Raw genomic sequence first — 57,671 nt, 5'->3', positions numbered from 1 at the left:
AACAGAAACGGCAGGTGAAGGTAATATTGGCCCATTCCAAGTGCTTAACTGGCCGGGCGTGATGGAAGCACCCGAACAAGATTTAGACGTGATAAATAAAGATCTACTTGCAGGCTTTGAGCTTGCTATGGATGATTTTATTGCAGCACGTGCTAGCGAAGGCGACAACATGAAGCAGTTGATCGACCAACGTTTAGCTGCGATTTCAACAGAAGCGATCAAAGTGCGCACTTTAATGCCACAAATTATGGTGTGGCAACGTGAGCGTATTATGTCGCGTCTTGATGAAGCTAAAGTGGATCTAGACAGCAATCGCCTAGAACAAGAACTGATCATGCTGGCGCAAAAAAGTGATGTTGCCGAAGAGCTTGATCGCCTTGATTCACATGTAAAAGAAACCAATAAAATTCTCGCTAAAGGTGGCGCATGTGGTCGTCGTCTTGATTTTATGATGCAAGAATTTAACCGTGAATCAAACACATTGGCATCAAAATCAATTAATACAGACGTAACAGCATCAGCGGTTGAACTGAAAGTATTGATCGAGCAAATGCGCGAGCAAATCCAAAACATTGAGTAAATAATCCCTACTCACGCTTTCCAAGTTAATGCTATTTAACTTGGAAAGTTGTTTGAAAATGTCGTCTGATTATGAAATCTCAATAAAGCCAGCTAGGCTTAGGTTGTATTGACTCCGTAAAAAAGATGAATTTTCAAGCAATCAGCTAATTTCAATTATGCGCAGATCGTGATAATCTTCGCGCCCTTCTATCACTGAGTGAAAATAGGCAATGAGCAAAGGTACTCTATACATCGTGTCGGCCCCAAGTGGTGCTGGTAAATCAAGTTTGATTAATGCCCTTCTTGAAACTAACCCGACCTATGACATGAAAGTATCCGTGTCCCATACGACTCGTGGCATGCGCCCGGGCGAGGAAAACGGTGTTCATTACAATTTCGTTAGCGTAGAAGAATTTACCGACTTGGTAGAACAAGGTGCATTCCTTGAGCATGCCGAAGTGTTTAGCAATTACTATGGTACTTCTCGTCCATGGATTGAACAGCAATTGAATAAAGGTATTGATGTCTTTTTAGATATCGATTGGCAAGGTGCCCGTCAAATTCGAAAACTTATGCCAGCCGCTAAAAGCTTGTTTATTCTACCTCCGTCAAAAGAGGAATTGGAGCGTCGACTTAATACTCGTGGTCAAGACAGCGAAGCTGTTATTGCCCGTCGTATGGAAGAAGCACGTTCAGAGATCTCACACTATAACGAATACGATTATGTAATCGTTAATGACGATTTCGATGTCGCATTAATTGACTTTAAAGCAATTATTCGTGCAGAACGATTGAAGCAAGACAAGCAAACTGCTAAATATAGAAGCATGTTGACTGCGCTACTAGCAGATCAGTAAGTTATTTTGTACAATTTTCTATTCCTAATTTAATAACCACTGGAGTCCTCCATGGCACGCGTAACCGTTCAAGACGCTGTTGATAAAATTGGCAACCGTTTCGATCTGATCCAAATTGCTGCTCGCCGCGCACGTCAAATGCAAACCGGCGGTAAGGATCCATTGGTTCCTGAAGAAAACGACAAATACACAGTAATTGCACTTCGTGAAATCGAAGAAGGCCTAATTACTAAAGATATCCTTGATGCTCGCGAGCGTCAGGAACTGCAAGAGCAAGAAGCAGCTGAATTAGCCGCTGTTAGTGCGATTGCTGGCGACCATCACCGTTAATCAGGAAACCAGGCATTGTATCTTTTTGATAGCCTGAAAGAAGTCGCAACCAAGTACCTGTCGAAGTCTCAAATTGAGGTGCTTCGACAGGCTTATCTTGTTGCTCGCGACGCCCATGAAGGCCAAACTCGTTCAACAGGCGAGCCTTATATTATCCACCCAGTTGCGGTTGCTCGTATTCTGGCAGAAATGCGTCTCGACATTGAAACACTAATGGCAGCGTTGCTGCACGATGTGATTGAAGATACCGAGGTCACTAAAGAGGATCTAGCCTGCCGCTTTGGCGATACTGTTGCCGAATTGGTTGATGGCGTCTCTAAACTCGATAAACTCAAATTCCGCGATCGCAAAGAAGCGCAAGCTGAAAATTTCCGTAAAATGATCATGGCAATGGCGCACGATATTCGCGTTATTCTGATCAAACTTGCCGATCGTACTCACAATATGCGTACGCTAGGGGCACTACGTCCTGATAAACGCCGCCGCATTGCTCGTGAAACCCTTGAAATATTCTCTCCGCTTGCCCACCGTCTTGGCATCCATAACATCAAATCTGAACTTGAAGAGCTTGGCTTTGAAGCGTTATATCCCAACCGCTACCGCGTCCTAAAACAAGTCGTCGCAGCAGCCCGTGGCAACCGCAAAGAAATGATTAATAAAATTCACGCAGAAATTGAGGGTCGCCTTAATGATGCGGGAATAGCAGCAGAAGTATCTGGTCGCGAAAAGAACTTATACTCCATCTATAACAAGATGAAGAATAAAGAACAGCGCTTCCATTCAATCATGGATATCTACGCATTCCGTGTCTTAGTCGATGATCTTGATACTTGTTACCGCGTTTTGGGTCAGGTGCACAACCTGTATAAACCACGCCCAAGTCGCATGAAAGACTATATTGCGATTCCAAAAGCCAATGGCTATCAATCGCTACATACTTCACTGGTTGGCCCTCATGGGGTACCGGTTGAAGTTCAAATTCGTACTGAAGACATGGATCAGATGGCGGATAAAGGTGTGGCTGCACATTGGACTTACAAAGACGGTGAAACTCCAGGGACTACCGCCCAAGTTAAAGCTCAACGTTGGATGCAAAGCCTACTAGAACTTCAACAAAGTGCAGGTAGCTCGTTTGAGTTTATTGAAAACGTTAAATCTGATCTTTTCCCTGATGAAATTTACGTTTTTACCCCTAAAGGTCGCATTGTCGAATTACCTGTGGGCGCAACGGCGGTTGATTTTGCTTATGCCGTGCACACCGATATTGGTAATACTTGTGTTGGATCTCGTGTCGATCGCCAGCCTTACCCATTAAGTAAGCCACTGAAAAATGGTCAAACCATCGATATTATTAGCGCACCTGGTGCACGACCTAATGCGGCATGGCTTAACTATGTGGTTACTTCACGCGCACGCACGAAAGTACGTCAGGTGCTAAAAACGATGCGCCGTGATGAATCGATTACCCTTGGGCGTCGCTTGCTTAATCATGCCTTAGGTGGTGTCAGTATGCAGGCCATTGCCGCTGAAAACATTACTAAAGTATTAACTGATCTTAAACTTGAAACCGTTGATGATTTATTAACGGAAATCGGTTTAGGTGAGCTGATGAGTGTGGTTATCGCACGCCGATTATTGGGTAATGCCGATGAACTCACAGCCAAAAACAGTGATCGCCGCTTACCGATTCAAGGTGCCGACGGTATTTTGCTGACGTTTGCCAACTGTTGTCATCCAATCCATGGCGACCCGATTGTTGCTCATGTCAGTCCTGGTAAAGGCTTGGTTATTCACCGTGAAGAATGTGCCAATATTCGTGGTTACCGTAAAGAACCCGATAAGTACATGGCGGTTGAATGGAGTGAAGATTTTGAGCAAGAGTTTGTCACCAACCTCAAAGTCGATATGCAAAATCACCAAGGTGTACTGGCAGACTTAACCAACACAATTGCAGCAACAGGCTCTAATATTCAAGGTTTAGCGACTGAAGAAAAAGACGGCCGTCTGTATACGATCACCGTCCGTTTGACCACCAAGAGCCGTGTCCACTTGGCCAATATCATGCGTCGTATTCGTATTATGCCAGATGTGGTGCGGGTTGCTCGCCAAAAAAATTAACTGCAGCCATTTAATCTACTGTTAATACTATGAATAAAACGCCCGCTAATGGGCGTTTTGTGTATTTGGCAATCAATCCATATTATTATGGGATCATTGTTATTATTGCCAATGGCTTAAACCGTATGACTCCTGATCGCTTTCAACGTATCCATCAAGTATTAGCTACTCGTCAACCCGACCTCACCGTATGTATGGAAGAGGTCCACAAACCCAACAATGTCTCCGCTATTATTCGTACCGCTGATGCGGTTGGCGTCCATAAAGTGCATGCAGTATGGCCCAAAGAAGCCATGAAAGTACTGAGTCATACTTCAGCAGGTGCCCGTAACTGGGTCGAGCTTGAAACTCACGATACCATGGTTGAAGCGATTAGCGCCCTTAAAGCACAAGGCATGCAAGTTCTTGCGACCAATTTATCCGCCTCTGCGGTTGATTTTCGTGAAGTCGATTACACCAAACCAACCGCGATTATTCTCGGTGGTGAAAAAAATGGTATCACCGCTGAAGCATTAGCATTGGCTGATCAAGATATTATTATTCCCATGGTCGGCATGGTGCAATCTCTCAATGTTTCTGTCGCCAGTGCACTCATTCTCTACGAAGCACAACGCCAACGTCAAAATGCGGGCATGTATGATCGCACGACCACTTTACTTGATGCTAGTGTGGTAAATCGTATTCTATTTGAACGTGGGCATCCGGTATTAGCCAATGTCGCTAAACAGAAAAATTTACCGTACCCGCAATTAGATGATCAAGGCCAGATTGTTGCCGACGAGCAGTGGTGGGCAGCGATGCAAGCCAAAAAGGTCAAAAGCCCAGTCGCAACTAGCGTAACTAACAAGGACTAACCATGAGCGGACAACTCCTCAACACTATCGCCCTCACTGAACTGGCTGGTGTTGGCGCCAAAATGGCAGAAAAACTCCATAAAATTGGACTTAATAACGTTCAAGATGTGCTGTTTCACTTGCCACTTCGTTATGAGGATCGTACCCGCATTTGGCCAATTAATCGGGTTGCGCCCGGTCAATTTTTAACGATTCAAGGCGAAGTTAGCCATTGCAGCATTCAATTTGGCAAACGCAAAATGCTAACGGTAAAAATTGGTGATACCACAGGATCTGTCACCTTAAAGTTTTTTAATTTTAATGCCGCGATGAAAAATAGCTTTAGCCAAGGTAAGCAAGTAAAAGCCTATGGTGAAATTAAAGGCAGCCAGTTTGGGCTTGAAATCATTCATCCCGATTACCGCCTTTTTTCTGAGCCAACAGAGCTTAGCGTTGAAGAAACGTTAACGCCGGTTTACCCCACTACCGACGGTTTACGCCAAGCCACATTGCGTAATTTAACCGATCAAGCACTCGCTTTACTTGCAAAGTCGGCGGTTACCGAGTTACTCCCTACGGGTCTTTATGATCAGCAAATGACTCTCGCTCAAGCGTTACAATTGATGCATCGTCCCACGGCTGATATTTCGTTAGAACAATTTGATGCTGGTAAACATCCAGCCCAAAAGCGGTTAATTTTAGAAGAGTTATTAGCCCAAAATTTATCAATGCTGGCACTGCGAAGTAAAGGGCAACAACATCAAAGTTGGTCCTTAGCACCACAATATACTCTCAAGCAACAACTACTCGCCAGCCTACCGTTTACACCAACAGGCGCGCAGCAACGGGTTGTGGCTGATATTGAGGCCGATCTTGCACAACCGCAGCCAATGATGCGCCTAGTACAAGGGGATGTTGGTTCGGGAAAAACTCTGGTGGCCGCGCTTGCTGCTTTACGCGCCATTGAGCACGGTTATCAAGTGGCATTAATGGCACCGACCGAATTATTAGCCGAGCAACATGCGCTCAACTTTGCTCAGTGGCTCAACCCAATGGGGATTGAAGTCGGTTGGATGGCAGGCAAGCTCAAAGGTAAAGCGCGAGAAAAAGAACTGGTTCGCATTGCCAATGGTGACGCAAAAATGGTGGTCGGTACTCATGCTTTGTTTCAAGACCAAGTAGTATTTCAGAACCTTGCGCTAATTATTATCGATGAACAACACCGTTTTGGTGTCCATCAGCGGTTAGATCTGCGAGAAAAAGGTGCTGCAAGCGGTTATTACCCGCATCAATTAGTGATGACGGCTACCCCGATTCCACGCACCCTTGCGATGACAGCTTATGCCGATATGGATACCTCGGTGATCGATGAGTTACCACCAGGGCGAACGCCAATTCAAACCGTTGCGCTGCCTGATAGCCGTCGTCCGCAAATTATTGAGCGTATTCGCGCTGCATGTCAGCAAGAAGGTCGCCAAACCTATTGGGTTTGCACCTTGATTGATGAATCAGAAGTATTAGAAGCTCAAGCAGCATCAGATACCGCCGATGAACTGACCCGTCTATTACCCGACCTCAAGGTTGGTTTGGTTCACGGTCGAATGAAGCCCAAAGAAAAACAAGCAATTATGGCAAGTTTTAAAGCAGGTGAGATTGATTTATTAGTCGCAACTACCGTTATCGAAGTTGGGGTTGATGTTCCCAATGCCAGTTTAATGGTGATTGAAAACCCAGAGCGGCTTGGGTTAGCGCAGTTACACCAGTTACGAGGACGAGTCGGTCGCGGCCAAATCGCCAGTCATTGTGTATTGCTTTACCATGCGCCACTCACCAAAACCGCTCAAAAACGCTTAGCGGTGTTACGAGAAAGCAGCGATGGGTTTGTGATTGCGCAGCGCGATCTTGAAATTAGAGGTCCTGGTGAATTACTTGGCACTAAACAAACGGGTATTGCCGATTTTAAAGTGGCTGATTTAATTCGCGATCAATACTTAATTCCTCAAGTACAAAAACTCGCGCGTTATATTCACGACCAATATCCTGATAATGCTGCAGCGATTATCGACCGCTGGATAGGCCAACGTGAAAATTATTCTAACGCCTAGCATCTATACTATCGCGGTTATTGCAGCCTAACGCTAATAACCGCGTTGCTTACCCCTAATCAGTAGCCATTAATTAATCAAATCAACCCACTAAAAGCAAACGATTGCTATTTTTAGAAAGATAATTACAATAGCGGCAAAATTTCACTACTTCACTCTCTGCCAGTGTTGATTTGGTTCTGACTAACAGCAATCACAGATCACCACCAATTACACAAACATTCGCCCACTCAGCGCGAATAATGGATACCAGAGAACCGGTTAGGATCGAACAATGACCCAGCATCACACCAGTGCAACGCCAAAAAACTCTGATCTTATTTATCGTTTAGATGATAGACCGCCGCTACCCCAAACCTTATTTGCAGCTACCCAACATTTACTGGCGATGTTTGTCGCAGTGATCACGCCATCATTAATTATTTGTCAATCTCTAGGATTACCCGCCAGTGACACTAACACGATTGTTAGTATGTCATTATTAGCATCAGGGATTGCTTCATTTATTCAAATTAAAACCTTTGGCCCTATTGGTTCGGGATTATTGTCAATTCAAGGTACCAGTTTTAATTTCTTAGGTCCGATTATAGGTGCTGGCTTAGCACTTAAAGCCGGTGGTGCTGACACTCAAACCATGATGGCAGCCATTTTTGGTACCATCATTTTTGCCGCTTTCACTGAAGTATTTATTTCACGTATTTTGCAACATGCGCAACGTATTATTACCCCGTTAGTGTCTGGCATTGTAGTGACATTAATCGGTTTAACCTTAATTCAGATAGGCCTAACGTCTATTGGTGGTGGTTATAGTGCGATTGCCGACGGTAGTTTTGGTAGCCTTGATAATCTGATGCTAGCAGGCACAGTATTAGGGTTTATTGTGTTGCTGAACCGCGTTAAAAATCCTTACTTACGAGTATCATCGATTGTTATTGCCATGGCTGCAGGTACATTACTGGCGTGGCTGTTAGGAATGATAAAAACCGATATCGCCACTACCAACCCCCTAATTGCGATACCAATGCCAATGCAATATGGGCTCAGTTTTGATTGGGGATTATTGGTACCGTTGATGATTGTATTTGCAGTTACGTCATTGGAAGCTATCGGTGATATTACTGCAACCTCAGAGACCTCAGAGCAACCAGTCAAAGGGCCGCTGTATATGAAGCGTATCAAGGGTGGCGTGCTCGCAGATGGACTTAACTCAGCAATGGCTGCGGTATTTAATAGCTTTCCCAATTCAACCTTTAGCCAAAACAATGGCATCATTCAGCTGACAGGTGTTGCAAGTCGCTACATTGGTTATTTTGTCGCAGGCATGTTGGTGCTATTAGGATTATTCCCTGATGTCGCTAACTTAGTACAACTGATTCCAGAGCCGGTATTAGGCGGTGCAACTATTGTGATGTTTGGCACCATTGCCGCATCGGGAATTCGAATCATCTCACGCTGCCACCTTGATCGTCGTGCCATTCTAATCATGGCCCTGTCGTTCTCAATGGGATTAGGGATTGCGCAAAAACCTGAAATTTTGCAATTCCTGCCTGAGATTGTAAAAAGTATTTTATCTTCTGGCATGGCTGCTGGCGGTATTACCGCAATTTTATTAAATATCATTTTGCCTGATGATAATGCTGATGCCGTTGAACTGATTGATGAAGCAAAGATCACTCAACACTAATTATCACCATCATTAAAAAAAGCCCGTCTCATTATCAACTGAGAGCGGGCTTTTTATTGAGCATGATTTCACAGCAAAGCGAAGTTAAACCATCACGGTTTGAGCTTATGTAATGGCAAACTGATCTCCACTCTTAGTCCACCTTCACTGCGATTACGCACTGAAATAGCCCCTTCATTTTGATCGATAATTCGCTTCACAATTGCTAAACCAAGCCCTGTACCTTCGGTTTCACTACCACGGGCAGAATCACCACGGGTTAATGGCTGAAACATTTTAGTGACTTGATTGGGTTCAATCCCAGGACCATCATCTTCAACGCAAAACCAAGCTGATTTACGATCAACCGAAGCACCGCTGGATATTCTCACCCAACCATTACCGTAGCGTTGCGCATTTATCACCAAGTTAGCTACCGCGCGTTTAAGGGCTACCGCGTTAGCTGAAATCGTCCCCGGTACTGGCGTTAATTGCTGTTCAATAACATTGCCATAACTGCCTTCAGTATGTGCGACATCTTCTAACAATAAGTTCAGATCAATATCTTCTTCATCTTGTTTTTTAGTCGATTTTAAATAATCCATAAACTGACTAATGATAGCGTTACATTCTTCAGTATCCGTGATCATCGATTCTGCTAAATAACTGTCTTCTGGCGACATCATTTCAGTTGCAAGTCGAATACGAGTTAATGGAGTCCGCAAGTCATGACTTACCCCCGCCATTAATAAGGCGCGATCATCTTCAAGCTGTTTGATGCCTTGTGACATTTGATTAAAAGCTTTGGTCACAGAGCGAATTTCAGAGGCACCTTGTTCAGGTAACTGCGGCGGTGTTTCACCACGCCCAACTTGCAATGCGGCTTGTTCGAGTTCAACTAACGGCCGATTTTGAATGCGAATAAATAACCAACCGCCAGCAATCACTAAGAAAGCAATAATTAAGCTATAACGAAATAACGGCGCGAAATCATCTTCTTGTAATTCAGATAACGGAATACGCATCAAAAAGTTTGGCATCGCATCGGTTTTCATCCACAGCACATAGCTATGAGTGCCAAGCAATAACCGTACGTCGGTTGGTGAATGTAATTCACGCGACATTTCTTCACTCAAATAACTAATATGAGTGGCGTCATTAAATTCTTCAGCACCTGGAGAATTAGGCGCATGTAACGTCACTCCAAGTTCTTCAAGTAACTTACGTCGAATAGGTCGATCAAGATAAATCGTTTGGCCGTCAGCCATCTTAATATCTTCTTTCAACATCAACTTAACTTCGTAAGCTAAAATACGATTAAATTGCTGAATACTTGGCAGTAGCGCGTAATTCACTATGGTGAGATATGAAAAAATCTGGCTTGCGATTAACAAGCCAGCTAATAATATCAGTGTTCGCGCAAAGGTACTTTTGGGCGATAACCGCATGGCTTACGCCTCACGACCATCAGGTACGAAGACATACCCTAAACCCCATACCGTTTGAATATAACGAGGGCGACTCGGATCTTCTTCTACCATACGGCGTAAACGTGAAATCTGCACATCAATCGAACGTTCCATCGCTGAATATTCACGACCTCGCGCCATATTCATTAACTTATCACGTGACATTGGCTCACGCGCATTGGTAACCAGGGCTTTTAATACCGCAAACTCACCTGATGTCAGTGGCATTGGTGCATCGCCACGGAACATTTCACGGGTGCCAAGATTAAGACGGAACTCACCAAACTCAATCACTTTACTTGAGACACTAGGTGCGCCAGGTGCTTCAATCGTTTGACGACGTAATACCGCACGAATACGCGCTAATAATTCACGTGGATTAAATGGCTTTGGCAGATAATCATCGGCACCGACTTCAAGGCCAACAATACGATCAACTTCATCGCCTTTTGCTGTCAGCATTAAAATAGGTAGCATGTTGTTAGCATTACGTAGGCGACGACAGATAGATAAGCCATCTTCACCAGGTAACATTAAATCTAATACCATTAGGTGAAATGTTTCACGCGCCAGTAAACGATCCATTTGCTCGCCATTAGCAACACTGCGTACCTGAAATCCTTGCTCAGAAAGATAACGCTCAAGCAACGCTCGTAAACGCATGTCGTCATCGACCACTAATATCTTATAATTTTCCTGCATTTTTCACCTTCATCGATCACGATAGCAAGTTGTTACTAAGTGTACGCGAGTCGTAATAACTAACGCTTTATTTAACAAACAATAGCGATAATTATCGATACATAACAATCATCACCAGAAATAAATTATAACATGCTAATTAGTCTCATGATTAGGTTATTAACATCACGCAAATATTCAATCGCTACTGTTTTAGTATGTCTTTATAGCATGGAGATTCAACTCTGAATACTCTTTTACTTGAGAGATTAATTTGCTATATCAACACCATGACATTTCACCTTTGACACTATCTGCTACAACGTATCGACATCATCAACCCGCCACTATTGAGAGGTCGCAATTTATTATCATCCGACTTTCTATTTTGACCCAGCAATGATAGAACAATGCCAAACAATCGCTTGAGAATAATGATGAGAACTAACTTAATCACCCGTGAAGGTTTTGATAAATTAGAACAAGAACTCAATTACTTATGGCGTGAAGAACGTCCAGAAGTCACCAAAAAAGTAACTTGGGCTGCAAGCTTAGGTGATCGCAGTGAAAATGCGGATTACCAATATAATAAAAAGCGGCTGCGTGAAATTGACCGCCGAGTACGATTTTTACGTAAACGCTTAGAAGCGGTTAAAGTCATTGATTATTCGCCTCAGCAAGACGGCAAGGTGTTCTTTGGTGCTTGGGTTGAGATTGAAAATGAAGCTGGAGAACAAAAGACATTTCGCATTGTAGGTCCAGATGAAATCTATGGCCGCAATGATTACATTTCCATAGATTCACCGATGGCACGGGCATTGCTCAGCAAACAAGTGGACGACGATACCGTGGTAACAACACCGCTAGGTAAAAAGATGTGGTTTATTAATCATATTCGTTATCAAACCCAATAGCGCTAATACAGCCTGACACACTCTTCACCGCGGTTGACTTGCCAGTTCAAGATTCAGCCGTAGAATGGAAGCTTAACGATCAACAAGAGATATCAACGGATGAGCAACGCTATCAACCAACAGATTGCCACAGAACTGAATGTGCGCACTGAACAAGTGAATGCTGCAGTTACCCTACTTGATGACGGTAATACGGTGCCTTTTATTGCCCGTTACCGTAAAGAAGTCACTGGCGAATTGGATGACACCCAACTACGTCATTTAGAATCACGTTTAAGCTACCTGCGTGAACTCGATAGCCGCCGTCAGGTGATTATAAAATCAATCACGGAACAAGGTAAACTGACACCAGCATTGGCAGCTGAGATTAATAGTGCTGACAGTAAAACCCGCCTTGAAGATCTCTACCTGCCTTATAAACAAAAACGCCGCACTAAGGGGCAGATTGCGATTGAGGCTGGCATTGAACCACTCGCAGAGTTGCTATGGGATCAACCACAGCATTCACCAGAAGAAACAGCACTACAATACCTAAATCCTGAGCAAGGTTTTGTGGATAGCAAAGCCGTGCTTGATGGTGCGCGCGCTATTCTGATGGAGCGCTTTGCTGAAGATGCGGCATTGCTTGAAAAAATTCGCCGCCAGTTAAATACTCACGCCGAACTTACTTCACGTATCATTGAAGGTAAAGAGCATGACGGCGCCAAATTTAAAGATTATTTCGACTATAACGAGCAGATAAAAAACATTCCATCGCACCGCGCTCTGGCATTATTCCGTGGTCGTAATGAAGGCTTTTTACAACTGTCACTCAACGCTGATCCTAATACCGAACAAACTGTTCGTAGTTCATATTGTGAAGTGATTATTGCTGAACATTACCACGTTAGTTTAGGTACTCAAGCTGCAGATGCATGGCGCAAACAAGTGATCAGCTGGGCATGGCGCATTAAAATTTTAATGCACATGGAAACTGAACTGATGGGTATTTTACGTGAAAAAGCCGAAGATGGTGCCATTCAAGTATTTGCCGATAACCTCCATGACTTACTGATGGCAGCTCCAGCAGGACCTCGTGTCACACTGGCGCTCGATCCCGGTTTACGTACTGGTAGTAAAATTGCGGTGGTTGATGAAACCGGTAAAGTATTAGATACCGCCACTATCTATCCGCACCAGCCACATAACAAAATTGTCGAATCCACCAAAACAGTCGTGGCGTTAATTAATAAACATAACGTCAACTTAATTGCGATTGGTAACGGCACTGCTTCACGTGAAACAGATGCATTTGTCACTAAACTGATTAAAGACAATCAGCTTAAAGTACAAAGTGTGATGGTCAGTGAAGCGGGCGCATCTGTTTACTCAGCATCAGAACTGGCAGCGAAAGAATTTCCAAATCTGGATGTCTCTATTCGTGGTGCAGTTTCAATTGGTCGTCGTCTGCAAGACCCGCTAGCGGAGCTGGTTAAAATCGATCCGAAATCAATCGGTGTTGGTCAATACCAGCATGATGTTAGTCAAAGCATGCTGGCTAAACGTTTGGACGTGGTAGTCGAAGACTGTGTAAACGCCGTTGGTGTTGATGTCAATACAGCATCTGCAGCACTACTCACGCGCGTTGCTGGCTTAAATACTACCATTGCACAAAATATTGTTAATTATCGCGATGAAAATGGCCGCTTTGATAGCCGTACTGCGCTTAAAAAAGTGGCGCGTTTAGGGCCAAAAGCGTTTGAGCAGTGTGCTGGATTCTTGCGAATAATGAACGGCAAAAACCCACTTGATGGCTCTGCGGTTCACCCTGAATCTTACGCGGTAGTGAAAGCCATTTCAGCAGCTAACAATAAACCTGTTGATGCTATTATTGGCAACACTGAGTTCCTACGCAGCTTAAAAGCGGCTGACTATACCGATACTAATTTTGGCGTGCCAACGGTAACCGACATCATTAGCGAGCTTGATAAACCTGGTCGAGATCCTCGCCCTGAATTTAAAACAGCAACCTTTGCTGATGGCGTCAACGAAGTAAAAGATTTGATTCCAGGTATGGTCTTAGAAGGCGTGATCACTAACGTGACTAACTTTGGTGCTTTTGTTGACGTTGGTGTGCACCAAGATGGTTTGATCCATATCTCTGCCCTATCTGATAAATTTATTTCAGATCCACGTGAAGTGGTTAAAGCTGGTGATGTGGTAAAAGTTAAAGTGATGGAAGTCGATGTTCAGCGTAAACGTATTGCAATGACGATGCGTTTAAGTGATGAGCCTGGTCAAGAAAAACCATCTCGCCAAGCCACCAACACTGCGGCACCTCGCCAGCAACCATCATCACAGCAAACACGTCAACATACTCCACCAGCATCACCCAAAAACAACCCACCTATGGGCGGTGCTTTTGCGGCTGCGTTTGCCAATGCTAAGAAAAAATAATCACAATTAAGCGCTAAAGAATAAGCTACATACTCGCAGTCAGACTCCCCGTCTGGCTGTGAGTTTAAATAACCTTCAAATACTGCGTCGGTGGATTAGGCAGTGCTGCTTGAGCATAATGATGACTGACCACTCCTTTGGTACGCTCACTATCACTGATCAAGGCTAGCTGCGCTAACAACTCTCGTGGCAATTCAATGTGCATCGAATAACCGAGCTCCGTAGCTGGCGCAATGTAATTATCCAACGATAACACTCGTACAATTTGAGCTAATTGCAGCTGATAGCCCTCAAATAATTTCGCCTGTGATTGCGAATAATCAGGGTGTTCACTGGCATCCCAACTGGGCTTATTCCGTTGCTTTTCTTCTGCCGTCAGGGATTTTTCTGCTGTCGCGGCACTACTCTCAACCACTGGTATGATTTTTTCACGCACACGATTATCTCGCGCCACTTGATCCGTTAATGGATTAGTGGTTGTCGCTAATGCTGGCACACTTGATTGTAATGGAGCAATCACCATCTTGAAAAAACCACCGTTGCTATACAAAAAGTCGCGTTATAACATCCTAGGCACTATATCGACCGTCTACGACAATTATTTACCTTAATAATCATTACGTAACCCTCTTACCTATCGTATTCCGCTTCAGCAGTTAGCCAATAAAATCACTCACAACAGCAATAAACTCATCCAAATGAGAAATAAACGGTGCATGTGATGCATCAGTAAAAACATAACTTTTTGAGTGAGGATGTTGGGCGCTTAATACTGGCTCAGTTTTAATCGGCACTAACGCATCTAAACGTCCATATAAACGTAACCACGGCTGTGACAATTCTGCTAATGACGGCCGTAAATCAACATTTTCTAATAATTCCAACCCAAGGGTTAACGCGGCTAATTGTGGCTGTGGTCTTGATAATACTGCCGCTTTCAATTGTCGAATATCTTCCTTTGCAGTGCGACAACCTAAGCCCTGCAACACCAGAAACCGTTCAATAGTAATGGCAAAATCAGTCACTAGTTGGGTTTGAAAATTAGCCAGTACCCGTGGTTGAATACCGTTCCAATCCGTTCGTGACATAAAACATGGCGAACTGGCAACGGTGATCAATTTGGTCACCCTTGAGGGTGCTGTTAGTGCCGCTTGTGTCGCAATCACTCCACCTAATGACCAGCCTAACCATACCGCAGTTGGCGGTGCTTGGTCTAATAACCGCTCAACGATGTCAGTTAATGAAGCCGCACTAATAGCACCATTATCACCATAACCTGGTAGATCACACCAATGGACACAATAATGTTGACTTAGCATCGGGATCACATCTTGCCATACGCCGACATTCATTCCCCATCCATGAATGAGAACCAGATCAGGCCCTTGACCTTCACTATACCAATTAAGCTGTGGTGTCATTTATAATTCTCTGCATCGATTGTTTATGAGTGATAATGATGCCAAATAGAGTGCCATCATGGCGAGATAATTTATACCATCGATTATTGTTTAAACATTGTTCTCTGTGCCAACTGCCACTCACTCACACTGAACAGTATTGGTGCAACCATTGTATTAGCCACTTTCCAACTCTGCCCTATTGCCAACATTGTGGTACCACCATGTTAAGTACCGTTACCAATTGTGGTCGCTGCCTGAGTAATCCACCGCGATGGCACCGCTTCTATCGTTTAGGTGAATATCGGCCGCCATTACAGCAACTGATCCATCAATTTAAATTTTATGGTAAGTTTTGGTTAGCTCAACCACTGGCACAGCAACTCGCTCACCAAATTACTGATCCTGCCCCACTATTATTACCCGTTCCACTCCATTGGCGACGCTATTGCCTGCGCGGGTTTAATCAAAGCCAGCAACTGGCATTAGTATTAGCTACTATTTTAAATAGCCAAGTAAATCAACATGCTTTTCAACGACTGCGCCACACCCCGTCTCAGCAACAACTAACCAAAATTCAACGGCGCCACAATCTTAAACATGCTTTTAAATTACACTCTTGCAGCTTACCAGATCATGTCGCGATCATTGACGATGTCGTCACCACTGGTGCCACAGTCGATCAATTGACGCAATTACTGCTGCAGCGCGGCGTTAAGCGTGTGGATATTTATACGCTATGTCATACTGAACAATCACTTAATTAATCTTGTATAAAAAAGACGCGCATTAATTAATAAAACGTGGTCAAATAAAAAATGTCGCTTTAAAGATGCGACAATGACTCACAAAGAGTAGAATGAATAAAACTTACTAAATAAGTCAGGTATTACATCGTGTCCATGATCACTATTACTGAAAGCGCTCAGCAGCACTTCGGCAAACTTCTTGCCCAGCAGCCTGAGGGTACTAATATCCGTGTTTTTGTTGTAAACCCAGGCACCCAAAGTGCTGAATGTGGCGTATCCTACTGCCCACCAGAAGCGGTTGAAGCAAGTGATACGGAAATGAAACTTGAGCTATTTTCTGCTTTTATCGACGAATTAAGCCTTCCTTTCCTAGATGACGCTGAAATCGATTTTGTCACTGATAAAATGGGCTCACAGCTAACATTAAAAGCGCCTAACGCTAAAGTGCGTAAAGTTGCCGATGATGCATCATTGATTGAGCGTGTTGATTACGTTCTTCAAACTCAAATTAACCCACAACTTGCAGGCCATGGCGGTAACGTGTCCTTGTCTGAAATCACTGAAGATGGCGTTGCTATTCTACAATTCGGCGGTGGTTGTAATGGTTGTTCTATGGTTGATGTGACACTAAAAGAAGGCATCGAGAAAGAGCTATTAGTGCAATTTGAAGGCGAATTAACTGGCGCACGTGATATTACTGATCACGCTCGTGGCGATCACTCTTATTATTAATGATGTAGAACCACAATTGCAGCAAATAGCAAAAAAGCCGCATTAAAATGCGGCTTTTTTATTATTGAACAATCAATTTAGGATTTGAATAGTAACCGTACGCTTTCCCCATTTACGAGCAGCTTTTACATCATTGCCCATATAAATATCGATCTTATTACGCCAACGACGGTGCATTTTATCTAGCACTGTATACTCGCCAGTTAAGCCTTGAATTTTAATTCGAGAGCCCTTTTTAAGTCCTTTATGGAGTAAGTCTCGTGATATTGCCACAGCTTTCATGCCGGGCTTTAACCGTACACCCCAAGCTGTCAGATTAGGTTGATGATTGGTTTGCGCCCGTACAGAATTGTAAGCTGTTGCAGTAACCCGTAATGTTTTTATCGAATGAGCATAGCTAGGAAAGCTAAAAAGCAGTGACAAAAACACGACAAAACAAATCGATTTTTTCATTTTCTACGATGCCTTGAGAGTCAAAGCACTGTATTAGACCAAAAACCTGCCATCAATAATATGTTTATTGCCTATCAATACCAACAATAAATAGAATTATGCTCTAACAACAGTGATTGTTACTCGACGTTTACCCCATTTTTTAGCGGCTCTAACATCTTTACCCATATAGATATCAATTTTACGATTCCAGCGGCGGTTCATTTTATCCAGCACCACATATTCGCCAGGTAAACCAGATATTTTAACTTTAGAGCCACGCTTTAGCCCCATTTTAAGTAAATCTCGAGAAACAGCGATAGCTTTCATGCCCGGCTTTAAACGATCTCCCCAAGCTGCAATATTAGGACTAGAATCTGTTTGTGCTCGCACGGAATTATATGCTGTTGCGGTAACATTCAATTTTTTAAAACTGCTGGCATAACTATGAACGCTGAAAGTTAAACTCACTATCAACAATAAATAACCTATAATCTTGTTTGTCATTTGCACCACCTGGATAATAAGTGAACGCATTTAAACAAATCATAATCACGATTGAAAGCCTTTTTTGTATAAAAAATCATCAGCCTTATTCGCGAAAATGATAACTAGTTGTTTATAAAGTGTGTGGTAAAAATATGTTTTTCCGCCATTGCGAAATAAATATCACTGCTAATATCGCCCCTCGCAACGCCATAAAACCCACCATCGCCACCCATAAAGCATGATTACCATAACTGCTCATTGACCACCAAATCACAAAAAATCCGCTGGTTGCTAAAAACATGCTATTGCGCATATCTTTACCACGCGTCGCACCGATAAATACGCCATCCAATAAAAAGCACCACATCGCGACTAGCGGCACAGCAGTCAACCACGGCAAATAATTATCAGCTTGTTGTTGAACTGCGGGAATATCAGAAATAATTGCAACGATTTGAGTACCAAACAGAGCAAAAATAGCGGTTAACCCTAATGAAATTAATAAACTCCAAAATGTTGTCCCAACCAAATAACGCTCAAGTTGCCCTTTATTTCCAGCCCCGATCGCTTTACCTACTAAGGCTTCCATAGCATAAGCAAAACCATCCATCGCATAGGAAACCAGCATTAAAAAACTCATTAATACCGCATTGGCTGCCACCACATTATCGCCTAAATGCGCCCCTTGAAAGGTCATAAAGGTAAATGTCGCTTGCAAACATAAACTGCGTAAAAAGATGTCGCGATTAAGCTTTAGTAACCGCCCCATACCATGACGGATACTGGTGAGTTTTTGTTTTAGTGGCGGTAAACCTAAACGCAACCATTGCTGAGCGACAAACCATAAGCCCAATATCATGCCACTGTAATCAGCAATGACGGATGCTACCGCCGCACCTTGCACTTTCCACCCCAAACCCAGTACAAACACTAAATCTAGCACTATATTGACGACGTTCGTTGCAATAAGTAACCACATTGGCAATTTGGCATTTTGCATGCCCAACAACCAACCCATGATCACTAAATTAGCTAAAGCCGCTGGTGCGCCCCAAATACGGGTCGAGAAATACTGGTTCGCATATAATTTCACCTCACTGCCAGCGCTACTAAAATGAAAAATGAGCTGACTTACAGGCTGATGTAATGCCACTAATACCGCACCAAATAACAATGCAAGTGCCACACCTTGCACAAAAATGACCGCTTGGGCATCTTTGTTAGCACTACCTTGTGCCTGAGCAGTAATACCTGTGGTTGCCATCCGTAAAAAACCAAGTAACCAAAATGTCACATTGATCATGGTGCCACCCACAGCAACACCACCTAAATACCATGATTGATCAAGATGACCGATAACAGCAGCATCGACCAATCCCAGCAATGGCACAGTAATATTAGATAGCACCATCGGCAGCGCTAACGCGAAAACCTGATAATGAAGTGATTTATCTTTTAATGCAGCAAACACAGAGTTCCCTTTAGCTTTCTAAAATAAGGAACAAGTTTACCATTTGAGAACAGTGACAACAGGCTGATTACGATAACAAAGGCTCAGCCAGTGAAGTAATACTAACCAGGTATAAACGCTAACCACCAATGATCAACTAATAGCACCACAAACAAGGCTAATATATGCCAGATTGAATAGTTAAATGTTGCCCATGCATGGCCTGCGTTATCAAAAAATTTCAGCTTAATGGCATAACCAATAAAACCAAGATTTAACAAGCTACTGCCAATTAAATAAATCCCTCCACTCATGCCTGTTAACCATGGTAATAACCCAACTGCAAACAACAATAAGGTATAAAACAGCACCATGGTTTTGGTGTATTCAATCCCATGAGTAACGGGTAACATCGGTATCCCTGCTTTAGCGTAATCATCGCGACGGTGAATTGCTAACGCCCAAAAATGAGGAGGGGTCCATACAAAGACCAGCATCACTAATAACAATGCATGAGGATTGACACTGCCTGTCACAGCTACCCAACCTAACAATGGCGGTGCTGCTCCAGCTAAACCGCCAATGACAATATTCTGCGGAGTAGCATGTTTTAACCATACTGTATACACCAGCGCATAACCGACTAAACTCGCCATTGTTAACCATGCCGTAAGTGGGTTTAGCTGCCACAGTAAAAGAAATCCTGACACCATTAAGACACTTGCAAACAACACCGCATTGACAGTTGCGATGCGCCCTTTTGCTAATGGGCGATGGTAAGTACGTGCCATTTGAGCATCAAAGCGCCGATCAAGCACATGATTAAATACCGCGGCAGCAGCTGATTGTAAGCCAATCCCTGCTAACCCAAACACCACCACTTTGAGCGTGGGTACTGTTGGCACCGCAAGACACATTCCAACCAATGCCGTCAGCAATAACATTGCCACCACTTTAGGCTTTGTCATGGTTAAATAATCTCGCCACACCGCAGTAGTTAATGTCACACCACGGCTGCGTTCAGGCCATTGTAATTTATCCATATGATTACTCCTGCGGTAATGGCTGCGCTATAGTGCGTGACCATCGAGACCCCACTCGATAACTCACACTCACCATCATCACCAACAACCCTAAACCAGTAACATTATGAGCAACAGCGACTGCTAGCGGTAAACTGGCCACCACATTTGTCACTCCGAGTGCAATTTGCACTAACAACAACAGTACTAACCCAAAGCTATAACGTCGCAATGAGTGCTGTCGCCAACATAACCATGCCATGGTTAATACCACTACCGTAGTAATCATGGCGCCAATGCGATGTACCACATGAATAGACACCCGTTGGCCATAATCAAGCACACCGTATTGGTAACTATCATGCGGGGGTTGTACTAATAAAAAAGCCTTTGCATCAAACAATTGTTGCCAATTGGCTTCACAAATCGGCAATTGACTACACACCAATGCGGCATAGTTAGCCGCAGTCCATCCACCTAAAGCGATTTGAAAAAACACCACCACAACACTGATGATCGCCGCTATTTGTAACCGACGTAAGGTTTTGGCTGCAATATTGGTTATAATTGAGGGTGGCGACTGAAGTTGTAACCGTAATAACCACAACAAACTTACAATACTAAAGCCACCTAATAAGTGCGCCATTACTACGGCAGGCATCAATACTAACGTCACGGTCCACATACCTAACAAGGCTTGTACAACCACCATACATAATAACAATGATGGTAATAGTTTCGGTCGCGATGGTTTTCGCCACGCCATAATATTAATAGCAGCAATGAATAAACCTAAACTACCTGCAATATAGCGATGCAGCATTTCATTCCATGCTTTTTGAGGTTCTAACGATGCTTGAGGAAAAAATGTGGCGGCCGTTTGTTGCTCAAGTGCGGTTTGAGGTACGGTAAAAAAACCATAACAACCCGGCCAATCTGGACAACCTAGCCCCGCTTCCGTTAGCCGAGTAAACGCTCCAAGAGCCACAACAGCAACGGACAAGACACAACTAAAGCTGACTAAAAAAAAGAAATATCGATCATTATTAGTGGTAGTAATCATTCGTTATCCTCCCTAATGACAGCAATGACTTAACCTATTTTTGAGACTTTTAGTAACCGTTTTAAATCACGCAAAACATCTTTCCCTTGACGTAATATCTGTTGTTCACCCATCACCAATGGATAAGCCATTAGCATATTACCGTGAGGATCAGCGATATAAATAGTTGCCAAACCATATTCTAATTGCGCTAACTGTTGCTGCAGCGAAGTATCTATTTGGCGCTGATCTAATCCCTGCAGCAACAATGCTGCAGCGCTATTATCACTACTGACCAATACGACACTCTGCAGCCGATGACTATCAGCTCCGGCTGCTTGTGGCACTTGACGCAAATTAAATAACGCGCCTTGGCAACGCGCATCACAACGCGCAGGAAGCTGATAAATTAGTTGCCATGTCTGCGGTAGCGCAAATTCAGCAACGGTTACTACAGGTTGCAATAGTTGACCTCTATTGGTTACTCCCCCTTGGTACCATTGCTGGTGTAACATCAATTTAGCCGCAATAATTGGCACGATAAACACCACAGCAACGACCAATAACACCTGATATTTTTTCATACAGCTTGCTCCCTGCGTAGCCATAATAAAGACATAAAAACTACTGCAATAGCGAGTAAAAACCACTGCATTGCATAGCCATAATGTTTCTTTGGTCCCATCACGACCGGCTGCCATGTTTGCGTTAATGCGATAGGACTTGAGGGTGATATTTGAATGATCCACGGTAATAGTGGTTGTTGTAACTGTTGAGTTAGCCAAATTAATTCAATATTTTGCACTCGTAATGGCCATTGATTATCAGCATTATCCGGCTTAAATTGTAATAACTGCTGCGCTGGAGCAACCACACCAGTAATAATTTGACGACCATCAAAGGTCGGTAACGTCGGCAGTATATTTCGATATGGTGGAGAGGCAATCCAACCGAGATTAACTAATACCCGTTGTTGCTGGCTCACAAAAGGCAAGTAAAGATGGTAGCCCGGGCGACCACGGTAAAGCTGGTTATCTAATAAGATCGGGCGACTATTATCAAATTCACCTTCAATGGTAATGCTATGCCATAGCGGTTGCAGCGGCAGATTGGCTAAATCAACCAACATCGTTTGCTGGCGCGTTGTTACTTGGGATTGTAACTGCTGCTTTTCATTGGCGCGGCTCATTTGCCACCACCCCAGTTTTAATAACAAAGCAACAACGGCTATGGTAAACATAATAAAAGCGATAGATCGCATCATTAAGTATCCTTTTATCGCTAACAGTTAGAACCCGCTATGCTTTAAATAGCCACTTGAGGAGCATCTAACATGCTAATTAAATTGTTATTTATCGTCTTATTACTGCTAATGATTATTTATCTATTTCGTGCTCTGCCACTGATGTTAAAAGCGCAATCATCACGACCGCTATCGCATTATCTTGGACGACGATTATTGATTGCGGTCATTTTGTTTGGATTACTCGTTATTGCTTTAATGACCGGTATTATTCAACCTAACCCTGAACCTTATACGCTCTAACCACCCTTGCTTTACTCACTTTGGTTAGAACTACTATTTTGTTGAGCCACTTAAGATCGCGCTTAATGGGCTATAAAATGTAAACAAACACGAATAAGCATAGCCACACCACATCCACAAAATGCCAATACCAAGCACCTGCTTGAAAAGCAAAATGATGCTGAGGGGTAAAGTGTCCTTTTAAAACTCGGCACCAAACGATGAATAATAAAATTGCGCCTAAGGTGACATGGACACCGTGAAAGCCGGTTAACATAAAGAAGGTGTTACCATAAACACCACTCTCGAGACGTAAGTTAAGATCACGATAGGCATGGATATATTCCACCGCTTGAAGATAAACAAACACCCCACCGAGGAACACCGTGACTAATAAAAATAGACTTAATCGACGCCGTTGATTGTTCTCTAAAGCCAGATGAGCAACATGCAGTGTGATAGATGAAGTGAGCAGAATAATGGTGTTATATAAAGGTAATCCAATTGGCCCCATTGCTTGGGTTTCAGTACCATCAGGAGTAACAACTAGTGGCCAATCAGCGACAAAATGCGGCCATAATACAATGTTGGTCATGGCATTATTACTGGCGCCACCGAGCCAAGGTACAGCAATCATTCGTATATAAAATAACGCCCCAAAAAATGCACCAAAGAACATCACTTCCGAGAAAATAAACCAACTCATACCTTGTCGAAACGAGCGATCCATTTGAGTACTGTATAAGCCGCCCATTGATTCGATGATCACATCGCGAAACCAGCCAGTTAGCATGATTAAAATTAACCCAACCCCGGTTAATAAAATCCATGGTCCTTGCCCTGCTAATAAATCGCCGACAATCGCCCCTGCACCTAAGGCAATTAAAAATAATGCCACCGCACCTAAAATAGGCCAACCACTAGCCGCTGGAACATAGTATTCATCAGAACTTGCTAGCGTAGATTGCTTAGAGTCATCATAAGAGTTCGACATTTTTCACCTCATTCACTTGCTCATTAGGTTGAGTAAGGGGTTGCGCAGTAGCACTTACGTCATAAAGGGTGTATGCCAATGTAAGAACTTTAATATCACGCGGCAGATCAGGATCAACATAAAATACTAGCGGCAACTCAGCCTCTTGACCCGCTGATAATGGTTGATGGTTAAAACAAAAACATTCAATTTTATTAAAATATTGCGCAGCAAGCCCTGGGGTTACAGACGGTACAGCTTGGCCGATAGATGCTTGGGTATTAAGGTTTTTAGCCAAGTAGTTAATGATTTTTGTCTCTCCAGGATGAACATTCACTTGCGTCACCTGTGGTGTAAATTGCCACTTCACATCAGGATTAATATAAGCAACAAACTCCACCGTCACGGTTCGACTTCGATCAACCCTATCGCTCGCCGCTGTTGGCGTTGTCGCCGTTTTGCCATTAATACCGGTAATATCACAAAACACGTCATATAAAGGCACTAACGCAAACGCGAACCCAAACATTGCTATGGCTGCAAATACCAATCCAATTACCGAACGTTTTGATTGCGAATCCATATCAACCTCTGCTAATCAATTTTAGGCGGGGTTGAAAAGGTGTGATATGGCGCCGGAGATGGCACTGTCCACTCTAAACCTTCAGCCCCTTCCCAAGGTTTTGAGGCCGCTTTTTCCCCACCTCGAATGCACTTCACCACCACAACAACAAATAACAATTGTGACAAGCCAAATAAAAATCCACCGACGCTCACCACCGCATTAATATCAGCAAACTGCAGCGCATAATCAGGAATACGACGTGGCATACCAGCAAGCCCAAGAAAGTGCATTGGGAAAAACAGAATATTGACTGAAATTAATGAGCACCAAAAATGCCACTGCGCTAACCGTTCATTGAACATATGCCCAGTCCATTTAGGCAACCAATAATAGGCTGCTGCCATAATTGAAAAAATCGCGCCTGACACCAATACATAATGGAAATGGGCCACCACAAAATAGGTGTCGTGATATTGAAAATCTGCCGGAGTAATGGCTAACATTAGCCCTGAAAAACCACCAATGGTAAATAACACAATAAACGCAATCGCAAATAGCATCGGCACTTCAAACGTCAGCGAGCCACGCCACATGGTCGCAACCCAATTAAACACTTTTACTCCTGTTGGCACCGAGATCAGCATGGTGCAATACATAAAGAAAAGTTCAGCAGCAACCGGCATACCAGTGGTAAACATATGATGCGCCCACACCAAAAAACTCAATCCAGCAATCGAGGCGGTGGCATACACCATCGAACTATAACCAAAGAGTTTTTTACGCGAAAATGCAGGGATAATTGCCGATATGATACCGAAACTCGGCAAAATCATAATGTAAACTTCAGGATGACCAAAAAACCAAAATATATGTTGGAACATCACTGGATCGCCACCACCGGCGGCATCAAAGAAACTGGTACCGAAATATTTATCGGTTAATACCATGGTGACAGCACCGGCTAATACAGGCATAACGGCAATTAATAGAAAAGCGGTGATTAGCCATGTCCATACAAACAACGGCATTTTCATATAAGTCATACCGGGAGCGCGCATATTAATAATGGTCACCACCACATTAATTGCGCCCATGATTGAACTGATGCCCATAATATGAATCGCAAACACAAATAAACCAGTACTTGCTGGGCTATAGGTGGTCGACAATGGCGCATAGAATGTCCACCCGAAATTAGGGCCACCACCTTCCATAAACAATGATGCTAATAACAAGCTAAACGCAAACGGTAGAATCCAAAAACTCCAATTATTCATCCGTGGCAATGCCATATCTGGCGCGCCAATCATCAATGGAATCATCCAATTAGCAAGCCCTGTAAATGCTGGCATTACCGCACCAAACACCATAATCAAACCATGAACTGTGGTCATTTGATTAAAAAAGTTCGGTTCAACCAATTGTAATCCGGGCTGAAATAACTCCGCTCGAATCACCATTGCCATCGCCCCGCCAATAAAAAACATTGATAGGCTAAACAATAGATACAACGATCCAATATCTTTATGATTCGTTGTAAATAACCACCGCTTAAGCCCCTTTGGCGGATGATGGTCATGGTGTTCTATGGCTGGTTGCTGGTGCACTATCTCCGTCATGCTCGTCATTCCTTATTACTACTGGCCTTTTTTAATCGCCTCAATATCTGCAGCTTGTACGGTTTCTTTGGTATTGTTTCCCCAAGCATTTCGCTCATAGGTAATCACCGCAGCTAATTCTTTCAGGCTTAATTGCGGACCAAATGCTTGCATTGCGGTGCCCGTACTACCATGAACCACAATCTTGATATGCTCAGTTTTTTGCTTGGGATCAATCGACATTCCCTGTCCGGCTAATGCTGGAAATGCACCAGGGATCCCTTCGCCATTGGCTTGGTGACACATTGCACAACGACTGTTATAGGTTTTTTCACCCAACGCCATCAGTTCATCCATGGGCATCACCATATCCAATAATTGTTGTTCTTGCTCTCGTGCTTGGCGTTGTGTCGCTTGCGTTTGCTGCAGCCATTGATCGTATTCGGCTTGTGGTTTTGCAATCACTACAATTGGCATAAAACCATGATCTTTACCGCACAGCTCAGCACACTGACCGCGATAAATACCCGGCTCATCAATACGCGTCCATGCTTCATTAATAAAGCCGGGGTTAGCGTCTTTTTTGACTGCAAACGCTGGTACCCACCATGAGTGGATCACGTCTTGCGAAGTAATTAAAAAGCGGATTTTTTTACCGATTGGTACCACTAAGGGGTAATCAACTTCTAATAAATAATTAGCCCGTTTAGGTCGCAGGTTGTCAATTTGAGCAGCACTCGTGGCAAGGTGCGAATAAAATTCAACATCTTGATCAAAATAGCGGTAATGCCATTTCCACTGGGAACCGGTAACTTGAATGGTGAGATCTGATTTAGACGGATCTTCCATGGCTAATAATGTTTTAGTGGCAGGAATGGCCATCAAAATCAAAATAACAAACGGAATTATTGTCCAAATAATTTCAACTTTGGTGCTTTCATGAAAAGAAGCAGCAACAGCACCCTTTGATTTTCGATGGTGAAAAATAGACCAAAACATGGCTCCAAACACCACTACCCCGATAGCAATGCAGATATACAGAATCGTCATATGTAAACCAAAAACATCTTGGCTTATTGCCGTAACGCCTGGTGTCATATTAAGTTGTATGGTTTCACCTAGCAGTGGTGCTGAAAATAGGATTAACCCACTACTGCCGATCAGTTTACGTACCATCGTTCTGACCTCCTTTGTCGACTACAGCTTGCCTTACCCTGCACATACCGCGACAAATTCACCCGCCCGCAGCAAAGCTAAAATAACATTCCTCTACATTTAACTTAGGCACTAAACAGCAATAGCGCAAAAAATCACCAATAAATAATTACTAACAATTCACTAGATAAGCCAATGATATAAGTAACAAAATAGTCATAAATCATTTTACGAGACAAAAAAAAGCGCAGCTAATGCGCTACGCTTGTTTGGTGTCTACTCAATCTGTCGTTAGCGGATAGTTACATCCAATCCGCGTTACGAATCACGCCAACAGCAATACCTTCAATGGTTAAGCTCTGGTGTTCTAAATTCACTTCAATCGGTGAAAATTCTTCGTTTTCAGCATGAAGCAGCACTTTTATGCCTTGCTTATCAAGTCGTTTAACAGTGACTTCATCATCAACACGAGCAACAACGACCTGACCATTGTGTACATCTTGAGTTTTATGTACCGCCAGCAAATCACCATCCATAATGCCGATGTTTTTCATGCTCATACCATTTACACGCAATAAGAAATCGGCGCGTGGTTTAAACAAGGTTGGATCAACCTCATAATGCGCTTCAACATGCTCTTGGGCTAAAATAGGTTCACCTGCGGCCACACGACCAATTAACGGTAAGCCTTTTTCTTCTGTTATATCGTCGGCAATTAATAACCGAATCCCACGAGAGGCACCAGGAATTATTTCTAGTACACCTTTACGGGCTAAAGCTTTTAAATGTTCTTCTGCCGCATTGGCAGAACGGAAACCAAGTTCACGAGCGATTTCGGCACGTGTTGGTGGCATTCCACAGTCATCAATCTTTGCTTTGATAAGATCAAAGACTTGTTGTTGTCGCGGCGTTAACGGCTTCATGAGTCACCTGTCTTTTTATACAGTTGCTGTGAGTATATCCAGTGTTCAAAGACAATAAAAGCCAATTGTTTACGAAAACAGCAATTTGACTAGGAATTCAAAGCCATTCAGTCACTTGGATTAAAAAAATATAATGCTATTATTTGTAGCAATAATTCCAACAGAATCAATCATCTTTCATTAACTGGTCATGCCAGATCGTTTTTCAATCCAAAAGTTGTCATAAAAATAAACCATGACTTAGTCAAAAAAGTGGTATTTTAGCTCTTATTTACCGCATATCTCCTGCATGAAAGCGTTTTTTTTCTGCTATTGTGCAGTGTATTAAGGTTCAGAGGCTAATTATATCTATGTCAAGCGGGCAGAAAATCTATCAACAATTATTAAAATTGCCACTTTCTTTGTTGGTAAAACCTCATTCGATTCCATCTGATCCAGTTGCTGATTTAGAACTCGATTTAGCACGCCCAATCGTCTATATATTGCCGTACCGTTCTAATACTGATCTATTAACTCTACGTAGCAGTGCGCTAGCATCAGGTTTACCTGATCCACTATCGCCGTTAGACATTAATGGCCAATCATTTCCACGTTGTGTTTGCGTTGCTGAAAGCCCAAGTATTTTTGGCAATAAAGCCGGGCTTCCACAAGATTCAATTACGCTATTTTGTGATTTATTAGAATTACATAAACAAGATAGCGAATTAAATATTCAGTTGATCCCTGCGTCGATTTTATGGGGTCGAGCACCGGGTAAAGAATCAAAAACTAAGCCTATTTTACGCCCTCTAAATGGCCCTAAAAAAACCTGGGCTATTTTAGGTCATGGTCGAGATTGCTTAGTCCGTTTGAGTACTCCGGTATCTTTACGCTATATGGCTGATAACCACGGTACTGATGATGCGATTGCACAAAAATTAGCGCGAGTGGCTAAGATTCACTTTTCACGTCAATTACTCGCGACATCAGGACCACGATTGCCAGATCGTAAACAACTTTTCAAACGCTTATTAGCATCAAAAGCGATTGATAAAGTGGTACAAGAAGAAGCATTAAGCCGCCAAGTACCAGTAGAAAAAGTTCGTCGTGAAGCAATTGCAATGATGGAAGAAATTGCAGCTGATTTTTCTTATCCATTAATTAAAAATGGTGAGCGTTTCTTAGGTTGGTTGTGGAACAAACTCTACCAAGGTCTGAGTATTACCAATGCGCAGCGTATTCGTCGTTTAGCGCAAGATGGTCATGAAATTGTGTATGTGCCTTGTCACCGTAGCCACATGGATTACTTGCTACTGTCTTATGTTTTGTACCAAGAAGGCTTAGTACCACCGCATATTGCTGCAGGTATTAATCTTAACTTCTTTCCTGCCGGACCTATTTTCCGCCGTGGTGGTGCATTCTTTATTCGTCGTAGTTTTAAAGGTGACCGCCTTTATTCAACCGTTTTCCGTGAATATCTAGCGCAGTTATTTGCTAAAGGTTATTCAGTTGAATATTTCAGTGAAGGTGGACGCTCACGTACAGGCCGCTTACTTCCTGCCAAAACGGGCATGCTATCAATGACAATTCAGGCGATGTTACGTGGCTTGAATCGCCCGGTAACCTTAGTGCCAGTTTACATTGGTTATGAGCATGTAATGGAAGTCGGTACCTATGCCAAAGAACTGCAAGGCAAGCGCAAAGAAAAAGAAAATGTTGGCCAAGTGCTGCGTACTCTGCGTAAATTACGCAACTTTGGCAAAGGTTACGTTAACTTTGGTGAGCCATTATCACTGAACCAGTATTTAAATGATAACGTGCCTAATTGGCATCAAGACATCAACCCAATCGAACCACCACGTCCAGGTTGGTTATCACCGGTGGTGAATGATTTAGCGGTTAAAATGATGACACATATTAATGATGCTGCCGCAACTAATGCCCTGACGCTATGTGCTCTAGCACTACTGTCATCGCGTCAACGCGCATTAAGTCGTAGCTCATTAGAACAACAAATTGAATGTTACCTTGAATTACTACGTAATGCGCCGTATTCAAAACATTGCACCACGCCAAAAGATAACGCGACCCAGATGGTCGATCATGCAATTACCATGGATAAGTTTTTGGTTGAGCGTGATGTGTTAGGTGAAATCATTTCGCTTGATCGTGAACAATCAATCTTAATGACCTACTATCGCAACAATATTATCCATTTATTTGCGCTGCCATCATTGATTGCTCACATCGTGGTACAACAGCAATCTTTAACCCGCACAGAGATTCATCAGCAGGTCGAGTTACTATATCCATTCCTAAAAGCAGAGTTATTCTTACGCTTTGATAATGAACAGTTACCACAAGAAATTGATCGTTTAATTGCTGAACTCGTGCGCCAACGATTGCTGCTGGTTAATAATGAAACTATTGCGATTAATAATGCCCGTATTGGTCCATTACAACTATTAGCACGCACCATTACTGAAACCTTGCAGCGTTATGCTATTGCACTGACATTATTAAATGCTGATCCACAATTGCCAAAAACAGATTTAGAGCAACACAGTCAAGTTCTGGCACAACGTTTAAGTCGTTTACATGGCATTAATGCACCAGAGTTCTTTGATAAAGGTGTATTTAGTACACTCGTTAAAACTCTGCGTAGTGAAGGCTATCTCAACAATGAGTGCCACGCAGTAACAGCCCCCGTCGAGCAACTGGCTGGGTTGCTAACTTCATTGATTTCACCAGAAGTAAGATTAACCATTCAAGCAGTGATGCACCCTGATGAAGAGTTAACTAACGACTAATTATCAGCAACAAAAAAGCGCCGTTAGGCGCTTTTTTTATGCTTAAATCTTATTATCAACACTTAACATCAATAAATTTAGCTATCAATGCTATTGCCATAACACACTCAAGCTAATACCGATAAAAATCACCATACCAACGTAATTATTATTTAAAAATGCTTTAAAGCATTGTTCTCGCTGGCGACTTTGAATCAACATTTGTTGATAAACAAACAATGCCGATGCCAATAATAGCGCCCAATAATAACATTGACTAAGCTGTAACATTCCGCCAACAATAATCAGTAACATAATCGTTGCTAGCTGTAATAATCCAACAATTAATTTATCAAACCGGCCAAAAAGAATCGCTGTCGATTTAATCCCGACTTTAAGATCATCATCACGATCGACCATCGCATATAGCGTATCGTAGGCAATCGTCCACAAAATATTAGCCACAAATAATAACCATGCCACAGCAGGTAATGCACCGGATTGAGCGGCATAAGCCATTGGAATTGACCACCCAAATGCAGCTCCTAATACCAATTGTGGTAAATGGGTATAACGCTTCATAAATGGATAAGCCGCAGCCAGTATCACCGCTACCACTGATAACATGATAGTGAGAGTATTCATGGTTAGTACAAGTAAAAAAGACACTAATACCAATAAGCTGAATAATCCTAATGCTTCTCGTTCAGATACTTTTCCTGATGGCATTGGTCGGTTTGCAGTACGTTTTACATGACCATCGACATTACGATCTGCAAAATCATTGATCACACATCCTGCGGCGCGCATAAACACCACTCCAAGCACAAATACCAGCAACACATCAGTTTTAGGTAAATCATCTGCTGCTAAAAATAATGCCCATAACGTTGGCCATAATAATAATAAACTGCCGATCGGACGATCAAAGCGAGCTAACTGCCAAAAGGCTCTGGCTTTGGTGATTTCTAACATCCATTTTCCTTAGCATATACTGGTGATTGAGTTAAAAATAATTCTGCCACCAGCATTGGCTTATCATTGATCCATAATCGAGAACGACGCGCCCATCGTGGCTGCTGTTGAGTGCCGAGATTGGCCACTTCTAGTGCATCGCGGCGTGAATTTTTAGTATTAAAAACACGATAACCTAATGGACTATTGCCAAGATCGACAAGATCTTGTTCCTTACCACTTAAAGTTGTCATCGGAATCAATGTGCGTGCAAACACCCACGGCTGTTGATCACCATAAAGTATCACTTTTCGCTCTAAGCAATCACTATCACCAATCAGTTCCCGTTCCATCATGGATAAGTGATCATTACTGATAATTGTTTGTGCTAATACCGTCACCGTAAAGTGTTGGCAATATTGTGCCAAACGACGTGACAATGATTCAGACTCTAGCAACCAAGCTCCATGCGAAGTTTGCTCTAATGCCCATGATTGAACCGAGTGCCATTTAGCACCCTGAATCAAAGGACTGTACAACTGATTGAATTCAGACATTTTTTATACTACAAAATTAACATATACGTGATCAAAATACTTGGTTGAAAGCGGTTAATTTATTACCATATTGATCTGCTATTGTAGCAAGAGGTTATGAGTTCGAATATCGTTTACCTTAGTAGATTACACCTTGTTAAGCCTAAATGTCCCTAACTGCATGAGTATAATCATGAAAAAAACTGTTTTTATAGCGCGTTTATTGATGGCGATAACATTAATCTCGCCAACCACTTATGCAAAACCGCCACCAAATAGTGCGACTCAGTCAAATATTACCTACTACACCTTAGCGCCAGATATCACCACTAACTATGTCATTGACGGTAATCGACTCGGCTATATTCGGCTCCAAGTTGACTTAATGATCACTGATAATAGCCAACTCATCAATATTGAACATCATGCCCCTTTAATTCGCGATACCATTATTAGCATCATCAGCCAACAGTCAGAGCAACAAATAAAATCATTGACTAGGCGAGAAAAAATTCGCCAATTAAGTAAACAAAAAATCAACCAACTATTAGTTGCAGAAACAGGCCATGCTGCGATCAATGAGCTGTTATTTACTAAATACTTATATCAGTAATTGCAGCCACAAAAAAAGCGCCTAGCGGCGCTTTTTGGTCAATATAGTTATCAACAATTATTAGGCTGCGGCAATTGCCATTTGAGTTTAGCGATCAGTAATATAGTCACCAATTAACTGTTGCTGGGCTGTGGTTAAATACAAGCCTAACTTACTCCGTCGCCATAAAGCATCAGTGGCAGTCTGGACAAACTCATGGGCAATCAGGTAATCAAGTTCACACTGATAAACCCCCTCCCCAAAATGTTGTCCCATATCTACTTCATCATTAATATCAGCAAAGAGTATATCAACACACGAACCATAATTATGTGCCATACGCTGGCAGGTGAATTCGTCTAACCACGGATATTGTAGCTGTAAGCATGCAGCTAACTTATCGCCATCAAAATCAGCGCTACCACCGGGTAAATAACTGTCTTTGGTCCATGGCGAGCCCATCTTGGTGTAAAAAGGAGCCAATTTTGCCAAAGCAGATTCAGCTAACTTACGGTAAGTGGTTAGCTTGCCACCAAACACCGACAATAATGGTGCTTCATCGGCTTGTTGTTCAAGCTCGAGCGTATAGTCACGAGTCACAGCCTGTGGTGAGTCCGATTCATCATCACATAATGGCCTTACACCACTCCAACTCCATACCACATCGTCACGTTGACATTGATGAACGAAATGGTTGTTATACACCTCAAGTAAGTAATCAATTTCCTGATCATCAATCGCGACATCGCGCGGATCACCATGATATTCAACATCAGTGGTGCCAATAACAGAGAAGCGATCTAAATACGGAATCACAAACACAATACGATTATCTTCGTTCTGAAGAATATAAGCTTGAGGTTGATCATGAACCCGCGGTACCACAATATGTGAGCCTTTAATTAACCGAATATTACGTGGCGATGTTAAGTCAGTACTATGATCATAAAATGATTTCACCCACGGTCCGGTTGCATTAACCAACCCATGCGCACAGCGCTGAAAAGTTATTCCAGTTAACACTTCTTTAATGGTCACCCGCCATATATCGCCTTCACGCTCAGCTTTTTCAACTCGGCAACGATTACGCACTTCAGCACCATGACTCGCCGCTTCCATAGCATTTAAAATCACTAACCGCGCATCATCAACCCAACAATCAGAATATTCAAAGCCTTGCTTTATGGTTGGCACCAGTACTGTTTCAGCGCCAAACGATAATCCTTTACTGGCTGGTAAAGTGGTACGTTTACCAAGATGATCATATAAAAATAATCCTGCTCGAATCATCCATGCAGGACGCAAATGAGGTTGGTGTGGTAGCCGAAAACGCATTGGCTTAGCAATATGAGGGGCCTTTTTTAATAATACTTCACGCTCTGCCAAAGCTTCAGCTACTAATCGAAACTCATAATGCTCAAGATAACGTAATCCACCATGGATCAACTTTGAACTTGCTGATGATGTCGCAGAAGCAAAATCATTCGCCTCATAAAGACCGACGCTCAGTCCGCGGCCCGCAGCATCAGCCGCAATACCAGTACCATTAATACCACCACCAATTACGATGAGATCCAAAATTTGACTATTGTCGAGGTTGTTTAATGGTACTGTCATTATGTTCACATCCATCCAAATAACATAACAAAACGAACCTTAAACGCTCGTTCGAAACATATAGTGTGATAATAGCGTATATATTGATCTAATCCAGCACCGGTTAAGATTGTTGTGACATAAGTTTGATCATTAGCGCAAATTTGGCTTTTACTGCAATTGCGGATAAAAAAATGGGCTTCTATAACAGAAGCCCGTAATAAGTATCAGTGCCAATCTTGATGAGGGTTTACACCACCACCTCAAAATGGGTTTCATTTTGCTGTAACTGTTCAAGCAAACTTGCAGGTGGTAACTGATCGGTAAATAACATATCAACTTGACTAATATTGCCTAAGTTCACCATCGCATTGCGACCAAACTTGGTATGATCCACACCAAGCATTACACAACGGCTATTTTCAATGATCGCTTGTTTAACCCGTACTTCATGGTAATCAAAATCTAGCAGTGAGCCGTCAAGATCAATGCCACTGATGCCTAAAATGCCGAAATCCAATCGAAACTGTGACACAAAATCAAGCGTCGCTTCACCAACAATGCCACCATCACGATTGCGAACCTCACCACCAGCCAAAATAACCCGAAAATCTTCTTTAGCCATCAACAAACTAGCGACATTAAGATTATTGGTCACAATCCGTAAGTCGTTGTGGTTCATTAATGCGCGCGCAACTGCCTCTGGTGTGGTACCAATATCAATAAATAACGTTGCACCATCGGGAATATGCCTCACTAATGCTTGAGCAATGCGATCTTTTTGTTCCAACTGTAATACTTGGCGAGTGCTATAAGCAGTATTGACTGAGCTGGAAGGGATCGTCGCCCCACCATGATGACGACGAATTTTATTTTCATCAGCCAGCTCATTAAGATCACGACGAATAGTTTGCGGACTGACGTTAAATCGTGCCACAAGATCGTCGGTACTGACGTATCCCTGGCTCATGACTAAATCAATAATTTCTTGATGACGTTTACTTTGCTTCACGGCTGGAAAGCTCCTATCTATACCTGCCATACTCAGCAATGAAAGGTAATAAAAACAAGGCTTCGCCAATGCGAAGCCTTTTTATATTACTCACAGCTTTACTAAGAAGCCAAACTTAATCAGCCACTTTGTTGCTGTAACTCAAGTTACTGTTGCTGATAGGCCTTCTTTTCACCAGCCATGGTGATAAATAATAAAAAAGAAAATCGCCAATCATCATTACGGTCGTTTGAGGATTTAACGCGAAAAAACTATGCTTTAGGCTTGATAAATTTGGCATCGATTAAAGCAATCGCACAACCGGTTAACAGTCCCATTAGATGAGCCATATTCGCAATCGCAATCCCAGCAGGCTCTGCAAAACCAATGATAAGCCACACCAACATAAACACCACGTAAGAGCGAGCAATCACTAACCCACGCTGTGGCGCTAGCCAGCCCATCCACCAAATATAACCTAATAAAGCATAAACGACGCCAGATAAACCGCCAAAATTAGGCCCATCCAGCCAAAATTGACCAAAACCAGAAATCAATGATGAGATAAGAAACAGTTGTACTAGTTTAGCTGAACCACTATGACGCTCAATTTGTCCACCTAATAGCCACCACCATAGACAGTTAAAAATCACATGCAAAGCGGAAAAATGCAGTAATGCATGGCTGAAGTAGCGCCATAACTGCCACTGATCACCATTCATAAATGGAAAATGAAACCAATCAAACAGTAGCGATTCAAATCCAAGTAACCACAGACCATAAAGTACTAGCGATACCACCATCACCGTCAGTGTAAATGGTCCTGCTTGTGCTTTGACCATAGAGATCAAGCTTGGGCTCGAGTAATCAAATTTTGCGGTACGACTTTCTGCTACTTGCCATGATGCTTCTTGGTATTTGCTATTATTAGGATCAGCAATAAACGCATTCAATTCAGCTTCAGCTTCAATCAAGTATTGGCTATCTTGCAACCATAACGCAAATTTACCCTCAGGCTCTGGCGCTAAAGTCAGTTCAATACCCCGTGAAGCCATATAATCAATAAATGCTTGCGCATGACGAGGGTTATAAAATTCAGCTAAGCGATGCATAGTTATCACTCTTATAGATAAGAACTTTTAAGTATTAAACACCCGTTGTAGTTACATCAATAGTAACCACCCGCTGTTTATTACTTATTTTATCAATGGCAAACTTAACTAAGCTTGTACCATAGGTAATGCTTCACGACGCCAAGCCTCAAAGCCACCATCAACACTATACACTTGCTCATAGCCTTGATTTGCCAAATACTGCGCAGCCCCTTGACTGCTGACACCGTGATAACACATCACTAATACTGGCTGTTCAAAATCGACCTCATCCATAAATGCCACCATGGTGTCATTGGTTAAATGAAATGCCCTTTCAGCATGCGCGGCAGCATAAGATTGAGGATCACGAATATCGACCAGCACCGCCTCAGGGTGCTGTAATAACTGCTGCGCATCGTGAACTGAAAGATGTTGAAACTGTTCCATATTATTTCCTTTTAATGATCCTATAAAGACAATAAGTTATGCCAGCAGCCACGATTGCGCTCAGCAATGACAACGGATCGCCATCACATGATCCTGACACTGGGTTCGCCAAAATAATGCATTTACGATCATTGTACCTTAGCTTAACTTGGGTATCTTCCCCCAAAAAAATAGGGTTTTATCCACAATATAATCGCCCTCATTAAGGACAACACTTCAATCGCGACAAGGACTTGTCGCTGATAACACTACCATAGCGAATACAAAGTAATCAGTTGTGGAAAAGCCTGTGGATTGCGTTGATAATGTGGTTGCTAATAAAAAGATCCACTACATGTAGATCGGATCCTAATATAAGCTGTGGATAAGTTGATTAAACATACACATATCTATACACAAACGTGACTTATAACACATAAAATCATGCAGATAACTCACTCACCAACCATGGGGATTATCTGCCAGTAGTGAGGACGATCAACAGCTATAAAAAAACCGACACTAAGGTCGGTTTCTCAATCATTAACACCAGTGATCTATCAGTAAAAATCACCCACCGCTTCTTTTAACTTTTTCATGGCGTTTTTTTCTAACTGACGAATACGCTCAGCTGATACCCCATAATTGTCGGCTAAATCTTGCAGAGTTGATTTTTGATCATCTAACCAACGTGAACGAACAATGTGTTGGCTACGCTCATCTAAACTGGCCAATGCTTGTGACAGACGATTATTAGCATGATTTTCCCAATTATTTTCTTCATAACTCAAGGCAACATCTGAGCCTTTATCTTCAAGGAAATAAGCGGGAGCCATCGGAGTTGAATCACGTTCATCATCATCATTTTGCATTTCAAACGTTGGATCTTGCGCCGCTAAACGTGATTCCATCTCACGTACTTCAGCAGGTTCAACACCTAACTGTTCAGCAACCATGTTTACTTCATCGTTATTAAACCAACCTAAGCGCTTTTTTGACTTACGCAAATTAAAAAATAATTTACGCTGTGCTTTAGTGGTGGCGACTTTTACTATGCGCCAATTTCGTAACACATACTCATGGATCTCAGCTTTGATCCAATGAACAGCAAAAGACACTAACCGCACGCCAACTTCAGGATTAAAACGCTTAACAGCCTTCATCAAGCCAATATTGCCTTCTTGGATCAAGTCAGCAATCGGTAATCCATAGCCAGAATAACCACGAGCAATGTGTACCACGAATCGCAAATGGGACATCACTAACGCTTTTGCCGCGTTAATATCGCCGTCATAGTGCAGCGCTTCAGCCAACTCTTTCTCACGCTCAGGCGTTAGCATTGGATAACGGTTTACAGTCTGAATATAACTTTCAAGACTATCCGCCGAAACTAGAACTAATTTCGACATCTCATTTGACATTCGAAAACCTCGTGTAATTTTTGTGCGATCACAACGGTTATTGAGCACATGCTATCGTTGTGTGAACCGACAATGATGCCTGTAAACATAGTTCAAATGCAAGTCGAAGCGCAAATATATATGCTTATAAGCATCACTTTTTCTTATCATACTGTTTTAAAACTATGAACAATAATCGTTATACAGGTTTAATTTCACGTAAATGGCGTCCAGCAGCAAGACGAGCAGCCATTAAGCCAAGGAAGGTTGCTACCATAACCATGATCAGACTTTCATCCCAATTTAAACCCAACATTCTAAAATGACTGCCATACAAATCAGATAATTTGGCAACCGCATCACCTAATAACAGTGTGACACCTTGAGTTAATCCCCAGGCAATTAATGCCGCAATCAAGCCATACCAAACACCAACATAAAGATAAGGTCGTAAAATATAGCTATCTGTTGCGCCAACCATCTTCATCACTTGGATTTCGTCTTTATGACTTAACACTTGTAAACGTAAGGTGTTGCCGACAATTAAAAATACCGCAAACAGCATTAAGCCCGACATTAACAGTGCCAAGGCAACGGCTAATTGTTGAATTGCAGCTAGGCGTTGTAACCAGTCTTTATCGAGACGCACTTCAGCAACGTGGTTCTGTTGACCCAATTTTTGCGCTAGTTCATTGGCTTTTGCCGTTGTTTGCCAGTCATTATTAGGTTCAACAATCACTACTGCAGGTAGCGGATTATTTTGCTCATCAAACAAGCTCAGCGCTTTTTCAAAGCCGCCGTTTTGACGGAATTGCTCTAAGCCCTGCTCAGCTGTAATGTATTTAACACTATTAACTTGTGACCAATTTTTAATTTTATCTGCCAACGCCTGGCCATCATCATTACTAGTATTATGCTTTAAATACAAAGTGATCTGGCTTGGGTTTTGCCATGCATCCGCCACAGCTGTAATGTTTTTTGCCATTAAGTAAAACGTACATGGCAAAGTTAACGCGACAGCCAATACCGCTAAAGTTAAAAAATTACCTAAAGGACGACGAAACATGTCTTTTAATGCTGAACTTGCTTGCTGGCGATGAATTGCAAAAAAGCCAATAGATTTACGCGCCATGTGCCAGCTCCCTTAAATTACCTTTATGTAGGTCTAAACGACGATAATCACGGCTGGCCAGCAATGATGTATCATGGGTTGCCATTAATACTGCGACACCAACCCGATTAAATTCTTCAAACAAACGTAATATTTGTTGTGATAACTCAGCATCAAGATTACCGGTTGGCTCATCGGCCAACAATAACATCGGTTTATTGACAATAGCGCGGGCAATGCCAACGCGCTGTTGTTCACCGCCAGATAATTGGATAGGCAAACATTTTGCCTTATCCAATAATCCAACTTTATCCAAAGAAGCACTCACACGACGTTTGATATCATGTTCATTCATTTGTTCAACCCGTAATGGTAGAGCAATATTATCGAAAACACTGCGATCCATTAACAGCTTATGATCTTGAAAAATAATACCAATATTACGGCGCAAAAATGGAATTTGCTTATGTGGCAAACGAGTAATATCGTGACCATTGAACCAAATCTTGCCGTCACTCGGACGCTCAAGGGCACAAATTAATTTCAGCAGCGTACTTTTACCGGCCCCAGAGTGACCAGTAAGAAAAGCCATATCTGCTGGTTTTAGGTGAAAATCTACTTTTTGTAGGGCTTGCCTACCACCACGATAAGCTTTGCTTACCTGCTGAAATCGAATCACTTTATTATTCCTCGCTGCTAAATAACGCTTCTATAAACTCATCGGCCGCAAACGGTCGTAAATCATCAATGCCTTCACCAATACCAATATAACGAATTGGAATATTAAATTGATCAGCAATTGCAAAAATAACACCACCTTTAGCGGTACCATCTAATTTAGTAATGGTGATCCCTGATACTGGCGCCACTTCACTAAATAGTTTTGCCTGACTAATGGCATTTTGACCAGTGCCGGCATCCACTGTCAGCATAATTTCATGCGGTGCTTCTATATCAACTTTCTGCATCACCCGCACGATCTTACGCAACTCTTCCATCAAGTTGCCTTTGTTTTGCAAACGCCCTGCGGTGTCAACAATAACAACATCAACATTTTTGGCTTTTGCTGATTCAATCGCATCAAAAATAACTGATGCGCTATCAGCACCGGTATGCTGAGCGATCACTGGAACATTATTACGCTCCCCCCAGACTTGCAGTTGTTCAACAGCCGCAGCACGGAAAGTATCACCCGCCGCGAGCATCACTGATTTACCTTCTGCCTGGAATTGTTTAGCTAATTTACCGATGGTGGTAGTTTTACCGACACCGTTAACACCAACCATTAAAATAACATATGGCTTTTTGGTCATATCAACCACTAGTGGTTGTTCAACTTTAGCCAACATTTCACCTAGCTCATCTTTCAATAAGCCGTAAAGTGCTTCACCATCATTTAAATCACGACGTGATGCTTTGTCGGTGAGGTTATTAATGATCTTCAGTGTGGTATCCATTCCCACATCGGCAATTAAGAGTTGTTCTTCCAACTCTTCAAATAATTCATCATCAATTTGCTTGCCACGGAATAAACCAAAGAAACCAGCACCAAAATTGGTTTTAGTGCGTTTTAAACCACGCATTAAACGACTAAAAAAGCCTTCTGATTTTGGCTTTTCTTGCTCAACAGCAGTTACAACTGCTGTGTTAGCCTCATCATCCACAGTGATAGTATCATCACTAACATTGGCTTTATCAGCAATATCGGCATTGTTTGTTAGTGATGACTCACCTTCATCATTATCCTCAGTATTTTCTGACTTTTTATTTTCTTCAACGTCGGTATTTAGGTCATCAACACCACTATCGGTAACAATAGTATCGTTTTGATGATCATTTTCTTGCAACGTTGCAGCCAATTGGCGATCATTAGTTTCAGCAATTAATTCCGACTCGATGGGCGTGTCGAGCTCAATGTCATGATTATGATTGGCTTTTACCCCCTCATCGTCAGAGGAATGTGTTGATTTTGGGCTATCAACCGAGCCATCAACTACTGATTGTTCAGTAGCTTGTTCCTTTGATGCGTCGTTATCTTCAGAGCTAAATCCTAGCCATGAAAATAGTCCGCGTTTCTTTTTTTCTGCCATTGGCAAATCCTAGCGCTTGATTGGTACAATTTACGGCCTAAAAACAGGTGTATACTATCATTTTCTTAACGGTCAAAAAAATCTATGACGCAGCGAAGACAGCAAACAACTCGCAAAACACAAAATAATCGTCCTGGTGGGTTCGTTAGAATCATCAGCGGACAATGGCGTGGACGCAAATTACCCGTTCATGATGTCGAAGGACTCCGCCCAACCACTGACCGTGTCAAAGAAACACTTTTCAACTGGTTAGCGCAAGACATTTATCAATCTAAATGCCTTGACCTCTTTACTGGCAGCGGTGGCTTAAGTTTTGAAGCGCTTTCACGTGGTGCCGAAAGCGTTACTATGCTTGAGCTTGATAAAACAGCTGCCGTGCAACTAACAGTAAATCTCAATACTGTAAAAGCAACCAATGCTACCGTCATTAACAGTGATAGCTTACGCTTTTTGTCACAAACAGGTACGCCGCACGATATTGTTTTTATTGATCCTCCGTTTCGAAAAGATCTTATTCAAGATGTTATCACAGCGTTAGAAAATAATGGCTGGTTAACACCACATGCAATGATTTATATTGAAGCTGAAAAGGAATTAGGTCAGTTGGCAATCCCTAGCCACTGGCATTTACATCGCGAAAAAAGCGCTGGCCAAGTCTGCTACCGCTTATTTGCTAGAGAGGAACCATGAAAGCACTGATCATTACTGCCAAAATAGCGATAGCCTTAGTATGGTTAATATTGTTCATTAATATCGTTCACCCTTTTCCTGGGGTTTCAGCAATTGCGCTTTATATCATGACCGCATTTCTGTTCATGATGCACGGCTTACAAATGCTTATTTTTGTGGGTGCGTTTGGCGATAAAATCAATATGTCGCGTTGGGAGCATTGGTCAATTTTAATTTTTGGTATCTTCGCACTGCTTGATATTCGTCGCAAGCACATGATGTAACACCGATAAAGCGAGCAACATTATTGATGCTCGCTTTACTACCAACACTGCACCACTATTACTCCGCGCTATCGTGCTGACACTGCCAACATAGTTCAAATTGGCCCTGGTTAAGCTCACCACAATGACGACAATACCAATCTCGATAATCATTACGTAAATAGCTTTCAATAATAACTAACGCTTGTGGTCGTTGAGCTGCAGTTACCCATAACTGCACCTCCACAACCCCCATGGGGAGTTCACCCGCTGCTGCCGCTAATGCCTCACCAGTTAAACGGACTGATATTCCCATATTCTCTAATAAGCCTTTAACGCTATGGGCTTCTAAACTATTACTGGCACCATACAAACATTGCCATTGCTGATCGGTCATCCACCTTCCTCATTACGTGAATTATCATTAATTAAAGATAGCAGTCATCATTCAACCCTCTATCTTTAATATTAAACCGAAACTGTAAGCGGTTAAGTCTCACATAGTAAGAAAACGCCCAATAACAATAACAACCATCAACAACACAGCCCAAAAACAACCCTATAAAAACGGGAAAACACAACAATCAAATAATTAAAAAACAAACACTTACACATTAAAAATAAAAAAACAAACACAAAAGACACCTACCAACACCCAATAATCAATTACCCCACAAAAAAACACTAACAAAATCGCCAACATAATGAAAAACAAGCACTTTAACTATTTTATATACAAAAAACATAACCACCATAAATATAAAACAAGAAAAACAATCACTAAATAGCCATACCATCAAACATTAGCTATTTTTGGTCGTTTTAAACAATAAACATAATAAAAAATAAAAAAGCAGATATTAAAAAAGCAGATAAATAAAAAACAACAAAATAAAACAACAAGTTAAAAAACAAAATAACGACAAAAAAATAAAGTAACATTAATCCAACAATAATAAAAACATTGTTTTAATGATGATAAACAGCTTTTATTGACAAAGTAAAATGTTTTTAAACTAGATATATAGCCACTTAACTTGCCAACGCCAGCAAAACAATGTTATCTTAATTGTCAAGATAAAAAACCCACCATCAGGAATGCAAAAATATGCTTACACACTCACAAAAACAAGGCCTTGTCATGATTGCTGTAGTTGTTGGTTTAATGACACTACCAATAATCTACTAAACCATATTTAAGAAACAAAAAAATAGCGCCTAATGGCGCCATTTTTTATCAGGGTTATCAATTTGGTTAATTGCTATAATGTGATGTGTTGCCAATGATAAAAATAGAACCCTAATGCAGCTAATGTAATACCACCAAGCAATACCACTGCCACTCCCCATACCAAACGACTACTGCGTGGCATTAACTCCTGCTCACACTCCGAACATAAATCGATAAAACGCTGATAATCATTTGTTGCAGAAAGAGAAGTATCATCCATCATTAATTTCTGGCGTATAGCAGTAATTTGATTCAGTTTATTAACAATATCATCAGGAAAGCGATTATCACAACTGTGAACTAATTGCGTTAAATCAGAACCTTTAGCATGATAATGTTGGCGCAGTAAATCTTCTAGCCGACGAGATTTATCAATCACTTGCTCAATATCCATCATCACCTCCCTCGATATTAAATAATCATTACCTTACCTAAGCTATCAATCCAATATAGTGTTTTAGTAAAATAATTGTATTTAGATCACGATTTTATTATCCATAGCTAGGGATGTAGAAATTTGCTGTGAATAATAGCGCGGTATTTATCTAATATAGCTTATTAACCACCAAGGAGTTTGGGAATGCCGATATGGATTATTGTCGTACTGTGCCTGCTATTTTTATTGGCATTAGCGTATTTTAGTTATAACTATCGCCGCCATATCTTAGGTCTTGATGCACCAGAAAAAAAATTGAAGTACAAATTCTCGATAAACAAACTAACCGTATTATTGGTGCACAGCCAGGGGAAGAAGATGAGGAATATTGGTTTTATGTTCAGCCACTAACAGGTGGGCCTAAACGAGAATTTATGATTGGTATTCATTATTACCACGCTTTAAATCCCGGAGATATTGGCACCATGACTTATCGCGGCCAGCAATTTGTTCATTTTGCATTAAAACGTCAATAAGCCGCAATTCTGTTTGCTCACCAATGGGTGAGCAAACAACTAGCTTCAGTTATGGCACTAACCACGCCGAATAACGACTACGGCTTAATAACCAACTGGTTGCTAACGCCAAACTAGCAGCAATTACGGTCCATACTGGAATCGCAATTAAAGGGTTAGCAAAATAAAGATCATACTCTCGCAGTGGCCACAAAAAAATCGGATGAATCAAATACACGCCAAGACTATATTTACTCAACCATGCTAATTTATTGCGCGTCGATAAGCGTAATTTGTCACTCGCCCAACGACACAATAAGAAAACAGTCGCCGCAACCAATGCCGTATTTAAAGTTTTATACGACATCCAGCGTCCCATCTTATATTCATTTGCCGCAAAACTATGGCTAATAACATTATAATCGGTCGCCACTAGCGCAATCACTGCTAACGGTAATAACACCATCAAACTTGGCCAACGATATTGATACAGGCAGTAACCTAACAATAAATAGCCGCTATAAAGTAAGTAGGTTTCACTCCATAAGCCATCGATATAAAACAGGTATAAGCCCGTGATCACTAACCATACCATGATCACCCCTTTCACTTGCCCTGGCTCTGCTTTTTGGACCCACCATTGAATAATCGGAATCAGTAAATAAAGAGGAATGAAATAATAGAAAAAACCAAGATGGTAATAGGTTTCGTGAGTGGGCATTTTTTTCAGTATCGACCAACTAACGCTGCTATCAAAACCACTAGTCGTTAGGCCTGAAAATAACGCGTAAAAAACTGACCATACTAAAAATGGCACTAAAACTTTACCTAGACGGCGCTTAATATAATAGACTGGCTCAAAAGGACGCTGATCACTGAGCATTAATGCGCCCGTAATCATGATAAAGACAGGTACAGCCCAGCGACTGAGGCTATTTATGGTGATGGCACTGATCCATTGCCAATCGGGTAATTGACCGATCTGATCTCGATAGGGGCCAAGAACATGAATCACTACCACTGCCAGCGCTGCAACCACTCGCAGTAAATCCACAAACCAGACTTTATTTTTCACCAACACCTCCCGATAGACAAAAGTAGAGCCATAATCGTTTAGGGCTCTACTTTGAATATAGCAGTCGGCGCATAACAAGTATCTATATCACCAATAAAACAGAATCATTCATTGGTTAGTTATATTGTTATGACGTTGATATAACGACTTATGGCTGCTGACGCGTTGCTGCTAATACGATTTCACGAATACACAAGTTTTGTGGTTGGTTATAAGCATAGCTGATCGCATTGGCGATATCTTGTGGTGCAATCACACCGCCCATACCTTGTTTCCACTCTTCGTAACCCGCTTTAATTGCATCACTACTCGTGTGAGTCAATAGTTCAGTTTCTACTGCACCTGGAGCAATAGTAATAAAACGCACGTTATCATCTGCCACTTCTTCACGAATGTTTTCAGTGATTGCATGCACAGCAAACTTAGTACCACAATAAGCAGCATGGTTAGGGAATGTTTTACGGCCCGCTATTGAGCTGATATTAATTACTGTACCACTCTTACGCGCTTTCATTTTCGCAAGCACGACATGAATACCATTCAACATTCCCATCACGTTAACGTTAAACATGGTTTGCCATTCAGCAGGATCCTGCTCATCAGCAAGGCCAAGCAACATCATACCAGCGTTATTGATCAAGCAATCGACAGGGCCAAATTGTTGTTCAGCTTCTGCAACGGCAGCAGCAATCGCTTGTACGTCAGTCACATCAACTTGACGGCATAATGTATTCGGTAGATTTAGTGCTTCCATTTGTTCAACACGGCGTGCCAATAGCAATAATGGGTAGCCTTCTGCTGATAATTTACGTGCTGTGGCTTCACCAATACCTGAACTTGCACCAGTGATTACGACTAAAGATTTTGACATAATTTTTTCCTCTAGAATAAACCGCACACTTGATGCAGTCAGCTAAGATGCTGTTGATGGCAATAACTATAGAACGAATTTTCATAACTGAAAAATATCAATTTCCTTGGCTTATCATCAAAAAAAACTATGGATAACTTGCTGTCGTCATAAGTTTCAACAATGTGGTAGGCTAATAAGGTCTTTTTTAAGTGAGTATCAGTTGATGGATTTACGCTTATTACGGTTCTTTATTGCGGTTTATGAAGAAAAAAACATTACCTTAGCCGCCGAACGCTGCTGTGTATCACAACCTTCAATATCTAGTGGCATCAAGCAATTAGAACAAGAACTTGCCACCCAGCTGTTTATTCGCCACAAAAAAGGCGTCAATCTAACTAACGAGGCCCATTACTTATATCCATTAGCGATTCGATTGCTCAATGACGTTAATACGCTGCCACAACTATTTCAGCAACGTACAGAAAAATTACCACTGACTTTAGCTAACTTTGCTGATCTTAGCCAAACCCAATTAGCGGCAATATTTAAGCAGCTGCAACAGCAGATCCCAAATGTTTTATTAGAATTAGTTGATCACGATCGCCCTGCTGATGCACGTATTACACTTGATATGTTTAAAGCTGAAGATGAGATTTTTTTACCGTTATGGGAAGAAGATTATGTATTGTGCATGTTACCCAACCACCCGTTAGCTAAGTTAACCAGCGTGTCACCACAACAGTTACACCAGCACGATTTTATTGAATGTCCTCCTTGTGAGGCTCATCAACAAACAATTGGTTTATTAGCCTGTGATGGTTTGTCAGTTAATTTAGTAGCTAAAGCGGAACACAAAACCCAAGTAATGCATTTAGTTCAAGCTGGATTAGGGATCTCTTTTCTACCAACGGGTGTACTAGAAAGCGCCAATCAATTAGTGACTGTTCCGCTTGAAGGACCACGTATGTTCCGCCGTTTAGGATTATGCTACCCAGCAACTAAAACCCTAAATCCCGCTTTAGCGGCTTGCATTAAGGTCCTAAGTCAAGATAACCCTTGCTAGCATTAATCAACGATTAAGTTTTGCCTATTACAACAATAAGAAAAATCGAATTTTTTATACCCGTAAACCTATTTATGCTGCGACCTTCGTTAACGGCAGTTTAATAAATAGGTTATGTCATGAATACAGCTCAACACACTTCTCATGCATTGGTTGTCGAAGGCGGCGCCATGCGCGGTATTTTTGCCAGTGGTGTGCTGGATGCATTTTTAGAAAATAACTATTCGCCGTTTGACTTTGCGATTGGCGTTTCAGCAGGCGCAACCAATCTCATTGGCTATTTAAGTGGTAATTATGGCCGCAGTCATAAAATTATTACCCAATATTCACGTGCCCCACAATTTATCAATTTTTCACGCTTTACCCATGGCGGTCACTTAACCGATATTGACTGGCTATGGCGTACAACTTCGCGTTATTTACCGCTTAACTTAGTTAACTACGAACAGCGCCAAATCCCGCTATATGCCACCACAACTAATTTAGAAACAGGTCAAGCTGAATACATCAAAGTAACTCGCAATAACATTACACCAGTAATGGAAGCGACCTGCGCTTTACCTGTTGCGTACCGCAATAATCCTACAGTTAATGGCATTGCAATGAGTGATGGTGGAATCGGTGATTCTATTCCTGTGATTGAGGCTTATCGTCGTGGCGCACGTAACATTACTGTTATTTTATCCAAGCCATTAGGATTTCATAAACACGACACCAAATTACCGTGGTTAATCAAATCAATGTTTCATGATCACCCTGCTTTTGCAACAGCAGTAATGACCCGTGCTCGTCGCTATAATGCTGCGCTTGATTTTATTAATAATCCGCCATCAGATTGCACTATTACCGTAATTGCACCGAATCAAAACTTTCAGGTTGGTCGCTTAACCCGCAATCTTAACAAATTAGAACAAGGTTATTTGCAAGGTAAGCAAGCTGGCCATCGAGTATGTGGCATCATCCCTTGCGAAGGTGAACATTGTGATCCCGAGTCATTAGTAGCCTGATCTATGCCACCACAGTATAATAGGTTAAAGCTATCGTTATAATAGATGTTAACTGTTATACCTATTAATAGCTTTTATCTATACTCGCTACATCAAAACGGAATAGCTTTTCGTTTTTAACTTATTTATGAGGAATACATCATGGCTCACCAAACCAATTTAATCGGTCTTGACAGTGATAAAGCCCAAGCGCTGGCCACTGACCTCAACCAATTATTAGCTAATTACCAAGTATTTTATATGAATAGTCGTGGCTATCATTGGAATATTAAAGGCCAACAATTTTTCGAATTACATTTGAAATTTGAAGAGATTTATACTGATCTTCAGCTCAAAGTTGATGAATTAGCTGAGCGTATTTTAACTTTAGGCTACACACCGAATCATAGCTTTAGTTGCTATTTAGCAACAACTGAGATCAAAGAACATCAAAACATTAGTGATGGCTTACAAGCTGTGCAAGGTTTAGTAAATGGTTTTAGTATCTTACTTGGCCAACAGCGCCGAATTCTTATTGCTGCTGGCGATGCGAATGACGAAGGTACAGCGGCATTGATGGGCGATTATATTCGCGAACAAGAAAAATTATTGTGGATGCTTAACGCTTATTTACAGTAATAACAGATACCTAATCAGTGAATTAGTCATCCACTGATTAGAATATACTTATGTAATGTGAGTATATTTATTAAAGGCGACCCGCCTGACTACAGCAATACATTATATGGTTCTTTTGGGGTCTTTATGGCCCCGTTTTTTTATGATGGTGGATTATTAATTTGTACGCATTTTTCCGCCCATGCTACCGCTTGTAAATAACTCTGCTGTACTTGTTGTTCTGATATTCCTAATCGACAACATTCAATCGTTACCTGCTGCCAATCTGCTTTATCAAAGGCATCGACTAAGTTCAATACTTGCCCTAGTTGCCCCTCTCGATGTAATAATGCCACTTGAATATTAGGCTGTAACTTTAACAGTACTAACAGTTCCGCTAACGAGCAGTCTAATAACGCATCCAATAATGAAAACATTCCAGCTAAAAATGCCTGTTGCGGTGGTAGTGTCAACGAACTGCAATCAACTAATTTTTCGCACATTTTTGCTCGCTGTAACGATAGGGCATATAAAGCTTTCGGTTTATTAACTGCCGCATGTGCAGTTGCCACCACGCCAACAAACATTCGCAGTTTTTCTTCACCTAAATACACTAACGCCTGATGAAATGAACTGATCGGCTCAACCAATCTACGGTTGGTTTGATTGACATAGCGCAGCAATAAATAAGACAGTGAAACGTCATGACTAATAATATTTTCAATATCAGCAAAATTAACCGGTTCACTGCTGATTGCTTGTAATAATTGAATAGTCGTTAATTCAGAGGCCGCAACTTTACGTCGTTTAACAAGTTCAGGACGACTAAAGTAGTAGCCTTGAAAAAGATCAAACCCCGCATTGAGCGAGGTTTGAAAATCAGTATAGGTTTCAACTTTTTCAGCTAAAAATTTCACGTTCAGATGACGATTATTACGCACAAAATCGCACGCTTTTTCCAAGCCAAGCATCAGTAAATCAAGTTTAATAATATGCACATAGCGAAAGAAACGCTGCCATCTAACATCATACTCAAAATCATCGAGAGCAATGATATAGCCCTTGCGATACAAATGCTTAATCGCTAAAAATAACTCATCATCAGGCGTACAGGTCTCTAGAATTTCAATCACCACTTTATTTTTTGGCAGCAAAAGTGGCATTAAACTAACTAAACAATGTTGCGGAAAATTAATAAAATTGCGTTGACCGCGATAAGCATAATCATCACCAATAGCCATATAGTTTTCAACCACAAGCCGACAGGTTGCCTGATCTGCATCAATATTAGGAAAAGCATTATACTCACCATCACGAAATAATAATTCATGACCAATCGTTTGTTGACGACGATTAAAAATAGGTTGGCGAGCAACATAAGAAAACATGCTAATAATACCTTTAGATCACAATGAGTAATGGTTTATTTCAATTGAAATAAATAATATCCGCTGAAGTTGAGCTTTATGCACGAGCTAAAGCAAGCAGTGCGCCACAACCAATAAACATCGATCCAAAAATACGGTTAAGACGTGTCATTACTGTTACTGAGCGAATATAACCAGTAAAACGAGACGCTAAGCAGACATAAAACAGCATCACTCCAGCATCAATGATCAGTGTCGTTGAGCCTAAAATTAATAGCTGCGGTAATTGTGGTTGAGTGGTATCAATAAATTGTGGAAATAACGCCACCAAAAATACAATCGTTTTAGGGTTAGTAAGGTTCACTAATACTGCACGTTGAAATAAACACTTACTTGTGACTGCCTTATCAACATCCTCTATCGCTAATGTACTATGTTCACGCCACTTCTGAATACCTAGCCACACCAAATACCCGACGCCGATCCATTTAATCAATGTAAACGCCAACGTTGACTGCGCAACTAATGCGCCAAGCCCAACCCCCACCAATATAATGTGAACAGCCATACCTAATTGTAAGCCAACAATTGATGCTAAGGATTTACGCCAACCATATACCATACCATTACTGATCGAGTTAACGGTGCCAGATCCAGGTGCAAAACTAAAGACAATGGCAGCAACGACATAGGCAAGCCAGATCTCAATATTCATTTAATATTCCCTTACGATTCAAATACTCAAAAGATGTCGTTATACCCTGAAACCCAGCACCCAAGCAAATTATTGCTTGATTACGCTACCCTCAATAAATAATGTATACTGGCAAAGATGATAATAAGCAATGAGATAGCTTATCTGCGTAAATATCATTCAAGACTTTGCCTCGTAGTTCACAACTTTCGGATACATTATGACCCACTCAACCTTGCCTTTTTCACAAGAAGCTAGCTTCAATACTATGATGGCAGGTCCAATTTCTGCATTATGGCAACAGCGGCATCAAAGCACATTGCAAGGTGCTAACCATTGCCAATTGAGTTGGGTAAGTTTAACCCCTGGGCACAGTGATAAAGTCATCGTGATCGTTAATGGCCGAATTGAGAGCTATTATAAATATCAGGAATTGTTTTTTGATTTAATCAATCAAGGCTACCATATTTACGCTCTCGATCATCGTGGTCAAGGGATGTCACAACGATTGATCACCGATGCTGAAATGGGCTATATCGACCAATTTGATGATTATGTTACCGACCTGCATCGCTTTATTACCGATATTGTGACACCACAAGGCTACCAACATCATTATCTATTAGGTCATTCAATGGGGGGGACAATCAGTAGCCTACTCCTTGCCCGTTACTCGACTATTTTTGACCGTGCGGTATTAAGCGCACCAATGCATGGTATTCACCTTAAGCCAAGTTTACGATTTATAGCTGAACCACTGGCTCGCCTGAACGATCATCTTCATCGCCAACCTACTTATGCGCCAGGACAACGCTGTTATTACCCCAAACCATTTGTTAATAACCCACTGACACACAGTGAAATACGCTTTCAATGGTTTAAAGACCTTTATCAACAATACCCTCAAATTCGCTTAGGAGGAGCAAGTAATCGTTGGGTCTGGCAAAGTATTGCAGCCGCTCGTGCCTGTATTGACGAAGCATCTAACATCACCACCCCAACCTTGGTATTACAAGGCAGTGCTGATCATATTGTCGATAATCAAGCCCACACTCGTTTTTGCCAACAAATACCGACCAAAAGCCGATTAGTCACCATAACGGATGCCCGTCACGAATTATTATTTGAAAGTGATCAATATCGTAATATTGCGCTAACTGAAATTTGCAACCACTTTGCGACCTTATAAGGCGTAAATAACACCAAAAAGACTACGCCATCACAAAAATAAAAGCGGAAAAGCTTATTAGTCATATTAACCCCTTTTTATCTCTCATAGTGGTTTAATATAAGCGACTCGCATTAGATCTCGTTATCTTACCTTTCGCTATATTTCTATTTATTGAGAGCCTTCATGTATCAAATTGTTGCTTCAGATTTAGATGGCACATTACTAAATCCCGACCATAAAATTGCGCCATTTACGCGCGATGTATTACAACGCCTTGCCCAGAAAAATATAAATTTCGTGTTTGCAACCGGTCGTCATCATATTGATGTAGCAGAGATACGTGAAAAATTAGCTATTCCGGCCTATATGATCACTTCAAATGGTGCGCGAGTACATAACTGTCAGGGCGAGCTTGTTTTTCAACAAAATCTCAGTGCTGATGTTATTCGTGGTGTAATTGCCCTTGCTAAAGATGATCCGGCCTTACATATTCACATGTACCGTGGCGATCAGTGGCTACTCAATAATGACAATGAGCAATTAAAAGAATTTCACGATAGCTTTAGTTATCACTTGTTTGATGTTAACAATCCACCGATCAATAACGTAGCTAAGGTGTTCTTTACCCGCGATGACGAAGATCATGAGGCATTGGTGAAATGGGAACAAATTTTTAATGCACATTTTGGTGACAAAGCCAATATTGCCTTTTCTACACCATGGTGTCTTGAAGTGATGGATGCTGGCGTATCAAAAGGTCATGCACTTCAATCGGTTGCAGAAGCTCTTGGCTATCATCTGACTGACTGTATCGCCTTTGGTGATGGTATGAATGACGCTGAAATGTTGGCAATGGCTGGTAAAGGGCTGGTCATGGGAACTTCACATGAAAAGGTCAAATTAGCCCTACCAAATAATGAAGTGATTGGTTCAAATGCCGATGAAGCCGTTGCTCATTATTTAGAGCAACACCTGCTAACACGCTAATTTGAATATTGCTTTATTAACAATAAATAACTCAAACAGTGACAATCATAGCCATCTATATTGTCACTGTTTTTGATTAAAATTGCCCTGTCATCGCTAATATCTGTTGCCACTCAGCAGCCGTTACTGGCATCACACTCAGCCGGTTACCTCTTTGAACTAATGGCATTACTGCTAATTCTGGCGCCTTTTTCATGCGTGCTAAACTAACTAAGCGTAAATGCTGCTGATATTCAATATCGACCATCACCCACGGTGGGTTTTCAGTGGTCGCTTTAGGATCATAATAAGCACTTGTCGGCTCAAATTGAAAATGATCAGGGTAAGCCTCTTTCACCACCTTTGCGATGCCAACCACACCAATATCTTTACAAGAAGAATGGTAAATCAATACTTGATCGCCGCATTTAATCTCATCGCGGAGCATATTTCGCGCTTGATAATTACGAACCCCTTCCCATGGTGAAACTTTTTGTTGTTTTAAAGTGTCTATTGAAAAGGTATCTGGTTCGGTTTTAAATAACCAATACGCCATTGATTTCCCCTAATTGTGCTAATTTCAATGTAGAAATTGAGCCTATCATAGAGAGTACATAATGACATACCCACGCTTATCACTTGCGCTATTATTAGCAGCAACTACCTTATCAGGCTGTGCTAGCTGGATTCCGGCTGCGTTTAAAAGCGATCCAGCCGAATCACAATGGGTGGGGAATTATAAAAGTGATACCGAAATGGGACTAACCACACATCTTCACTTAAGTGATGATCATGCTGCAACAACGACCTATACCTACACTAATGGTGATCCTGATTTATTAGAAACCGGTCATTGGCAAGCGATTAACCCAACCACTGTTAAAGTCACGATGACCACTCACCAAGGACGACCACTCAATAGCGAACGTATTTATAGTTATGATCCCCACAGTGAACAACTTAGCACTCAACAAGAAACCGTCGATGGCCAAACCTATCAGCTCGGTGTCGAAGGATTAATTCTACAGCGTCAATAATCGCTATTATGGTTCTCTATCGTGACTCAAAGGTGGCGTTGTGCCACACTGCCACCTTTATCATTGATCACGAGAAAAAACATGACTTGTCTGCGTTGCGGGTTTAAATTTAATTGTATTTGCGCTATGGAACCACAATTACAATCAGCCGCTGATTTTGTGCTACTAACTCATGCTCGTGAATCTAGCAAAGATACCAATACAGGCATATTAATGACGCGTACTCTGCCCAGCTGTCGCGTCGAAATGTGGCACCGTACACAGCCGCCGCAAGCATTATTGAATCAATTGCAAGACCCTAGTTATCAAGCTTGGCTAGTCTTTCCTAGTGACGAACAACACTTAGCAACACCATTAACGCTACCAACCCCCGATAGCACAAAACTATTGCTAATTATTATTGATGCCACCTGGCAAGAAGCACGTAAAATGGTACGTAAAAGTCCGTGGCTTAATCAATTACCCCGTATCGCATTAATCCCTGAAAACACATCATCTTATTCTCTGCGCCGTAACCAGCAACCCGGTCATCTTTGCACCTGTGAGGTGGGTATTGAGTTATTAAAGCAACTGCACCACCCCCAAGCAGCACAACAACTGCAAGATTACTTTACTCATTTTATTGAAATCTATCATGCCGACAAAAGTGGTCACGCTAAATAAGTTCATTAGTGCTTAAATCATGCTAATAGTTGTTTTTGTAATATCAGATTTACTGCTTTATTTTCTAAATAAAAAGGCTCAGATTAGCAATACTCAATTTTATACACTGTATTTTTAGCGAAGCTTATACCATGAAAACCAAAATCCTTGCCGTCGTCGTCATCGCCTCAACTTTAGGTCTTGCAGGTTGTGCAGCTAACCCTTACGGCAATGCCTACAATGTAAATGATGCTCGTCAAATGCAACAAGTCTATTACGGTACTGTTGTACGCACCCAAGCGGTTACTCTAAACGGTAACGGTAATGGTCTTGGTACATTAGCTGGCGGCGCAATTGGTGGTATTTTAGGTTCCGGTGTTGGTGGTGGTAAAGGTTCAGAAATCGCCTCAATTGGTGGTGCATTACTAGGTGGTTTCTTAGGGAATGAAGCAGGTAATCAAGCTACAAAACGTAACGGGGTTAATCTAACCATTAAAATGGACAGCGGCCGTACCGTGTCTATTGTGCAACAAGTAAACCCTCAAGTAATGTTCCAAGCCGGCGAACGCGTTCAAGTTAATGAAAGTGCTGATGGCACTTCACGAGTAACACCTACTTAATCATCATTTTCTATCAAAAGGAGCTGCGGCTCCTTTTTTATTATTCAAATTTCCGCTTTTCAGCATAGCTGCTTATGCATGCATGTCACTGCGTCAGTAGGCTGTCAGGGCTGTTATTATTGCCTTTATTACGGTTCTTTTCAGTCTAAATAGCCATTATCTGCGCTCGTGTTGCATTATTAAAAAAAAAACTTTATTCAACCTAAAACATGTAACATCACAATTAATGCATAACTATTTTATGCTTATAGCACTCTCACCCTCATTTGTATAACAAATCCCATCAGGCGGTAATCACAACTTACTGTTATTAATCATAATTTAATTTGTCACTATTATTATTTATTCATTTAATATTCATTTTGACGAAATTAAGCGATCGAATAACGATACTCGTTCTTCATTTACTCTCTAAATCTGCAACGTTTCTTTGCGGTTTTACGGTTTTTTTTTATCAAAATAGCAGCATCATAGCACTCGTTAAATAACTGAACGGTGATGTGATTAAGTAATATTAACTAAGTAATTTTATCTTTAACTTATTTTTTTGGTTACGTAAGACAGTCAAAAAAATAAATTAATGGTGATTCTTCGTTAACATCATTTACTTCATATGACTTTATTTTCATTACGATAAATAAACTATACATATAGCGTTTATATCCCTTCCTAATCACAGGTAAATATAATGTCATCAGATACTGGCACTAAAAAAATGGGACTCGTTGGCTTAACTGTACTTGTTGCAGTTAACATGATGGGTTCCGGTATTATTATGCTACCAGCAAGCTTGGCGCAAGTTGGTGCAATTTCAATGTTATCTTGGATTGTAACTGCGCTAGGCGCAATGTGTATTGCTTACACATTCGCTAAATGTGGTGCATTTTGTAAACGCTCTGGCGGTATGTCAGCTTACGCAGAAGAAGCACACGGAAAATCATCTTTCTTCATCTCTTCTTACACTTACTACGTGTGTTTGGTAATTAGCTGTGTGGCAATTGCCGTTTCAGCGTTAGGTTACATCAAACCATTTATGCCTTGGCTTGATACACCGGTGCACACTTTCTTCGGTGTAGTAGCTATCCTTATCTTCACTATGGTAGCTAACTTTGGCGGTGCGAAAATCACCGGTCAAATCTCAGCATTCACTGTTTGGGGTATCATTATTCCAGTTGCTGGTCTGTCTATCATCGGTTGGTGGTGGTTCGATCCACAAACATTCATGAACGCATGGAACCCACACCACGATACTACAATGCACTCTGTATCTTCAGGTATCGCACTGACTTTATGGGCTTTCCTAGGTATTGAATCTGCTGGTGCTAACTCTGATGCAGTTGAAAACCCAGAGCGTAACGTACCACTTGCAGTACTATTTGGTACAGGTTTCGCAGCGGTTATCTACATTGCTTCTACTGGTGTTATTCAAGGTATTATTCCTAACGCCGAGCTATCAGCATCAACTGCACCGTTTGGCCTAGTATTCAGCCACATGTTTAACCCTATGGTAGGTAACATTGTTACTCTAGCTGCAGTTATTGCATGTATCGGCTCACTACTTGGTTGGCAGTTCACTAACGCACAGGTTTCTAAAGCGGCAGCAGATGAAGGTCTATTCCCTAAAATCTTTGCTAAAACAAACAAAGCAGGCGCACCAATTGCAGGTATGTTAATCATGCTAGCTGCTGAGATTTTACTAGCGGTAATGACGATTTCTCCAAACCTAATCAGTCAGTTCAACGCGCTATTGAACCTTGCAGTATTCATTAACATGGTACCTTACATCCTATCGATGACTGGTCTTGAAGTATTACTTCGCAAGAACATGGTATCTCCAAAGCAATACCGCTTAGGTGCGACAGTGGGTACATTAGCGGTTCTTTACAGTATCTATGGTGTGTATGCTTGTGGTGCTACCGCAGTATTTGGCGGTACTATCCTGATG

The 57,671-nt window shown here is 41.7% G+C and carries 58 protein-coding genes and 1 pseudogene (1 of these 59 only partly in view); 26 read left to right on the top strand and 33 right to left on the bottom strand.

Annotated features, from left to right (window positions below; all coding sequences use genetic code 11):
- From BTN98_RS17130 to BTN98_RS17100, 7 genes are all read left to right on the top strand, one after another.
- Positions 1-580: the 3' portion of a YicC/YloC family endoribonuclease gene (locus BTN98_RS17130; protein WP_060997761.1), read on the top strand. Its footprint begins 284 nt before the window's first position; only the last 580 of its 864 coding nucleotides appear in the window; the start codon falls outside the window, past its left edge; the stop codon is at positions 578-580.
- Positions 581-791: 211 nt separating this feature from the next.
- A complete protein-coding gene (gene gmk / locus BTN98_RS17125) occupies positions 792-1,418 on the top strand; it encodes a guanylate kinase (protein ID WP_036789325.1) in 627 nt (208 codons plus the stop codon).
- A 51-nt stretch (positions 1,419-1,469) separates the two neighbouring features.
- Entirely contained in the window at positions 1,470-1,748 is a 279-nt protein-coding gene (rpoZ, locus tag BTN98_RS17120) for a DNA-directed RNA polymerase subunit omega (protein ID WP_036789323.1), read from the top strand.
- A gap of 15 nt (positions 1,749-1,763) precedes the next feature.
- Positions 1,764-3,866 (top strand): bifunctional GTP diphosphokinase/guanosine-3',5'-bis pyrophosphate 3'-pyrophosphohydrolase, encoded by a 2,103-nt coding sequence (gene spoT, locus BTN98_RS17115; RefSeq protein WP_060997760.1) that lies wholly within the window; start codon positions 1,764-1,766, stop codon positions 3,864-3,866.
- A 125-nt stretch (positions 3,867-3,991) separates the two neighbouring features.
- A complete protein-coding gene (trmH, locus tag BTN98_RS17110; RefSeq protein ID WP_060997852.1) occupies positions 3,992-4,720 on the top strand; it encodes a tRNA (guanosine(18)-2'-O)-methyltransferase TrmH in 729 nt (242 codons plus the stop codon).
- A 2-nt stretch (positions 4,721-4,722) separates the two neighbouring features.
- Positions 4,723-6,804 carry an ATP-dependent DNA helicase RecG gene (gene recG, locus BTN98_RS17105; RefSeq protein ID WP_060997759.1) on the top strand — a complete coding sequence of 694 codons (2,082 nt, stop codon included), beginning with the start codon at positions 4,723-4,725 and terminating at the stop codon, positions 6,802-6,804.
- A 274-nt stretch (positions 6,805-7,078) separates the two neighbouring features.
- Positions 7,079-8,488 (top strand): uracil-xanthine permease family protein, encoded by a 1,410-nt coding sequence (locus BTN98_RS17100; RefSeq protein WP_060997758.1) that lies wholly within the window; start codon positions 7,079-7,081, stop codon positions 8,486-8,488.
- Between the two features lie 92 nt (positions 8,489-8,580).
- On the opposite strand, the gene envZ is transcribed toward BTN98_RS17100, so the two are convergent.
- Both envZ and ompR read right to left on the bottom strand, forming a co-directional pair.
- Positions 8,581-9,915 (bottom strand): two-component system sensor histidine kinase EnvZ, encoded by a 1,335-nt coding sequence (envZ, locus tag BTN98_RS17095; protein WP_060997757.1) that lies wholly within the window; start codon positions 9,913-9,915, stop codon positions 8,581-8,583.
- A gap of 3 nt (positions 9,916-9,918) precedes the next feature.
- Positions 9,919-10,638: an osmolarity response regulator transcription factor OmpR gene (gene ompR, locus BTN98_RS17090; protein ID WP_060997756.1), complete on the bottom strand. Its 720-nt coding sequence runs from the start codon at positions 10,636-10,638 to the stop codon at positions 9,919-9,921.
- A 416-nt stretch (positions 10,639-11,054) separates the two neighbouring features.
- Between ompR and greB the strand changes: the two genes are divergently transcribed.
- Entirely contained in the window at positions 11,055-11,531 is a 477-nt protein-coding gene (gene greB, locus BTN98_RS17085) for a transcription elongation factor GreB (RefSeq protein ID WP_060997755.1), read from the top strand.
- 99 nt (positions 11,532-11,630) lie between these two features.
- Positions 11,631-13,967, top strand: coding sequence for a Tex family protein (locus BTN98_RS17080; RefSeq protein ID WP_060997754.1), 2,337 nt, complete (start codon positions 11,631-11,633; stop codon positions 13,965-13,967).
- A gap of 64 nt (positions 13,968-14,031) precedes the next feature.
- Here the strand turns inward: BTN98_RS17080 and BTN98_RS17075 are convergent, their stop codons facing one another.
- A complete protein-coding gene (locus tag BTN98_RS17075; RefSeq protein ID WP_060997753.1) occupies positions 14,032-14,490 on the bottom strand; it encodes a hypothetical protein in 459 nt (152 codons plus the stop codon).
- 133 nt (positions 14,491-14,623) lie between these two features.
- On the bottom strand, positions 14,624-15,388 hold the full coding sequence (gene bioH, locus BTN98_RS17070) for a pimeloyl-ACP methyl ester esterase BioH (RefSeq protein ID WP_060997752.1): 765 nt from the start codon (positions 15,386-15,388) through the stop codon (positions 14,624-14,626).
- 35 nt (positions 15,389-15,423) lie between these two features.
- On the opposite strand from bioH, the gene BTN98_RS17065 reads away from it, so the two are divergent.
- Positions 15,424-16,134 (top strand): phosphoribosyltransferase family protein, encoded by a 711-nt coding sequence (locus BTN98_RS17065; protein ID WP_060997751.1) that lies wholly within the window; start codon positions 15,424-15,426, stop codon positions 16,132-16,134.
- 129 nt (positions 16,135-16,263) lie between these two features.
- Complete coding sequence (gene nfuA, locus BTN98_RS17060; RefSeq protein ID WP_087821412.1) at positions 16,264-16,848, top strand: Fe-S biogenesis protein NfuA; 585 nt, start codon at positions 16,264-16,266, stop codon at positions 16,846-16,848.
- Between the two features lie 72 nt (positions 16,849-16,920).
- Here nfuA and BTN98_RS17055 read toward each other — a convergent pair whose 3' ends face one another.
- The 7 genes from BTN98_RS17055 to BTN98_RS17025 form a co-directional block, all read right to left on the bottom strand.
- Positions 16,921-17,301 (bottom strand): 3D domain-containing protein, encoded by a 381-nt coding sequence (locus BTN98_RS17055; protein WP_060997749.1) that lies wholly within the window; start codon positions 17,299-17,301, stop codon positions 16,921-16,923.
- 96 nt (positions 17,302-17,397) lie between these two features.
- Positions 17,398-17,787 (bottom strand): 3D domain-containing protein, encoded by a 390-nt coding sequence (locus tag BTN98_RS17050; RefSeq protein ID WP_060997851.1) that lies wholly within the window; start codon positions 17,785-17,787, stop codon positions 17,398-17,400.
- Between the two features lie 112 nt (positions 17,788-17,899).
- A complete protein-coding gene (dinF, locus tag BTN98_RS17045; protein WP_060997748.1) occupies positions 17,900-19,240 on the bottom strand; it encodes an MATE family efflux transporter DinF in 1,341 nt (446 codons plus the stop codon).
- A gap of 101 nt (positions 19,241-19,341) precedes the next feature.
- Positions 19,342-20,262 carry a heme o synthase gene (gene cyoE / locus BTN98_RS17040; protein WP_060997747.1) on the bottom strand — a complete coding sequence of 307 codons (921 nt, stop codon included), beginning with the start codon at positions 20,260-20,262 and terminating at the stop codon, positions 19,342-19,344.
- 4 nt (positions 20,263-20,266) lie between these two features.
- A complete protein-coding gene (locus tag BTN98_RS17035) occupies positions 20,267-21,304 on the bottom strand; it encodes a COX15/CtaA family protein (RefSeq protein ID WP_060997746.1) in 1,038 nt (345 codons plus the stop codon).
- Between the two features lie 29 nt (positions 21,305-21,333).
- A complete protein-coding gene (locus tag BTN98_RS17030; RefSeq protein WP_060997745.1) occupies positions 21,334-21,867 on the bottom strand; it encodes a hypothetical protein in 534 nt (177 codons plus the stop codon).
- Positions 21,864-22,547, bottom strand: coding sequence for an SURF1 family protein (locus BTN98_RS17025; protein WP_276308206.1), 684 nt, complete (start codon positions 22,545-22,547; stop codon positions 21,864-21,866). Before BTN98_RS17025 ends, BTN98_RS17030 begins: the two co-directional genes overlap by 4 nt.
- Before the next feature lie 69 nt (positions 22,548-22,616).
- Between BTN98_RS17025 and BTN98_RS17020 the strand changes: the two genes are divergently transcribed.
- On the top strand, positions 22,617-22,829 hold the full coding sequence (locus tag BTN98_RS17020; RefSeq protein ID WP_060997744.1) for a DUF2909 family protein: 213 nt from the start codon (positions 22,617-22,619) through the stop codon (positions 22,827-22,829).
- A 70-nt stretch (positions 22,830-22,899) separates the two neighbouring features.
- On the opposite strand, the gene BTN98_RS17015 is transcribed toward BTN98_RS17020, so the two are convergent.
- The 5 genes from BTN98_RS17015 to lexA all read right to left on the bottom strand — a co-directional run bounded on the left by BTN98_RS17015 (position 22,900) and on the right by lexA (position 28,022).
- Positions 22,900-23,802: a cytochrome c oxidase subunit 3 gene (locus BTN98_RS17015; RefSeq protein ID WP_060997743.1), complete on the bottom strand. Its 903-nt coding sequence runs from the start codon at positions 23,800-23,802 to the stop codon at positions 22,900-22,902.
- The gene (locus tag BTN98_RS17010; protein ID WP_060997742.1) at positions 23,786-24,364 is read right to left on the bottom strand and encodes a cytochrome c oxidase assembly protein; all 579 of its coding nucleotides are present in this window, start codon (positions 24,362-24,364) and stop codon (positions 23,786-23,788) included. The genes BTN98_RS17015 and BTN98_RS17010 overlap by 17 nt, the downstream gene beginning before the upstream one ends.
- Positions 24,365-24,375: 11 nt before the next feature.
- A complete protein-coding gene (ctaD, locus tag BTN98_RS17005; protein WP_060997741.1) occupies positions 24,376-25,965 on the bottom strand; it encodes a cytochrome c oxidase subunit I in 1,590 nt (529 codons plus the stop codon).
- An 18-nt stretch (positions 25,966-25,983) separates the two neighbouring features.
- Positions 25,984-27,120, bottom strand: coding sequence for a cytochrome c oxidase subunit II (coxB, locus tag BTN98_RS17000; RefSeq protein ID WP_060997740.1), 1,137 nt, complete (start codon positions 27,118-27,120; stop codon positions 25,984-25,986).
- A 281-nt stretch (positions 27,121-27,401) separates the two neighbouring features.
- The gene (gene lexA, locus BTN98_RS16995; RefSeq protein ID WP_060997739.1) at positions 27,402-28,022 is read right to left on the bottom strand and encodes a transcriptional repressor LexA; all 621 of its coding nucleotides are present in this window, start codon (positions 28,020-28,022) and stop codon (positions 27,402-27,404) included.
- A gap of 350 nt (positions 28,023-28,372) precedes the next feature.
- Between lexA and plsB the strand changes: the two genes are divergently transcribed.
- A complete protein-coding gene (gene plsB / locus BTN98_RS16990; RefSeq protein ID WP_060997738.1) occupies positions 28,373-30,811 on the top strand; it encodes a glycerol-3-phosphate 1-O-acyltransferase PlsB in 2,439 nt (812 codons plus the stop codon).
- A 90-nt stretch (positions 30,812-30,901) separates the two neighbouring features.
- On the opposite strand, the gene ubiA is transcribed toward plsB, so the two are convergent.
- Together ubiA and BTN98_RS16980 are read right to left on the bottom strand one after the other, a co-directional pair.
- The gene (ubiA, locus tag BTN98_RS16985; protein WP_060997737.1) at positions 30,902-31,765 is read right to left on the bottom strand and encodes a 4-hydroxybenzoate octaprenyltransferase; all 864 of its coding nucleotides are present in this window, start codon (positions 31,763-31,765) and stop codon (positions 30,902-30,904) included.
- Entirely contained in the window at positions 31,759-32,301 is a 543-nt protein-coding gene (locus BTN98_RS16980; RefSeq protein WP_060997736.1) for a chorismate--pyruvate lyase family protein, read from the bottom strand. Before BTN98_RS16980 ends, ubiA begins: the two co-directional genes overlap by 7 nt.
- Positions 32,302-32,473: 172 nt before the next feature.
- Here BTN98_RS16980 and BTN98_RS16975 point away from each other — a divergent pair, with 172 nt between their 5' ends.
- A complete protein-coding gene (locus tag BTN98_RS16975; RefSeq protein WP_065190239.1) occupies positions 32,474-32,893 on the top strand; it encodes a flagellar basal body-associated protein FliL in 420 nt (139 codons plus the stop codon).
- Positions 32,894-32,980: 87 nt separating this feature from the next.
- Here BTN98_RS16975 and glpD read toward each other — a convergent pair whose 3' ends face one another.
- From glpD to ftsY, 8 genes are all read right to left on the bottom strand, one after another.
- Entirely contained in the window at positions 32,981-34,489 is a 1,509-nt protein-coding gene (gene glpD, locus BTN98_RS16970; protein WP_060997735.1) for a glycerol-3-phosphate dehydrogenase, read from the bottom strand.
- A gap of 229 nt (positions 34,490-34,718) precedes the next feature.
- Positions 34,719-35,480 carry a DeoR/GlpR family transcriptional regulator gene (locus BTN98_RS16965; RefSeq protein WP_060997734.1) on the bottom strand — a complete coding sequence of 254 codons (762 nt, stop codon included), beginning with the start codon at positions 35,478-35,480 and terminating at the stop codon, positions 34,719-34,721.
- Between the two features lie 251 nt (positions 35,481-35,731).
- Positions 35,732-36,571, bottom strand: coding sequence for a rhomboid family intramembrane serine protease GlpG (gene glpG / locus BTN98_RS16960; protein WP_060997733.1), 840 nt, complete (start codon positions 36,569-36,571; stop codon positions 35,732-35,734).
- A 108-nt stretch (positions 36,572-36,679) separates the two neighbouring features.
- Positions 36,680-37,000 (bottom strand): thiosulfate sulfurtransferase GlpE, encoded by a 321-nt coding sequence (gene glpE / locus BTN98_RS16955; protein WP_060997732.1) that lies wholly within the window; start codon positions 36,998-37,000, stop codon positions 36,680-36,682.
- Positions 37,001-37,539: 539 nt separating this feature from the next.
- A complete protein-coding gene (gene rpoH, locus BTN98_RS16950) occupies positions 37,540-38,400 on the bottom strand; it encodes an RNA polymerase sigma factor RpoH (RefSeq protein WP_060997731.1) in 861 nt (286 codons plus the stop codon).
- Between the two features lie 178 nt (positions 38,401-38,578).
- On the bottom strand, positions 38,579-39,511 hold the full coding sequence (ftsX, locus tag BTN98_RS16945; RefSeq protein WP_060997730.1) for a permease-like cell division protein FtsX: 933 nt from the start codon (positions 39,509-39,511) through the stop codon (positions 38,579-38,581).
- On the bottom strand, positions 39,501-40,169 hold the full coding sequence (gene ftsE / locus BTN98_RS16940; protein WP_060997729.1) for a cell division ATP-binding protein FtsE: 669 nt from the start codon (positions 40,167-40,169) through the stop codon (positions 39,501-39,503). The genes ftsX and ftsE overlap by 11 nt, the downstream gene beginning before the upstream one ends.
- A 4-nt stretch (positions 40,170-40,173) precedes the next feature.
- Positions 40,174-41,580, bottom strand: coding sequence for a signal recognition particle-docking protein FtsY (gene ftsY, locus BTN98_RS16935; RefSeq protein ID WP_060997728.1), 1,407 nt, complete (start codon positions 41,578-41,580; stop codon positions 40,174-40,176).
- A gap of 84 nt (positions 41,581-41,664) precedes the next feature.
- Here ftsY and rsmD point away from each other — a divergent pair, with 84 nt between their 5' ends.
- Together rsmD and BTN98_RS16925 are read left to right on the top strand one after the other, a co-directional pair.
- Positions 41,665-42,270, top strand: coding sequence for a 16S rRNA (guanine(966)-N(2))-methyltransferase RsmD (rsmD, locus tag BTN98_RS16930; RefSeq protein WP_060997727.1), 606 nt, complete (start codon positions 41,665-41,667; stop codon positions 42,268-42,270).
- Positions 42,267-42,533 carry a DUF1145 domain-containing protein gene (locus tag BTN98_RS16925; protein WP_036789251.1) on the top strand — a complete coding sequence of 89 codons (267 nt, stop codon included), beginning with the start codon at positions 42,267-42,269 and terminating at the stop codon, positions 42,531-42,533. The genes rsmD and BTN98_RS16925 overlap by 4 nt, the downstream gene beginning before the upstream one ends.
- A gap of 58 nt (positions 42,534-42,591) precedes the next feature.
- On the opposite strand, the gene BTN98_RS16920 is transcribed toward BTN98_RS16925, so the two are convergent.
- Positions 42,592-42,909, bottom strand: a complete 318-nt coding sequence (locus tag BTN98_RS16920; protein ID WP_060997726.1) for a putative signal transducing protein — start codon at positions 42,907-42,909, stop codon at positions 42,592-42,594.
- Positions 42,910-43,774: 865 nt separating this feature from the next.
- Positions 43,775-44,140, bottom strand: a complete 366-nt coding sequence (locus tag BTN98_RS16910) for a hypothetical protein (RefSeq protein WP_060997725.1) — start codon at positions 44,138-44,140, stop codon at positions 43,775-43,777.
- 183 nt (positions 44,141-44,323) lie between these two features.
- On the opposite strand from BTN98_RS16910, the pseudogene BTN98_RS16905 reads away from it, so the two are divergent.
- Positions 44,324-44,655 (top strand): annotated as a pseudogene (locus BTN98_RS16905) (DUF2500 domain-containing protein).
- Between the two features lie 49 nt (positions 44,656-44,704).
- On the opposite strand, the gene BTN98_RS16900 reads toward BTN98_RS16905, so the two are convergent.
- Together BTN98_RS16900 and BTN98_RS16895 are read right to left on the bottom strand one after the other, a co-directional pair.
- A complete protein-coding gene (locus tag BTN98_RS16900) occupies positions 44,705-45,709 on the bottom strand; it encodes an acyltransferase (RefSeq protein WP_060997723.1) in 1,005 nt (334 codons plus the stop codon).
- Between the two features lie 148 nt (positions 45,710-45,857).
- Complete coding sequence (locus tag BTN98_RS16895) at positions 45,858-46,580, bottom strand: SDR family oxidoreductase (protein WP_060997722.1); 723 nt, start codon at positions 46,578-46,580, stop codon at positions 45,858-45,860.
- 205 nt (positions 46,581-46,785) lie between these two features.
- Between BTN98_RS16895 and BTN98_RS16890 the strand changes: the two genes are divergently transcribed.
- The 3 genes from BTN98_RS16890 (at position 46,786) to BTN98_RS16880 (ending at position 49,250) form a co-directional block, all read left to right on the top strand.
- Positions 46,786-47,625 carry a LysR family transcriptional regulator gene (locus BTN98_RS16890; RefSeq protein ID WP_060997721.1) on the top strand — a complete coding sequence of 280 codons (840 nt, stop codon included), beginning with the start codon at positions 46,786-46,788 and terminating at the stop codon, positions 47,623-47,625.
- 119 nt (positions 47,626-47,744) lie between these two features.
- Positions 47,745-48,632, top strand: a complete 888-nt coding sequence (locus BTN98_RS16885; RefSeq protein WP_060997720.1) for a patatin-like phospholipase family protein — start codon at positions 47,745-47,747, stop codon at positions 48,630-48,632.
- Positions 48,633-48,773: 141 nt separating this feature from the next.
- The gene (locus tag BTN98_RS16880; RefSeq protein WP_060997719.1) at positions 48,774-49,250 is read left to right on the top strand and encodes a Dps family protein; all 477 of its coding nucleotides are present in this window, start codon (positions 48,774-48,776) and stop codon (positions 49,248-49,250) included.
- Positions 49,251-49,390: 140 nt separating this feature from the next.
- On the opposite strand, the gene BTN98_RS16875 is transcribed toward BTN98_RS16880, so the two are convergent.
- On the bottom strand, positions 49,391-50,617 hold the full coding sequence (locus tag BTN98_RS16875) for an EAL and HDOD domain-containing protein (protein WP_060997718.1): 1,227 nt from the start codon (positions 50,615-50,617) through the stop codon (positions 49,391-49,393).
- 76 nt (positions 50,618-50,693) lie between these two features.
- Positions 50,694-51,311: a homoserine/homoserine lactone efflux protein gene (gene rhtB, locus BTN98_RS16870; RefSeq protein WP_060997717.1), complete on the bottom strand. Its 618-nt coding sequence runs from the start codon at positions 51,309-51,311 to the stop codon at positions 50,694-50,696.
- A gap of 199 nt (positions 51,312-51,510) precedes the next feature.
- On the opposite strand from rhtB, the gene BTN98_RS16865 reads away from it, so the two are divergent.
- Both BTN98_RS16865 and BTN98_RS16860 read left to right on the top strand, forming a co-directional pair.
- Entirely contained in the window at positions 51,511-52,479 is a 969-nt protein-coding gene (locus tag BTN98_RS16865) for an alpha/beta fold hydrolase (protein ID WP_060997716.1), read from the top strand.
- Between the two features lie 165 nt (positions 52,480-52,644).
- Positions 52,645-53,448: a Cof-type HAD-IIB family hydrolase gene (locus BTN98_RS16860; RefSeq protein WP_060997715.1), complete on the top strand. Its 804-nt coding sequence runs from the start codon at positions 52,645-52,647 to the stop codon at positions 53,446-53,448.
- Between the two features lie 76 nt (positions 53,449-53,524).
- Here the strand turns inward: BTN98_RS16860 and BTN98_RS16855 are convergent, their stop codons facing one another.
- Positions 53,525-53,983 carry an EVE domain-containing protein gene (locus tag BTN98_RS16855; protein ID WP_060997714.1) on the bottom strand — a complete coding sequence of 153 codons (459 nt, stop codon included), beginning with the start codon at positions 53,981-53,983 and terminating at the stop codon, positions 53,525-53,527.
- Between the two features lie 61 nt (positions 53,984-54,044).
- On the opposite strand from BTN98_RS16855, the gene BTN98_RS16850 reads away from it, so the two are divergent.
- The 4 genes from BTN98_RS16850 to potE all read left to right on the top strand — a co-directional run.
- Positions 54,045-54,464, top strand: a complete 420-nt coding sequence (locus BTN98_RS16850; protein WP_060997713.1) for a hypothetical protein — start codon at positions 54,045-54,047, stop codon at positions 54,462-54,464.
- An 81-nt stretch (positions 54,465-54,545) separates the two neighbouring features.
- Positions 54,546-55,127 (top strand): tRNA-uridine aminocarboxypropyltransferase, encoded by a 582-nt coding sequence (locus BTN98_RS16845; protein WP_060997712.1) that lies wholly within the window; start codon positions 54,546-54,548, stop codon positions 55,125-55,127.
- Positions 55,128-55,258: 131 nt separating this feature from the next.
- Entirely contained in the window at positions 55,259-55,726 is a 468-nt protein-coding gene (locus BTN98_RS16840) for an outer membrane lipoprotein (RefSeq protein ID WP_060997711.1), read from the top strand.
- Positions 55,727-56,414: 688 nt separating this feature from the next.
- Positions 56,415-57,671, top strand: a 1,257-nt coding sequence (gene potE, locus BTN98_RS16835; protein WP_105030056.1) for a putrescine-ornithine antiporter, incomplete at its 3' end; no start/stop codon positions are given.

Source organism: Photobacterium aquimaris, from assembly GCF_002954455.1.
Taxonomy (GTDB): domain Bacteria; phylum Pseudomonadota; class Gammaproteobacteria; order Enterobacterales; family Vibrionaceae; genus Photobacterium; species Photobacterium aquimaris.
The sequence above is the reverse complement of the archived record's forward strand: the minus strand, read 5'-3'. Positions and strand labels throughout refer to the sequence as shown.

What these genes read in the sequence shown, in the direction of transcription:
- BTN98_RS16975 (WP_065190239.1), top strand. Translation starts at nt 32,474, where the DNA reads ATGAAAAAAACTGTTTTTATAGCGCGTTTATTGATGGCGATAACATTA.
- BTN98_RS16865 (WP_060997716.1), top strand. Translation starts at nt 51,511, where the DNA reads ATGACCCACTCAACCTTGCCTTTTTCACAAGAAGCTAGCTTCAATACT.
- ubiA (WP_060997737.1), bottom strand. Translation starts at nt 31,765, where the DNA reads ATGTTAGAAATCACCAAAGCCAGAGCCTTTTGGCAGTTAGCTCGCTTT.
- BTN98_RS16925 (WP_036789251.1), top strand. Translation starts at nt 42,267, where the DNA reads ATGAAAGCACTGATCATTACTGCCAAAATAGCGATAGCCTTAGTATGG.
- cyoE (WP_060997747.1), bottom strand. Translation starts at nt 20,262, where the DNA reads ATGGATAAATTACAATGGCCTGAACGCAGCCGTGGTGTGACATTAACT.
- BTN98_RS17075 (WP_060997753.1), bottom strand. Translation starts at nt 14,490, where the DNA reads ATGGTGATTGCTCCATTACAATCAAGTGTGCCAGCATTAGCGACAACC.
- BTN98_RS17010 (WP_060997742.1), bottom strand. Translation starts at nt 24,364, where the DNA reads ATGGATTCGCAATCAAAACGTTCGGTAATTGGATTGGTATTTGCAGCC.
- recG (WP_060997759.1), top strand. Translation starts at nt 4,723, where the DNA reads ATGAGCGGACAACTCCTCAACACTATCGCCCTCACTGAACTGGCTGGT.
- BTN98_RS16875 (WP_060997718.1), bottom strand. Translation starts at nt 50,617, where the DNA reads ATGTTTTCTTATGTTGCTCGCCAACCTATTTTTAATCGTCGTCAACAA.
- ftsY (WP_060997728.1), bottom strand. Translation starts at nt 41,580, where the DNA reads ATGGCAGAAAAAAAGAAACGCGGACTATTTTCATGGCTAGGATTTAGC.
- BTN98_RS16860 (WP_060997715.1), top strand. Translation starts at nt 52,645, where the DNA reads ATGTATCAAATTGTTGCTTCAGATTTAGATGGCACATTACTAAATCCC.
- BTN98_RS16840 (WP_060997711.1), top strand. Translation starts at nt 55,259, where the DNA reads ATGAAAACCAAAATCCTTGCCGTCGTCGTCATCGCCTCAACTTTAGGT.
- rsmD (WP_060997727.1), top strand. Translation starts at nt 41,665, where the DNA reads ATGACGCAGCGAAGACAGCAAACAACTCGCAAAACACAAAATAATCGT.
- glpG (WP_060997733.1), bottom strand. Translation starts at nt 36,571, where the DNA reads ATGCATCGCTTAGCTGAATTTTATAACCCTCGTCATGCGCAAGCATTT.
- BTN98_RS17015 (WP_060997743.1), bottom strand. Translation starts at nt 23,802, where the DNA reads ATGTCGAACTCTTATGATGACTCTAAGCAATCTACGCTAGCAAGTTCT.
- BTN98_RS16855 (WP_060997714.1), bottom strand. Translation starts at nt 53,983, where the DNA reads ATGGCGTATTGGTTATTTAAAACCGAACCAGATACCTTTTCAATAGAC.
- glpD (WP_060997735.1), bottom strand. Translation starts at nt 34,489, where the DNA reads ATGACAGTACCATTAAACAACCTCGACAATAGTCAAATTTTGGATCTC.
- BTN98_RS17020 (WP_060997744.1), top strand. Translation starts at nt 22,617, where the DNA reads ATGCTAATTAAATTGTTATTTATCGTCTTATTACTGCTAATGATTATT.
- BTN98_RS16880 (WP_060997719.1), top strand. Translation starts at nt 48,774, where the DNA reads ATGGCTCACCAAACCAATTTAATCGGTCTTGACAGTGATAAAGCCCAA.
- envZ (WP_060997757.1), bottom strand. Translation starts at nt 9,915, where the DNA reads ATGCGGTTATCGCCCAAAAGTACCTTTGCGCGAACACTGATATTATTA.
- BTN98_RS16885 (WP_060997720.1), top strand. Translation starts at nt 47,745, where the DNA reads ATGAATACAGCTCAACACACTTCTCATGCATTGGTTGTCGAAGGCGGC.
- ftsX (WP_060997730.1), bottom strand. Translation starts at nt 39,511, where the DNA reads ATGGCGCGTAAATCTATTGGCTTTTTTGCAATTCATCGCCAGCAAGCA.
- BTN98_RS17030 (WP_060997745.1), bottom strand. Translation starts at nt 21,867, where the DNA reads ATGAAAAAATATCAGGTGTTATTGGTCGTTGCTGTGGTGTTTATCGTG.
- BTN98_RS17055 (WP_060997749.1), bottom strand. Translation starts at nt 17,301, where the DNA reads ATGAAAAAATCGATTTGTTTTGTCGTGTTTTTGTCACTGCTTTTTAGC.
- glpE (WP_060997732.1), bottom strand. Translation starts at nt 37,000, where the DNA reads ATGGAACAGTTTCAACATCTTTCAGTTCACGATGCGCAGCAGTTATTA.
- BTN98_RS16845 (WP_060997712.1), top strand. Translation starts at nt 54,546, where the DNA reads ATGACTTGTCTGCGTTGCGGGTTTAAATTTAATTGTATTTGCGCTATG.
- BTN98_RS16895 (WP_060997722.1), bottom strand. Translation starts at nt 46,580, where the DNA reads ATGTCAAAATCTTTAGTCGTAATCACTGGTGCAAGTTCAGGTATTGGT.
- BTN98_RS17025 (WP_276308206.1), bottom strand. Translation starts at nt 22,547, where the DNA reads ATGATGCGATCTATCGCTTTTATTATGTTTACCATAGCCGTTGTTGCT.
- coxB (WP_060997740.1), bottom strand. Translation starts at nt 27,120, where the DNA reads ATGGTACGTAAACTGATCGGCAGTAGTGGGTTAATCCTATTTTCAGCA.
- rhtB (WP_060997717.1), bottom strand. Translation starts at nt 51,311, where the DNA reads ATGAATATTGAGATCTGGCTTGCCTATGTCGTTGCTGCCATTGTCTTT.
- lexA (WP_060997739.1), bottom strand. Translation starts at nt 28,022, where the DNA reads ATGAAGCCGTTAACGCCGCGACAACAACAAGTCTTTGATCTTATCAAA.
- BTN98_RS17100 (WP_060997758.1), top strand. Translation starts at nt 7,079, where the DNA reads ATGACCCAGCATCACACCAGTGCAACGCCAAAAAACTCTGATCTTATT.
- BTN98_RS17035 (WP_060997746.1), bottom strand. Translation starts at nt 21,304, where the DNA reads ATGATTACTACCACTAATAATGATCGATATTTCTTTTTTTTAGTCAGC.
- BTN98_RS17080 (WP_060997754.1), top strand. Translation starts at nt 11,631, where the DNA reads ATGAGCAACGCTATCAACCAACAGATTGCCACAGAACTGAATGTGCGC.
- BTN98_RS16920 (WP_060997726.1), bottom strand. Translation starts at nt 42,909, where the DNA reads ATGACCGATCAGCAATGGCAATGTTTGTATGGTGCCAGTAATAGTTTA.
- BTN98_RS16890 (WP_060997721.1), top strand. Translation starts at nt 46,786, where the DNA reads ATGGATTTACGCTTATTACGGTTCTTTATTGCGGTTTATGAAGAAAAA.
- bioH (WP_060997752.1), bottom strand. Translation starts at nt 15,388, where the DNA reads ATGACACCACAGCTTAATTGGTATAGTGAAGGTCAAGGGCCTGATCTG.
- rpoH (WP_060997731.1), bottom strand. Translation starts at nt 38,400, where the DNA reads ATGTCAAATGAGATGTCGAAATTAGTTCTAGTTTCGGCGGATAGTCTT.
- ctaD (WP_060997741.1), bottom strand. Translation starts at nt 25,965, where the DNA reads ATGACGGAGATAGTGCACCAGCAACCAGCCATAGAACACCATGACCAT.
- gmk (WP_036789325.1), top strand. Translation starts at nt 792, where the DNA reads ATGAGCAAAGGTACTCTATACATCGTGTCGGCCCCAAGTGGTGCTGGT.
- BTN98_RS16850 (WP_060997713.1), top strand. Translation starts at nt 54,045, where the DNA reads ATGACATACCCACGCTTATCACTTGCGCTATTATTAGCAGCAACTACC.
- ompR (WP_060997756.1), bottom strand. Translation starts at nt 10,638, where the DNA reads ATGCAGGAAAATTATAAGATATTAGTGGTCGATGACGACATGCGTTTA.
- rpoZ (WP_036789323.1), top strand. Translation starts at nt 1,470, where the DNA reads ATGGCACGCGTAACCGTTCAAGACGCTGTTGATAAAATTGGCAACCGT.
- BTN98_RS17050 (WP_060997851.1), bottom strand. Translation starts at nt 17,787, where the DNA reads ATGACAAACAAGATTATAGGTTATTTATTGTTGATAGTGAGTTTAACT.
- greB (WP_060997755.1), top strand. Translation starts at nt 11,055, where the DNA reads ATGAGAACTAACTTAATCACCCGTGAAGGTTTTGATAAATTAGAACAA.
- plsB (WP_060997738.1), top strand. Translation starts at nt 28,373, where the DNA reads ATGTCAAGCGGGCAGAAAATCTATCAACAATTATTAAAATTGCCACTT.
- BTN98_RS17065 (WP_060997751.1), top strand. Translation starts at nt 15,424, where the DNA reads ATGATGCCAAATAGAGTGCCATCATGGCGAGATAATTTATACCATCGA.
- trmH (WP_060997852.1), top strand. Translation starts at nt 3,992, where the DNA reads ATGACTCCTGATCGCTTTCAACGTATCCATCAAGTATTAGCTACTCGT.
- BTN98_RS16980 (WP_060997736.1), bottom strand. Translation starts at nt 32,301, where the DNA reads ATGTCTGAATTCAATCAGTTGTACAGTCCTTTGATTCAGGGTGCTAAA.
- BTN98_RS16910 (WP_060997725.1), bottom strand. Translation starts at nt 44,140, where the DNA reads ATGATGGATATTGAGCAAGTGATTGATAAATCTCGTCGGCTAGAAGAT.